General features: G+C 50.0%; 52 protein-coding genes and 3 tRNA genes. 52 read left to right on the top strand and 3 right to left on the bottom strand.

Translation table 11 applies throughout. The annotated features are described in order from the left end of the window. Positions 1-114: 114 nt before the first annotated feature. From FD23_RS02510 to FD23_RS10170, 12 genes are all read left to right on the top strand, one after another. Positions 115-357: an RNA-binding S4 domain-containing protein gene (locus tag FD23_RS02510; protein ID WP_025895474.1), complete on the top strand. Its 243-nt coding sequence runs from the start codon at positions 115-117 to the stop codon at positions 355-357. Positions 358-422: 65 nt separating this feature from the next. Beyond that, positions 423-803 (top strand): FtsB family cell division protein, encoded by a 381-nt coding sequence (locus tag FD23_RS02505; protein ID WP_025895475.1) that lies wholly within the window; start codon positions 423-425, stop codon positions 801-803. After that, positions 803-1,156, top strand: coding sequence for a S1 RNA-binding domain-containing protein (locus tag FD23_RS02500; RefSeq protein WP_002878677.1), 354 nt, complete (start codon positions 803-805; stop codon positions 1,154-1,156). Before FD23_RS02505 ends, FD23_RS02500 begins: the two co-directional genes overlap by 1 nt. Positions 1,157-1,202: 46 nt before the next feature. Beyond that, entirely contained in the window at positions 1,203-2,498 is a 1,296-nt protein-coding gene (gene tilS / locus FD23_RS02495; protein ID WP_025895476.1) for a tRNA lysidine(34) synthetase TilS, read from the top strand. 71 nt (positions 2,499-2,569) lie between these two features. Next, complete coding sequence (gene ftsH / locus FD23_RS02490) at positions 2,570-4,684, top strand: ATP-dependent zinc metalloprotease FtsH (protein WP_025895477.1); 2,115 nt, start codon at positions 2,570-2,572, stop codon at positions 4,682-4,684. Between the two features lie 44 nt (positions 4,685-4,728). After that, on the top strand, positions 4,729-5,610 hold the full coding sequence (gene hslO, locus FD23_RS02485) for an Hsp33 family molecular chaperone HslO (RefSeq protein ID WP_052933550.1): 882 nt from the start codon (positions 4,729-4,731) through the stop codon (positions 5,608-5,610). A 484-nt stretch (positions 5,611-6,094) separates the two neighbouring features. Then, entirely contained in the window at positions 6,095-7,720 is a 1,626-nt protein-coding gene (locus FD23_RS02480; RefSeq protein WP_052933551.1) for a peptide ABC transporter substrate-binding protein, read from the top strand. A 9-nt stretch (positions 7,721-7,729) separates the two neighbouring features. Continuing rightward, on the top strand, positions 7,730-9,016 hold the full coding sequence (gene pepT / locus FD23_RS02475) for a peptidase T (protein ID WP_002878670.1): 1,287 nt from the start codon (positions 7,730-7,732) through the stop codon (positions 9,014-9,016). A 119-nt stretch (positions 9,017-9,135) separates the two neighbouring features. After that, positions 9,136-10,164 carry a tRNA dihydrouridine synthase DusB gene (gene dusB / locus FD23_RS02470; protein ID WP_002878669.1) on the top strand — a complete coding sequence of 343 codons (1,029 nt, stop codon included), beginning with the start codon at positions 9,136-9,138 and terminating at the stop codon, positions 10,162-10,164. A gap of 16 nt (positions 10,165-10,180) precedes the next feature. After that, entirely contained in the window at positions 10,181-11,704 is a 1,524-nt protein-coding gene (lysS, locus tag FD23_RS02465) for a lysine--tRNA ligase (protein WP_025895478.1), read from the top strand. 151 nt (positions 11,705-11,855) lie between these two features. Next, positions 11,856-12,260 carry a hypothetical protein gene (locus tag FD23_RS02460; RefSeq protein WP_002878666.1) on the top strand — a complete coding sequence of 135 codons (405 nt, stop codon included), beginning with the start codon at positions 11,856-11,858 and terminating at the stop codon, positions 12,258-12,260. 24 nt (positions 12,261-12,284) lie between these two features. After that, complete coding sequence (locus FD23_RS10170) at positions 12,285-12,509, top strand: hypothetical protein (protein ID WP_025895479.1); 225 nt, start codon at positions 12,285-12,287, stop codon at positions 12,507-12,509. Between the two features lie 62 nt (positions 12,510-12,571). Here the strand turns inward: FD23_RS10170 and FD23_RS02450 are convergent, their stop codons facing one another. Further along, complete coding sequence (locus FD23_RS02450) at positions 12,572-13,198, bottom strand: DUF5052 family protein (RefSeq protein WP_003616936.1); 627 nt, start codon at positions 13,196-13,198, stop codon at positions 12,572-12,574. Between the two features lie 117 nt (positions 13,199-13,315). On the opposite strand from FD23_RS02450, the gene FD23_RS02445 reads away from it, so the two are divergent. The 8 genes from FD23_RS02445 (at position 13,316) to rpoC (ending at position 24,603) form a co-directional block, all read left to right on the top strand. Continuing rightward, positions 13,316-13,387: transfer RNA gene (locus tag FD23_RS02445), tRNA-Gly, on the top strand. A 4-nt stretch (positions 13,388-13,391) separates the two neighbouring features. Beyond that, a tRNA-Pro gene (locus tag FD23_RS02440) sits at positions 13,392-13,465 on the top strand. Between the two features lie 108 nt (positions 13,466-13,573). Further along, positions 13,574-13,645, top strand: a tRNA-Gly gene (locus FD23_RS02435). 158 nt (positions 13,646-13,803) lie between these two features. Further along, on the top strand, positions 13,804-14,265 hold the full coding sequence (locus tag FD23_RS02430) for a GAF domain-containing protein (protein WP_002878237.1): 462 nt from the start codon (positions 13,804-13,806) through the stop codon (positions 14,263-14,265). 23 nt (positions 14,266-14,288) lie between these two features. Then, the gene (locus FD23_RS02425; protein ID WP_025895480.1) at positions 14,289-16,748 is read left to right on the top strand and encodes an ATP-dependent Clp protease ATP-binding subunit; all 2,460 of its coding nucleotides are present in this window, start codon (positions 14,289-14,291) and stop codon (positions 16,746-16,748) included. 28 nt (positions 16,749-16,776) lie between these two features. Then, entirely contained in the window at positions 16,777-17,052 is a 276-nt protein-coding gene (locus tag FD23_RS09625) for a bacteriocin immunity protein (RefSeq protein WP_044880486.1), read from the top strand. Positions 17,053-17,262: 210 nt separating this feature from the next. Beyond that, positions 17,263-20,922 (top strand): DNA-directed RNA polymerase subunit beta, encoded by a 3,660-nt coding sequence (gene rpoB, locus FD23_RS02415; protein ID WP_044880487.1) that lies wholly within the window; start codon positions 17,263-17,265, stop codon positions 20,920-20,922. Between the two features lie 15 nt (positions 20,923-20,937). Further along, positions 20,938-24,603 carry a DNA-directed RNA polymerase subunit beta' gene (rpoC, locus tag FD23_RS02410; RefSeq protein ID WP_052933552.1) on the top strand — a complete coding sequence of 1,222 codons (3,666 nt, stop codon included), beginning with the start codon at positions 20,938-20,940 and terminating at the stop codon, positions 24,601-24,603. 64 nt (positions 24,604-24,667) lie between these two features. On the opposite strand, the gene FD23_RS02405 is transcribed toward rpoC, so the two are convergent. Together FD23_RS02405 and FD23_RS02400 are read right to left on the bottom strand one after the other, a co-directional pair. Continuing rightward, positions 24,668-25,228 (bottom strand): hypothetical protein, encoded by a 561-nt coding sequence (locus tag FD23_RS02405; RefSeq protein ID WP_025895482.1) that lies wholly within the window; start codon positions 25,226-25,228, stop codon positions 24,668-24,670. Positions 25,229-25,312: 84 nt separating this feature from the next. Continuing rightward, a complete protein-coding gene (locus FD23_RS02400; RefSeq protein WP_025895483.1) occupies positions 25,313-26,122 on the bottom strand; it encodes a Cof-type HAD-IIB family hydrolase in 810 nt (269 codons plus the stop codon). A gap of 260 nt (positions 26,123-26,382) precedes the next feature. Here FD23_RS02400 and rpsL point away from each other — a divergent pair, with 260 nt between their 5' ends. The 32 genes from rpsL to rplQ all read left to right on the top strand — a co-directional run bounded on the left by rpsL (position 26,383) and on the right by rplQ (position 43,347). Next, complete coding sequence (gene rpsL, locus FD23_RS02395; RefSeq protein ID WP_003613306.1) at positions 26,383-26,790, top strand: 30S ribosomal protein S12; 408 nt, start codon at positions 26,383-26,385, stop codon at positions 26,788-26,790. A gap of 15 nt (positions 26,791-26,805) precedes the next feature. After that, the gene (gene rpsG, locus FD23_RS02390; RefSeq protein WP_002878218.1) at positions 26,806-27,276 is read left to right on the top strand and encodes a 30S ribosomal protein S7; all 471 of its coding nucleotides are present in this window, start codon (positions 26,806-26,808) and stop codon (positions 27,274-27,276) included. 33 nt (positions 27,277-27,309) lie between these two features. Next, positions 27,310-29,394, top strand: coding sequence for an elongation factor G (gene fusA, locus FD23_RS02385; protein WP_025895484.1), 2,085 nt, complete (start codon positions 27,310-27,312; stop codon positions 29,392-29,394). A gap of 395 nt (positions 29,395-29,789) precedes the next feature. Further along, positions 29,790-30,098 (top strand): 30S ribosomal protein S10, encoded by a 309-nt coding sequence (gene rpsJ, locus FD23_RS02380; RefSeq protein ID WP_025895485.1) that lies wholly within the window; start codon positions 29,790-29,792, stop codon positions 30,096-30,098. 25 nt (positions 30,099-30,123) lie between these two features. After that, on the top strand, positions 30,124-30,753 hold the full coding sequence (gene rplC / locus FD23_RS02375) for a 50S ribosomal protein L3 (protein ID WP_002878214.1): 630 nt from the start codon (positions 30,124-30,126) through the stop codon (positions 30,751-30,753). Positions 30,754-30,767: 14 nt separating this feature from the next. Next, a complete protein-coding gene (gene rplD, locus FD23_RS02370) occupies positions 30,768-31,385 on the top strand; it encodes a 50S ribosomal protein L4 (RefSeq protein ID WP_002878213.1) in 618 nt (205 codons plus the stop codon). Continuing rightward, positions 31,385-31,681: a 50S ribosomal protein L23 gene (rplW, locus tag FD23_RS02365; RefSeq protein WP_002878211.1), complete on the top strand. Its 297-nt coding sequence runs from the start codon at positions 31,385-31,387 to the stop codon at positions 31,679-31,681. Before rplD ends, rplW begins: the two co-directional genes overlap by 1 nt. Positions 31,682-31,706: 25 nt before the next feature. Next, the gene (rplB, locus tag FD23_RS02360) at positions 31,707-32,543 is read left to right on the top strand and encodes a 50S ribosomal protein L2 (protein ID WP_025895486.1); all 837 of its coding nucleotides are present in this window, start codon (positions 31,707-31,709) and stop codon (positions 32,541-32,543) included. A 17-nt stretch (positions 32,544-32,560) separates the two neighbouring features. Beyond that, positions 32,561-32,836 carry a 30S ribosomal protein S19 gene (rpsS, locus tag FD23_RS02355; protein WP_025895487.1) on the top strand — a complete coding sequence of 92 codons (276 nt, stop codon included), beginning with the start codon at positions 32,561-32,563 and terminating at the stop codon, positions 32,834-32,836. A 21-nt stretch (positions 32,837-32,857) separates the two neighbouring features. Then, on the top strand, positions 32,858-33,211 hold the full coding sequence (gene rplV, locus FD23_RS02350) for a 50S ribosomal protein L22 (protein ID WP_002878207.1): 354 nt from the start codon (positions 32,858-32,860) through the stop codon (positions 33,209-33,211). Positions 33,212-33,224: 13 nt separating this feature from the next. After that, positions 33,225-33,896, top strand: coding sequence for a 30S ribosomal protein S3 (rpsC, locus tag FD23_RS02345; RefSeq protein WP_002878206.1), 672 nt, complete (start codon positions 33,225-33,227; stop codon positions 33,894-33,896). Further along, positions 33,896-34,339 carry a 50S ribosomal protein L16 gene (rplP, locus tag FD23_RS02340; protein WP_002878205.1) on the top strand — a complete coding sequence of 148 codons (444 nt, stop codon included), beginning with the start codon at positions 33,896-33,898 and terminating at the stop codon, positions 34,337-34,339. Before rpsC ends, rplP begins: the two co-directional genes overlap by 1 nt. Continuing rightward, the gene (rpmC, locus tag FD23_RS02335; protein WP_002878201.1) at positions 34,329-34,526 is read left to right on the top strand and encodes a 50S ribosomal protein L29; all 198 of its coding nucleotides are present in this window, start codon (positions 34,329-34,331) and stop codon (positions 34,524-34,526) included. Before rplP ends, rpmC begins: the two co-directional genes overlap by 11 nt. Before the next feature lie 18 nt (positions 34,527-34,544). Beyond that, the gene (gene rpsQ, locus FD23_RS02330; RefSeq protein WP_002878196.1) at positions 34,545-34,811 is read left to right on the top strand and encodes a 30S ribosomal protein S17; all 267 of its coding nucleotides are present in this window, start codon (positions 34,545-34,547) and stop codon (positions 34,809-34,811) included. A gap of 30 nt (positions 34,812-34,841) precedes the next feature. Continuing rightward, positions 34,842-35,210 (top strand): 50S ribosomal protein L14, encoded by a 369-nt coding sequence (gene rplN / locus FD23_RS02325; protein WP_002878195.1) that lies wholly within the window; start codon positions 34,842-34,844, stop codon positions 35,208-35,210. 16 nt (positions 35,211-35,226) lie between these two features. Then, positions 35,227-35,466 (top strand): 50S ribosomal protein L24, encoded by a 240-nt coding sequence (rplX, locus tag FD23_RS02320; protein ID WP_002878194.1) that lies wholly within the window; start codon positions 35,227-35,229, stop codon positions 35,464-35,466. Between the two features lie 19 nt (positions 35,467-35,485). Continuing rightward, positions 35,486-36,028 carry a 50S ribosomal protein L5 gene (gene rplE / locus FD23_RS02315; protein WP_025895488.1) on the top strand — a complete coding sequence of 181 codons (543 nt, stop codon included), beginning with the start codon at positions 35,486-35,488 and terminating at the stop codon, positions 36,026-36,028. Between the two features lie 14 nt (positions 36,029-36,042). Beyond that, positions 36,043-36,228 carry a type Z 30S ribosomal protein S14 gene (locus tag FD23_RS09120; RefSeq protein WP_002878192.1) on the top strand — a complete coding sequence of 62 codons (186 nt, stop codon included), beginning with the start codon at positions 36,043-36,045 and terminating at the stop codon, positions 36,226-36,228. 22 nt (positions 36,229-36,250) lie between these two features. Further along, positions 36,251-36,649 carry a 30S ribosomal protein S8 gene (rpsH, locus tag FD23_RS02310; protein ID WP_025895489.1) on the top strand — a complete coding sequence of 133 codons (399 nt, stop codon included), beginning with the start codon at positions 36,251-36,253 and terminating at the stop codon, positions 36,647-36,649. Between the two features lie 24 nt (positions 36,650-36,673). After that, the gene (gene rplF / locus FD23_RS02305; protein WP_002878187.1) at positions 36,674-37,204 is read left to right on the top strand and encodes a 50S ribosomal protein L6; all 531 of its coding nucleotides are present in this window, start codon (positions 36,674-36,676) and stop codon (positions 37,202-37,204) included. Between the two features lie 26 nt (positions 37,205-37,230). Then, positions 37,231-37,590, top strand: coding sequence for a 50S ribosomal protein L18 (gene rplR / locus FD23_RS02300; RefSeq protein ID WP_025895490.1), 360 nt, complete (start codon positions 37,231-37,233; stop codon positions 37,588-37,590). Between the two features lie 16 nt (positions 37,591-37,606). Beyond that, positions 37,607-38,119, top strand: a complete 513-nt coding sequence (gene rpsE / locus FD23_RS02295) for a 30S ribosomal protein S5 (RefSeq protein WP_025895491.1) — start codon at positions 37,607-37,609, stop codon at positions 38,117-38,119. Positions 38,120-38,130: 11 nt separating this feature from the next. After that, a complete protein-coding gene (gene rpmD, locus FD23_RS02290) occupies positions 38,131-38,316 on the top strand; it encodes a 50S ribosomal protein L30 (RefSeq protein WP_002878183.1) in 186 nt (61 codons plus the stop codon). A gap of 20 nt (positions 38,317-38,336) precedes the next feature. Continuing rightward, entirely contained in the window at positions 38,337-38,777 is a 441-nt protein-coding gene (gene rplO / locus FD23_RS02285; RefSeq protein WP_002878182.1) for a 50S ribosomal protein L15, read from the top strand. Then, a complete protein-coding gene (gene secY / locus FD23_RS02280; protein WP_003620853.1) occupies positions 38,777-40,072 on the top strand; it encodes a preprotein translocase subunit SecY in 1,296 nt (431 codons plus the stop codon). The genes rplO and secY overlap by 1 nt, the downstream gene beginning before the upstream one ends. A gap of 10 nt (positions 40,073-40,082) precedes the next feature. Then, positions 40,083-40,736 (top strand): adenylate kinase, encoded by a 654-nt coding sequence (locus FD23_RS02275; protein ID WP_002878179.1) that lies wholly within the window; start codon positions 40,083-40,085, stop codon positions 40,734-40,736. Between the two features lie 75 nt (positions 40,737-40,811). Next, on the top strand, positions 40,812-41,033 hold the full coding sequence (infA, locus tag FD23_RS02270) for a translation initiation factor IF-1 (RefSeq protein WP_002878178.1): 222 nt from the start codon (positions 40,812-40,814) through the stop codon (positions 41,031-41,033). Between the two features lie 14 nt (positions 41,034-41,047). Beyond that, a complete protein-coding gene (gene rpmJ / locus FD23_RS09115) occupies positions 41,048-41,164 on the top strand; it encodes a 50S ribosomal protein L36 (RefSeq protein ID WP_002878160.1) in 117 nt (38 codons plus the stop codon). A gap of 25 nt (positions 41,165-41,189) precedes the next feature. Next, positions 41,190-41,540 (top strand): 30S ribosomal protein S13, encoded by a 351-nt coding sequence (rpsM, locus tag FD23_RS02265; RefSeq protein WP_025895492.1) that lies wholly within the window; start codon positions 41,190-41,192, stop codon positions 41,538-41,540. A gap of 28 nt (positions 41,541-41,568) precedes the next feature. Next, positions 41,569-41,958 carry a 30S ribosomal protein S11 gene (gene rpsK, locus FD23_RS02260; protein ID WP_011543643.1) on the top strand — a complete coding sequence of 130 codons (390 nt, stop codon included), beginning with the start codon at positions 41,569-41,571 and terminating at the stop codon, positions 41,956-41,958. Positions 41,959-42,001: 43 nt separating this feature from the next. After that, positions 42,002-42,940, top strand: a complete 939-nt coding sequence (locus FD23_RS02255) for a DNA-directed RNA polymerase subunit alpha (protein ID WP_025895493.1) — start codon at positions 42,002-42,004, stop codon at positions 42,938-42,940. 23 nt (positions 42,941-42,963) lie between these two features. Further along, complete coding sequence (gene rplQ, locus FD23_RS02250) at positions 42,964-43,347, top strand: 50S ribosomal protein L17 (RefSeq protein ID WP_002878136.1); 384 nt, start codon at positions 42,964-42,966, stop codon at positions 43,345-43,347. The last annotated feature ends 203 nt before the right edge of the window (positions 43,348-43,550 follow it).

Here is a 43,550-nt window from a genome sequence, read left to right as displayed (position 1 = left end):
TTGTCGTTATTAACATTGTAAGGGACAACCCTTCTTTTTTGTTGCCTATTTTCTATTTACACAAGAATTTATACTGAACCTAAAAAAGCAAAAATTAACAGACAGGAGACAAGCATGAGAATCGACAAATTTTTGAAAATATCCCGCCTGGTCAAGCGCAGAACGGTGGCCAAGGAAATGGCTGACCAGGGCCGGGTAAGCGTGAACGGCAAGACCGTCAAGTCCAGCTACAACGTGATTGTCGGCGATGTAATCGCCGTCGCTTACGGAACCAGGGTAATTAAGGCCAGGGTCCTGGACTTGCGGGAAACGACTAAAAAGGCGGAAGCCGGGGACTTATACGAATTAGTCGACTAATGACTTTTTTCACCAAAGCTGATATACTGAATCTGTTATATGATTTTAGTATAGGGTAGACAGTGATGTGGAACAACAGAGGAAATCAGCAAAATGTAACGTCGCTGCGGCCGGACCAGGATGTCCGCCGCCTGAAGAAGCGGCAGATCAAATTCAGGGAAGTCCACCGGGTCCGGCGCAACCGGCTGCTGGCCTTGATCTTGCTGGTCTTTGCCGTCTTGGGCTTCCAGCTGGCCATGACCAAGGCCCGGACGGCCAAGATCCAGAAGCAGGTCAGCCAGAACCAGGCAACCTTGACCAAGATCAAGAAGAATAAGGAAAAGCTGACCAACGAGCGCGACGATATGAAGGACAGCGACTACGTGGCTAAGGTGATCCGCTACAAGTACAAGTACACTAAAGACGGTGAGCGGATCTACAACATCAAGGAAAAGGGCGATAACTGATGAATTACAAAGTTGGCCAGCGCCTTGACGGAGTAATCAACAATGTGACAGACCTGGGCATCTTCGTGACCCTGCCCAAGCATAAGAGCGGCCTTGTTCACCGCAATGACTTTGGCAGCGACTGGCCAAGAGAGCGCCAGCACTGGCAGGCAGGCGACCAGGTTAGAGTAGTGGTCCAGAACCTGCGCAAGGGTCGGCTGGACTTGTCCATCCGTCGGGTCAACGATCCGGATCTGATCGACCCGACCAACCAGTTCAGCCAGTTGCGGGCCGGCGACTTTGCCCGGGTACTCAACCAGGTTGACCAGGAGGCGCGAGCAGAAATAGAGCAGCTGGAAGCTGCCTTGAAATAAAAAACGGCCCGAGGGGCCGTTTTTTGTATGGACGAGGGAGTAAAGCATGGACATTGAAAAAAGACTATTGGCCTTTTTCGCCGAAGAAGGCCTGCCTTTGGAAGGAAATTTCTTGGTCGCGGCCAGCGGCGGTCCGGATTCCATGGCGCTTTTGGATTTAATGCGGCGCTTGCCAGGCGGCTTTCAGCTCTACGCGGCCCACTTAGACCACCAGCTGCGGGCTGACAGCCAAAAAGAGAGCCAGTTGCTGCGGGCCTACTGCCATAAGTACCAGCTTCCCCTGTATGAAAGCGTCTGGCCCAAGTCCCTTCATCCGGAAAGCGGCCTGGAAGCAGCGGCCAGGGACTACCGCTATAACTTCTTGTTTGAAGTGGCCCGGCAGGTCAAGGCAGACTACCTGCTGACAGCCCACCACGGGGACGACTTGCTGGAAAACATCCTGCTCAAGCTGGTCCGGTCAGGTATTCCCCGGGAAATGAACAGCCTCAAACCTGTCAGCCAGCGGGGACAGGTCAAGCTGGTCCGGCCGCTTCTGGCGGTTGGCAAGGCGGACCTTTTGGCTTACGCGAAAAAGCAGGGGCTGGAATATGTCGAAGACGAGACCAACTTTACAGGTATCACGGCCCGCAACCGCCTGCGCCAGAAGGTCGTCCCGCTTTTGAAAAAGGAGAGTCCGGATCTCTTGGAAAATGCCTGGCGCTTCAGCCAGGAAATGACGGCGGAAGAAGACTACTTTGCCCAGGCAGCTGGCAAGTTGCCGGAGCCGGAGCCCTTCTTTGGCGGCTGGCGGATTCCTAAAGCGGCCGGGCAGGCGGAAAGCGAGCTGGTCAAGGCCTACCTGGAGAATTTTATCCAAAAAAAGTACAATAAAAGAGTCCAGCTGGACCGGATTCTGTTAGCCAACCGGCAAAGCCAGGAAAAAGGGGGGCTCCATCTCAGCTTTTACCAGGGCCACTACTGGCTTTATCCTGTCAAGCAGCCGGCTCCCAGCCCCCTGGAAGAAGTTGTGGCCGGACAGCCCTTCTTTTTCAGAGGGAATTGTTATCTGTTAAGTGAGGAAAAGCGAGAGGAAAGTCCCCTGGCGGAAATATCATTTCCCGGGAAATTATCTGCCGGGAGCTTGCCAAACGGCCAGCGCCTGCTTTTAAAAGACGGCCGCCGGATTAAGAGCAAGAAGCTTTTCGCGGCGGCTGGAATTCCGCTTGCCTTGCGGGGCAACTGCCTCAGCCTTTTTGCTGGCCAAGAAGCAGTTTATGTTGCAGGCTGCTACCAGCAGGCAGTTAAAGAAGGAAAAAGTCCGCTGTATTTGTACCAAGTGAAAACATGCAAGAAAGGCAGATAAAAACTTCGATAGTTGCCGGCTTTTATGTTAAAATTTGGTGGAGTAATTGTTCGATCTGACGGAGGTCATTTATGAAAAATAATCGGAATCGACTATTTAGCAATGGTCTATTCTACATAGTCGTATTTTTGCTTCTCCTCTGGGGAATCAATTGGGCCCTTGGCGGCAGCAGCAATTCCGGTGCAACTGAAACCATCAGTTACTCGGAATTCGTGAAGAAGCTGCGCAATGGCGAAATCAAGGACTTTAACGTGCAGCCGTCCAACGGGGTCTACTCCGTAACCGGTAGCTACAAGTCAAGTCAAACCAAGTCATCCTCAAGCTCAGATATCTTTGGCGGAAACACTTCCTCCAAGGTGACTGGCTTCTCAACCACGATGCTGGGAAACGACTCCAGCGTCAAGAAGGTCCAGGACCTGGCCCAGTCTGAGAACGTCAAGATGAGCACCCAGGGTGAATCACAATCCAGCAACTGGATCTCAACGATCATCATGCTGGTGCCAACTGTCCTCTTCATCGTCTTGATGGTCATGATGATGAACCAAGGCGGCAGCCGCGGCCAGGGCGGCGGCATCATGAACTTCGGCCGCTCCAACGTCAAGCCGCAGGACCCGAAGAAGAACAAGGTCCGCTTTGACGACGTGGCCGGTGAAGAAGAAGAAAAGCAGGAACTGGTGGAAGTTGTCGAATTCTTGAAGAACCCGGCAAGATATACCAAGCTGGGGGCAAGAATCCCGTCCGGTGTCCTGCTTGAGGGGCCTCCGGGTACTGGTAAGACCTTGCTGGCCAAGGCCGTAGCCGGTGAAGCGGGCGTACCTTTCTTCTCCATCTCTGGTTCAGACTTCGTTGAAATGTTCGTCGGGGTCGGGGCCAGCCGTGTCCGTGACCTGTTCACCAACGCCAAGAAGAACGCGCCAAGCATCATCTTCATCGACGAAATCGACGCCATCGGCCGCCAGCGTGGCAATGGCCAGGGCGGCGGCAACGATGAACGTGAACAAACCTTGAACCAGCTGCTGGTTGAAATGGACGGCTTCGAAGGCGACGAAGGCGTTATCGTCATGGCCGCGACCAACCGGTCTGACGTGCTTGACCCGGCCTTGACCCGGCCAGGCCGGTTTGACCGGAAGGTCCTGGTTGGTCCTCCGGACGTCAAGGGCCGGGAAGCCATCCTGCGCGTTCACGCCAAGAACAAGCCGCTGGCTGACGACGTCGACTTGAAGGAAGTTGCCCGTCAGACTCCTGGCTTTGTCGGGGCTGACCTGGAAAACGTCCTTAACGAAGCTGCCTTAGTCGCAGCCCGCCGGAACGGGACCAAGATCACTGCGGCCGACATCGATGAAGCTGAAGACCGGGTAATCGCTGGTCCAGCCAAGAAGGACCGGATGATTTCCAAGAAGGAACGCGAACGCGTGGCCTTCCACGAAGCCGGTCACTCAATCTGTGGTCTGGTCCTGAGCGACTCAAGAACTGTTCGCAAGGTGACCATCGTGCCTCGTGGCCGGGCAGGCGGCTACAACATCATGCTGCCGAAGGACGACCAGTTCATCTTGACCAAGAAGCAGCTCTTTGAGCAAATCGTTGGTTTGATGGGTGGCCGGGCCGGTGAAGAAGTCGTGGTCAGCGACCAGTCAACTGGGGCTTCAAACGACTTTGAACAAGCCACGGCAATCGCCCGCAGCATGGTGGTCAACTACGGGATGACCGATGAACTGGGCATGGTTGAACTGGAAAAGGAAGGCGAAGGCACTCCTTACGGCTTCAAGCCTTATAGTGAAGCAACCGCGGCCAAGATCGACGAAGCGGTCAAGAAGATCCTGGACGAAGCCCACGCCAAGGCGGTTGAAATTGTTGAAAACAACCGGGAAAAGCACCGGATCATTGCTGAAGCCCTGCTGAAGTACGAAACTCTGGATGAAAAGCAAATCTACTCACTCTACAAGACTGGGAAGATGCCTGAAAAGTTCAGCGAAGAGTTCCCATCTGAAGCCAAGGCCTTGAGCTATGAAGAAGCCAAGGAAGCTGCGCAGAAGCGGGCAGAAGAAAAGGTGGAAGAAGATACTGCTGAAAAGCAAGCTCTGCCGACGCCAAGCGAAAGCGACCTGTCAAAGGATCCTAAAAAGGACGACAATGACGCTCCTAGTCAGAAGAATGAACAAACAGACGATTCAGACAAGGATGAATAGAAGAAATGGAGCCGGCAACGGCTCTATTTTTATGGAGGAAAATCATGAACGACTACTTAATCAAAGCAATCAATGCCAGCAAGGACCTGCGCCTTTTGACCATTAACGGCAAGGACTTGGTCGCTGAAGCGCAAAAGCGGCACGACACCTGGTCAGCTTCTTCAGCTGTATTAGGCCGGAGCCTTTTGGGCGCGCTTCTCTTAGCCGGGGCAGAATTAAAGGGTGACCAGGAACTGACTTTGCGCCTCTTGGGCGATGGCCCGGTTGGGGCAGCCGTGGTTACGGCCAAGTCAGATTTGACTGTTAAGGGCTATGTCCAAAATAACCACGTGGCCTTGCCGGCCAGAGAAGACGGTCACATCGACGTTAAGAAGGCTGTCGGCAAGGGCTGGTTGCAGGTAACCAAGGACCTGGGCTTAAAGCAGCCTTACACCGGTGAAGTGCCGATCGTGTCCGGGGAAATCGCTGAAGACTTGACCTATTACCTGGCCAAGTCAGAACAGATCCCGTCAGCTGTTGGCCTGTCAGTTTTCGTCAACCCGAACGACACCATCGGGGCCGCGGGTGGCTTTTTGCTCCAGGCACTGCCAGGGGCCAGCGAAGAACTCCTGCAGGAAACTGAAGACCGGATCAAGGCCCTGCCGCAGCTCTCATCCGCCTTTTTGGACGGGATGACGCCGGAAGACTTGGCCAAGAAGATCCTGGGCGATGACTGCAAGATCCTGGAAAAGGACGAGGTCTCCTACCACTGCGACTGCTCCAAGGAAAAGTACGCCGACATGCTGGAGACTTTGAAGGGCAGCCAGCTCAAGGAAATGATCGACGAAGACCACGGAGCTGAACTGGTCTGCAACTTCTGCGGGAACAAGTACAATTTTACGGAAGCAGAACTGCAAGCCATTTTGGACAAAAAGCTGGGAAAATAACTTTTTCTCTCTTGACGAAAAGTGAAAATTACTTTATGCTATAATTATAGTTAAATTAAGTAAAGCTTAAAAAGATGAGTAGTCAAGGGAAGCCTCTACAGAGAACTGTTGGTGCTGAGAAACAGGAGGCGGAAGCTGGCGAAGATGGTCTTGTGTTGGCATGGTCCCGGCGAGTCGCTGATAAGCCGGACCCGCTTAACGCCCGTTAGCGCGTTCAGATCTTCTGACTGGAAGACTTCAAGGGCCCTGGCCGTGAGGCGGGGCTGAATAAAGGGTGGTAACGCGCGAAGACGTCCCTTGGCCTCTGGGCCAAGAGGCGTCTTTTTTTCTGGCAGAGCATCTGTTGAGGAAGCTTTTTTGCTTTGAATGATGGGTGGTAACACGCTACTAGCGTCCCTGAGAGTTGATCTCAGGGGCGCTTTTCTTTTTAAGCTGCGATGTGTTTGTTAATAGTTGTTATTTCTAGTAAAAAACGGAGGAAATCATGACCTTGAAGAAAATTGCCGCTGCCGGTCTTTTGACCGCCTCAGCCCTCGTTTTAGCCGCTTGCGGCCAGCAAAAGAATTCCCAGTCCCAAACCAAGCAAGTCCTTAATTGGACCGAAAGTGCCCAGATCTCAACCCAGGACCCGTCACTGACGACTGACTCCACTTCCTTCCAAGCCCTTTTGAACACCCAGGAAGGGCTCTACCGCCTGGACAAAAAGCAAAAGCCCCAGCTGGCCCTGGCCAAGAGCGCCAAGGTTACTGACGGGGGCAAGACATATACTTTTGTCTTGCGAGACGCCAAGTGGTCCAACGGCCGGGCGATCACGGCCAATGACTTTGTCTACTCCTACCGAAGAAGCTTGAACCCGAAGACCAAGTCTTCCATGGCCTTCTACCTCTACCAGATCGTAAACGCCGAAGCCATCAATGCCGGCAAGAAGCCTGTCAGCAGCCTGGGCGTCAAGGCCTTGAGCAAAAACAAGTTGCAGATCAAGCTGGTCCGGCCGGTTTCTTACTTTAAGCTCCTGCTGGCCTTCCCGCTTTTCTTCCCGGAAAACCAGCAGTTTATTGAAAAAGTCGGCAGCAAGTACGGGACGGCGGCCAAGTACACCATTTCCTCCGGTCCTTTCAAGCTGACCAAGTGGACCGGGTCCAACAAGCAATTTACCCTGGTTAAAAACCAAAACTACTGGGACAAGAAGAACGTGAAGCTGGACAAGGTCAACGAAACCATCAGCGAAACTTCTTCAACTGCCTACAACCTTTACCAGGCTGGCAAGCTGGATGAAACTTACCTGACCGGGGAACAAGTCAAGGCCAACAAGGGCAAGTCCACCTTCTACGACCAGCCGGCTTCCGCTATCCAGCGCCTGGAATTAAACCGCAAGAAGGTCAAAGCCTTTAACAACTTCAACATCCGCCGGGCCCTGTCCTTGGCTATCGACAGAGAGAGCCTGGCCAAGGTCTTGAGTGACGGGTCAGTGGCGGCCAAGGGCTTCGTTCCATCCGGCATGGGGAACAACCCGACGACCGGGGAAGCTTTTTACAAGGAAGCCTATGTCAAGGAAGCAGTCAGCTACAACCTGAAGGAAGCCAAGAAGTACCTGGCCAAGGGCTACAAGGAACTGGGCATCAAGTCCCTTAACCTCAACCTGACGGTCAGCGATACTGACTCCGCCAAGCAGGTGGGCGAATTCCTGCAAAGCAAGCTGGGCGAACTGCCAGGGGTGAAGATCACCGTGACGACCCTGCCATACACGACCTTGATCTCCCTGCAAAGCGCTGGCAACTACCAGCTGACCATCAAGAACTGGCAGGCTATCTTAGGTGACCCGATCAACTTCCTAGATGTTTTTGAAAAGGACTCCAGCTACAACACCAGCGGCTTTGCCAGCAGCAAGTACGACCAGCTGCTCAATGAAGCCGAAAACGTCTACGGCAACAAGCCGGTTCAGCGTTGGAAGCGGCTGGTGGCAGCTGAAAAGCTGTTGATGAATGAACAGGGGACTATCCCGCTGATCCAGACGGCCAAGCCGCAGCTGGTGCAAAGCTACGTCAAGAACGTGTCCTACAACCCGCTGGGCATCCCTTACGACTTCAAGCTTGTTTACATCAAGAAATAGGAGGCAGGCATGGCTTTTTCTGACTTTGATTTTTTAGAGAAAAACTTCATCCACTACGCCAAGGAAGACACCCAGTCCAAATACGCCAATAAAGACCAGGTTCCGACCACGCCTAATCAGGTCAAGATGATGAAGGAACTGGCTGACCAGGTCAAAGACTATGACCTTGAGTCTTATTACAATGAAAAAACTGCCTTCGCGATCGGCCACCTGGCCGCTAATACGGCAGGCGTTGCCCCAATCGGCTTTTTCGCCCATGTGGACACGGTTGAATTTGACGACCGCTTCCCCATCCGCCCCCAAGTCCACCGGGACTACCAGGGGCAAAAGCTGGCCCTGGATGAAGCGAACGGCATTTTCCTGGACCCGGAAGAATTTCCTGACCTGCTGACCTTAAAGGGGCAGACCCTGATCACCAGCGACGGGAAAACGGTTCTGGGGACTGACGACAAGGCCGGGGTGGCAGGCCTGCTGGCAGCTCTCAAGTATCTCCATGAGCACCCGGAAGTTGAACATGGCGATATCTATGTGGCTTTTGGCCCGGATGAAGAAATTGGCCTGGGCGGGCAGCGCTTTGACCCGGCTGATTTTCCGGGAGTGGAATTTGCCTATACCTTGGACAATGGCCGGCCAGGCGACTTTGAATACGAGACCTTCAATGCCTCAGCCGCTGATTTGACGATCAAGGGAACCGTGGTCCACCCGGGTGAAGCTTACGGGCTGCTGGTCAACGCCACGACGATCATGACGGAATTTTTGGCGGCCTTGCCCCAAGACCAGGTGCCGGAAAAGTCCCGGGGCCACGAGGGCTTTATTATGGTTACGGACGCCCAGAGCAGTGTCGATTCAGCCCATGTCGGCTTGATCATCCGCGACTTTGACTGGGATGAATTTTTGGCTAAAGAAGATTTGGTCAAAAAGCTCGTCGCTTCCTTAGGGGAAAAATACGGGCCAGACCGCTTCCAGCTGGACCTGCGCCGGCAGTACGAGAATATCTACAACGGGGTCAAGGACCGGCCTTATGTGGTCAACCTGGCCTTAGACAGCTATGAAAAAGCAGGCCTGGCGCCAAATGTACAGACCTTTAGAGGGGGAACCGACGGTAACTTCATCACCAAAAAGGGAATCCCGACCCCCAACCTCTTCAATGGCGGGGGCAACTACCACGGCCGCTACGAATACGTGACGGTCGAGCAGATGGACAAGCTGGCCGAGGTCTTGGTGACGATCGCGGCTGAGCATGCCCGCCAGAGCAAGGAGGGGCAAGACAAGCGGCCTCTGGAAAAATACTGGTAAAGATAAGAAGAGCATCCTCTTTTAACGGGGGATGCTCTTTTAGCGGGCTTTTGATTTGTCCTTCAGGCCTATTCTTGTTATGATATAAAGTTGTAGTTATTGAAAGGAAAAAGATGGCAATGGACACTACTTGGAAGATACGTGAAATCGAAATCCCCAACCGGGTGATGGTGGCGCCGATGGCTGGCGTTTCCAACATGGCTTTTAGAAAAGTCTGCAAGGAATTCGGCGCCGGCATGGTTGTCTGCGAAATGATTTCCGACCACGGGATCATCTACGGCAACGAGAAAACTTTGAGCATGCTGGACGTCGACCCGGGCGAGCACCCGATGAGCATCCAGATCTTCGGGGGGACGGAAGACAGCCTTTTGCAGGCGGCCCAATACATCGACCAGCACACCGATGCCGATATCATTGACATCAACATGGGCTGCCCGGTGCCGAAGGTAACGAAGACTGACGCGGGTTCCAAGTGGCTTTTGGACTCAAACAAGATCTACCAGATGATCCACAAGGTTGTCCAGAACGTGGAAAAGCCGGTGTCCGTCAAGATGCGGATCGGCTGGGACCGCAAGCACATTTTTGCCGTGGAAAACGCCCTGGCCGCCCAGGAAGCCGGTGCTTCCATGCTGGCCATGCACGGCCGGACCAGAAAGCAGATGTACCAAGGCGAAGCTGACTGGGAAACCCTGCATGAAGTAGCCCAGGTCATGGACATTCCTTTCGTGGCCAACGGGGACATCACGACCCCACAGCTGGCCAAGAAGGCCCTGGACGAGATCGGCTGCACGGCTGTCATGGTTGGCCGGGCTGCTTTGGGCAATCCTTGGATCTTAAAGGAAATGACCCACTACCTGGCAACGGGCGAAGAACTGCCGAAGCAGTCCGTCCGGGAAAAGGTGGAAACCGCCAAGCACCAGCTCGACGGCCTGGTCCAGCTGCATGGGGAAAAGCGGGCCGTGCCGGAATTTCGCCAGCAGGCAGCATATTATTTGAAGGGAATTCCCCGTTCAGCCCGGACTCGTGCTAAAATAAATGAAGTCTGGACGCGTCAGGAGGTTTTTGACCTGCTTGACGAATTCGTCGAAATTTACGAAAAAAGGGCGCGGCAGAAGCAAGACCGCGTCGCTGATACCCAATCTATGTAAATGGAGGAAAAACACGTTGGCAAAGAACGAAATTAACGACCAATTGCTTGTTCGTCGGCAAAAGCTTGAAGAACTCAAGGAGATGGGGATTGAACCCTTCGGCCGCAAATATGACCGGGAAGCCCTGGCCCGCGACCTGGACGAAAAGTACTTGGGCCTTGACAAGGATGAATTGAACGCAAATATGCCGAAGACCAAGATCGCTGGCCGGATGCTGGCCAAGCGGGGCAAGGGCAAGGTCGGCTTTGCGGACCTCTATGACCGTAGCGGCAAGATCCAGATCTACGTCCGCAAGGACATGGTCGGTGAAGAAAACTACCAGATTTTCAAGAAGGCCGACCTTGGTGACTTCCTGGGCGTTGAAGGCGAAGTCTTCAAGACTGACTCAGGCGAATTGTCTGTCCGGGCCCAGCACGTGACCTTCCTGTCCAAGGCTTTGCGGCCACTGCCTGACAAGTACCACGGTCTTAAGGACGTTGAATCCATTTATCGCCAACGCTACCTGGACTTGATCACCAACCACGAAAGCTACCAGCGCTTCGTTAACCGGACCAAGATCATCCAGGCCATCCGTGACTACTTGAACGGGCAGGACTTCCTGGAAGTTGAAACGCCAGTTTTGCACAACATCCCAGGCGGGGCTGAAGCACGTCCGTTCATCACCCACCACAACGCTTTGGACATCAACCTCTACATGCGGATTGCCTTGGAATTGCCGCTGAAGCGTCTGATCGTCGGTGACATGGAACGGGTTTACGAAATCGGCCGGGTCTTCAGAAATGAAGGGATGGACCTCAAGCACAACCCTGAATTTACTGAACTGGAAACCTACGCTGCTTACTACGACTTCCACGATGTCATGGATGAAGCCGAAGGCATCATCCGGGCAGCGGCCAAGGTTGTTTCAGAAGACGGCAAGATCAACTACCAGGGCACTGACCTGGACTTGGGCAAGCCATTCCGCCGGGTGCACATGGTTGACCTGATCAAGGAACTGACTGGCGTTGACTTCTGGCAGCCAATGACTCTGGAAGAAGCCCGGAAGGTTGCCGCTGAACACCATGTTGAAGTTGAACCTTACTGGCAAGTTGGCCACATCATCAACGCCTTCTTTGAAGAATTTTGTGAAAAGACAATCGTTGACCCAACCTTCGTTTACGGCCACCCAGTTGAAGTTTCACCGCTGGCCAAGAAGAACGCGGATGACCCGCGCTTTACTGACCGTTTCGAAATCTTCATCATGGGCAATGAATACGGCAACGCCTTCTCAGAACTGAACGACCCGCTTGACCAGCGGGAACGGTTCGAAGCCCAAATGGCTGAACGTGACGCCGGTAACGACGAAGCCGACATCATCGACGAAGACTACCTGCGGGCCATGGAATACGGTATGCCACCTACGGGTGGTCTGGGCATCGGGATTGACCGTCTGGTCATGCTTTTGACCAACGCGGTTTCAATCCGAGACGTCCTCCTCTTCCCAACCATGCGGCCGGAAAAGATCGTCGACGACGAAAAGAACATTAACCTGGACAAGTAGTTCAGATCGCTAAATTTAACTCTCCAGCTTTGCCTGGAGAGTTTTTTGTTTGAAAAAATAAAACGAATCGTTTTCAAGATATGAATATTAGAGCTTTTTTGCTAGAATATAGGCAATTAAATTGCGAGCTGCTATTAGAAAAGGTGAATTTTTGCCAATCTACAAATACTTATTGTCGATCTTAACCACCATCTCCGCCTTGGCTGGGGCCTTTTTGGCTGCCAGCAGCGGCTTACCGGCTTATTTGGCCGGCCAGCCCTTAAAGGCGGGGATTTTTGCCGTCCTCTGCCTCTTAGAGGGGCTTAGCGCCTACCTTCTCTGGCGGCCGGGGAAGCGGGCATTAGCTGTTTTGAATGGCGGCCTGCTGGCGGCAGCTTTGCTTTTGTTTTGGCAGGGAGAAGGCCTGGCAGCTGGAAGTGCCCTGGCTTTATTGGCAATCAACTATTTGCTGAAAAGGGAAGAGACCTGGGCCTGGACTCTGGCTTTAGTCTTGAACCTGGTCTTTGCCGCTTTGACCATGCTGCCCCACCAGTTTATGTCTTTCCCGGCTGCCTAGTTTTTTCACGAAAGAAAAAAGAAAATGAATTTGGATAAAATCAATTATTACGGGGTCAGCCGGGCTGACTACCAGGCCTGCCAGGAGCAGATTGACCGCCACAACCTGCAGATCTGCCGCTTCTTGGTGAAAATCTTCGTGATCGCTATGGGGATTTTCGCCCTCCTGTCTCTGGCCGGCCTGCATCCCACCCACTTTCTGATGTACCTGACCAGTTGCCTGGCTAACCTGGCCCTGGCCAAGCTGTAATTTTTGAAAAATACTCCTTAATACTAAAAAACGTTTCCTGCTTGAGGAAACGTTTTTTGCGTCTACATCTTCTTGATAGTCTCCATGTCATAGATGGAGTAGTCGCAGCGGTAGATAAAGAGCCGGTGGCCGTCGACATTGATCTGGGTGGTTGATGGCATGTCAGTGGCACTGACCCGGACCTTGTTACCGGCATAAACGGCGATCGGCTTGCCGGCTTGGGACCGGATCATGATGACCTTGCCCTTGGAGAGCCAGTCGTTTCTGAAATTGTTGTACATTATTGACAGAACCGGAATGGACCGCTGCTTGTCGGTAATGGTGACCTTTTTGGAAAAAGTATCTTCGTAATTGCGCAGGCCTTCGTTGGCGATCAAGCTGGAGCCGACATGGATCATCTGCTGGCCGCCGAATTCCACGTCGATGACTTTGGACTGCTCGTCGCCGCTGGAATTTTTCTTGCTCATCGGCTTGTAGGTCTCAATGTGGACTGACTTACCCTTGATCTGGTCGATCTTCTGCCCGTCGTAGTCATAGGTGGAGACGGTAAAGGGGATGCCGACCAGCTTGGACTTGAGGTCCAGGGTGTAGTCGCTGATCATGGAGCAGGAGGACAGGAGAGGCAGGAGGGCCAAGGCCAGGCAGGCCGCCAGGAGTCTTTTCTTTTTCATTTTTTCTCTTCCTTTCATTTAGACAAACGTTTTCTTACTCTTAGTTTAATCGAACTTGCCCCTGAGAAAAATACTATTTTTTATAAAAAAGCCCTTGCCAAGACCCGGCTTTTAGATTATCCTAATAGATGTGTTGCGGAAGTAGTTCAGTGGTAGAACATCACCTTGCCATGGTGGGGGTCGCGGGTTCGAATCCCGTCTTCCGCTTCTTCGGGAATTAGCTCAGTTTGGTAGAGCGCTACGTTCGGGACGTAGAGGTCACAGGTTCAAATCCTGCATTCCCGATTAGCCAATGTGTGATCAAAGCGTTACTTTATAGCGGCGCTTTTTTCTCATTTATGGGCAAAAAAGACTTGCAAAAGAGAAATTTTTTGGTAAACTAATAAATGTATCGCGGAAGTAGTTCAGTGGTAGAACATCACCTTGCCATGGTGGGGGTCGCGGGTTCGAATCCCGTCTTCCGCTTCATCAAAGACTCGCTAATTTAGCGGGCCTTTTCTTTTTGCCTTATAATAGATCTGCAGGGCGCCTGGCTTGTCGAAAAGATCGGGAAATGTTATGCTTGCAAGCATAGCAATTTTTGCCTTTTTACCTATTTATTGGCAGACGTGAAGGAGGAAATCATGGCAGCAGCAAGTCAGGCAGAGTACGAGTTATTGCTTGAGCAGGCCAAGGCCTTGACGGCCGGGGAGAGCGACTGGATCGCCAATACCGGCAATGTTTCGGCTCTTTTGAAGGCGGGGATGAAAAACGTTAATTTTGCCGGGGTCTACCGCTTTGAAAAGGGGGAATTGATCCTGGGACCCTTCCAGGGGATGCCGGCCTGCGTGCACATCCAGCTGGGTAAGGGGGTCTGCGGGAAAGCCGCCCTGGAAAAGAAGACGCAGATCGTGGCCAATGTCCATGACTTCCCAGGCCACATAGCCTGCGACAGTGCCTCCAATTCAGAAATCGTCGTGCCGGTTTTTAACCGGGATGGCAGCCTTTGGGGCGTGTACGACTTTGACTCGACTAATTTAGACAATTTTGATGATTTGGACCAGAAGTACTTAGAGCAGATCGCGGCAGTAGCTTTAGGCAACTAGGTCCAGTGTGAGGCGATTTTTATATGCAAAATTCATACAGTAAGAGCAGCAGACAGGTCTTGGAAATTGCCCAGGAACAAGCCAAGGAGTTTCACCACCGCCTGGTCGGGACAGAGCACGTCCTTTTGGCCCTGGTAATCGAAGCTGACGGCAAAGCCGGCAAGATCCTGCGGGCCATGAACGTGACGCCGACCGGAGTCAGGGAAGAAATCGAGCGCTACACGGACTACGGCTCAGCGGCCCCGACCAGTTACATGGAATTTTCTCCCCGCCTGACTTTGGCGCTGGATTATGCCAAGCGGAATTCTGAACTCCGGTCCAGCAAGGAAATCGAAACGACTGACATTCTCCAGGCTTTGGTTTCCAGTGAGCAGATCCTGTCAGCCATGATCCTGCGCAACCTGGACGTGGACCTGGAAAACTTGAAAGACGAACTGGACGACGCCAACCAGGTGACCGGGGAAAGCGGCCAGACCAGCCGGCCAGCCGCGGCAGGCAGCAGCCAGTCGCAGACGACGATTTTGGACCGCTTCGGGATCGACTTGAACCGGCGGGCTAAAGAAGGCAACATTGACCCGGTGATCGGCCGCCAGCGGGAACTGGACCGGGTGATTCAGATCCTGTCCCGGCGGACCAAGAACAACCCCCTTTTGGTCGGTGAGCCTGGGGTCGGCAAGACCGCGGTCGCTGAAGCTTTGGCCAGCGCGATCGTTGCTAAAAAGGTTCCCCGGGACCTGGCTGACAAGCGGGTGGTTTCACTGGATGTCAACAGCATGGTGGCCGGTACCCGCTACCGAGGTGAATTTGAAGAGCGGATGGACCGCTTAATCAAGGAAGTTACTGCCAGCAAGAATGTCATTCTTTTTGTCGACGAAATCCACTCTTTGGTCAAGGCCGGGGACGCGGAAGGGGCGATGAGCGCCTCCAACACCTTGAAGCCGGCATTGGTCCGCGGGGACATTCAATTGATCGGGGCCACGACTTTTGAAGAATACCGCAAGCACATGGAAAAAGACTCTGCCTTTGTCCGCCGCTTCCAGCTGGTCCGCCTGGCTGAGCCAAATGAAGAGGAAACCCTGCAAATTTTGCATGGGATCAAGGACAAGTATGAAGACTACCACCGGGTAGCTTTGTCAGAAGAAGCCTTGCAGGCAGCAGTTGATTTGTCCAGCCACTACATTGCCGACCGCTACCAGCCGGACAAGGCCATCGACTTGATCGATGAAGCCAGCGCGGCGGTTAAACTGGCTAATGACACTGGCGAAGACAAGGACCTGGCTGAAATCGATTTGGAAATCAGCCGGACTCTCAAGCAGAAGAACGATGAAGCAGCCAAGCAGAACTTTGCCCAAGCGGCCAAGCTGCGCAACCAGGAAATCGCCTTGCGGCAAAAGCGGAATGAGATTGCCAAGAAGCTGGCCGGAAAAGATGAGAAGCGGTCAGTCGTTGGGGCTGAAGACGTGGCCAAGGTGGTCTCCATCTGGACCGGGGTTCCGGTAACCCAGCTTAAGACCAGCGAAAATAAGCGCCTGGCCCGCCTGGAAGGGATCCTGCATGAAAGAGTCATCGGCCAAGACGATGCCGTCAAGGCCGTGGCCAATGCCATCCGCCGGTCCAGAAGCGGCTTGAAGGACGAGAACCGGCCGATCGGTTCCTTCCTCTTCCTAGGCCCAACCGGGGTCGGCAAGACTGAACTGGCTAAGGCTGTGGCTGAGGCAGTTTTTGGCTCAGAAGACAATATCATCAGAGTCGACATGTCAGAGTACATGGACCGGGAATCTTCCTCCAAGCTGATCGGGTCAGCGCCTGGCTACGTTGGCTACGAAGAAGGTGGCCAGCTCTCCAACAAAGTTCGGGAACATCCTTACTCAGTGGTTCTTTTTGACGAAGTGGAAAAGGCAAACCCGGAAATTTTCAACGTCTTGCTACGGGTCCTGGATGAAGGCTTCATGACTGATTCTCTGGGCCGGAAGGTCGACTTCAGAAACACGATTATCATCATGACTTCCAACCTTGGTTCCAGAAGCTTGGAAGCTGACAGCCACGTGGGCTTCTCAGCCAGCCAGGAAGACCAGGGCAAGCTGATCGCGGAAAAGGTAACCAGGGCCACCAAGGACTTCTTCCGGCCGGAATTTTTGAACCGGATCGACGAAAAGATCGTATTCAAGCCCCTGGAAGCCAAGCAGCTGCGGGAAATCGTGACGCTTCTGACCCGGAAACTGGTCAAGCGGCTGGCGGAAAAAGATATTACTTTGCGCCTGTCGCCAGCTGCCCTGGACCAATTGGCCAAGGATGGCTACAATCCGGAAATGGGGGCTCGGCCATTGCGGCGGACCATCCAGGATGAAGTTGAAGACGAATTAGCCCAGGACCTGGTCAGCGAAAAGCTGCAGGCCGGCGACACGGTCAAGATCGGTGCCCGGGGCGGCAAGCTGCGCTTTGAAATCGTCAAGGCCAAGACTGGTGAAAAGATCAAGGGATAATCAATAGATTTTTGGAGGCAGATTATGTTTGGCAAGAAGAATAAAGCTGAAGCTGCTAAGGCAGAACAAGAAGCATGCCAAGAGAAAGCGGGAGGCCCTGCTGGAAGCTAAGCAGCAGCTGGAACAGAAGGTCTACCTGGGCAAGGTGATGCGGGACTTGCGGATCGCTTTAGAGTCGGTCGTGATCAAATCCCAGCTCAGCCCGCAAGGCAAGCAGATTTTCTGGAATATCACGGCTGGCGGCTACCAGCTCACCGGGGTTGGTCTGGCCAGCCAGACAGCCATGCTTTTTAGCGGCCGCTAGGGCTTGCTTTCCTTTAAAATTAGTGGTACAATATTGGGCGATTTAAAAGGCTGAAGTTCAGGATTTTACTGATATATTGTCCAGTAAAATGATACAGACAAAAACGACTGGTTCGTTTTTGTCTTTTTTATGCCTAAAATCCCGGCCTTTTTTAAATGTAACACAAATGTAATATTTGCTTTCTTCAACAGGATAGAAAGGATGTTTTCCTTGCTAAACGGACACGTAGTAAATTACGGACATCACCGGACAAGACGCAGCTTCTCACGGATTAAGGAAATCCTGCCGCTGCCAAACTTGACCGACGTACAGACTGAATCATACAAGTGGTTCCTTGACGAAGGCGTTAAGGAAGTTTTCGACGACATTCTGCCAATCAGCGACGCTTCTGGCCGCCTGACTCTGGAATACGTCGACTACAAGCTGCAAGAACCTAAGTATACTGTCGATGAATCACGCAAGCGCGACGCGACTTACTCCGCTCCAATGCACGTGACTCTGAAGCTGACCAACCACGAAACTGGCGAAATCAAGACCCAAGACGTCTTCTTCGGCGACTTGCCGCTGATGACCAAGTCCGGATCCTTCATCGTTAACGGGGCGGAAAGAGTTATCGTTTCCCAGCTGGTTAGATCACCTGGTGTCTACTACAGTGGCGAATTCGACAAGAACGGCCGGCAAATCTTCGGCACGACTGTCATCCCTAACCGTGGGGCTTGGCTGGAATTCGAAACTGACGCCAAGAACATTTCCTACGTCCGGGTTGACCGGACCCGGAAGCTTCCTTTATCTGTCCTGGTCCGGGCCCTGGGCTTTGGCTCTGACAGCGAAATCAAGGAAATCTTCGGCGACAGCGACACTTTGGACCTGACTTTGGACAAGGATGTTCACAAGAACCCAGCAGACAGCCGGGTAGCAGAAGCCTTGAAGGACATCTACGACCGCCTGCGTCCAGGTGAACCAAAGACTACCGACTCATCCCGGAGCCTCCTGGTTTCCCGCTTCTTTGACCCACGCCGTTACGACCTGGCTACTGTTGGCCGCTACAAGGTCAACAAGAAGCTGAGCTTGAAGAACCGGCTTTTGGGCTACACTTTGGCTGAAACCCTGGCTGACCCTGACACTGGAGAAGTTCTGGCTGCCAAGGGGACGGTTGTCAACAACGAAGTCATGGACGTTCTGAAGGACTACCTGGACCGCGACGACTTCAAGACTGTTACCTACACCCCATCTGATGAAGGTGCAATCCCAGAACCTGTAACTGTTCAGGAAATCAAGGTCTTCTCCCGTGAAATTCCTGACCGGGAAATCAAGCTGATCTCCAACGGCCACATTGCTGAAGACGTTAAGTGCATCACTCCAGCCGACATCATCGCTTCTGTCAACTATTTCCTGGAACTCCAAGAAGGCGTCGGCAACATCGACGACATTGACCACTTGGGTAACCGTCGCATCCGCCGGGTTGGCGAATTGCTGCAAAACCAGATGCGGATCGGTTTGGCCCGGATGGAACGGGTTGTCCGCGAACGTATGTCAATTCAAGACGCGGCTACGGTTACTCCGCAGCAATTGATCAACATCCGGCCAATCGTTGGTTCAATCAAGGAATTCTTCGGTTCATCCCAGCTTTCCCAATTCATGGACCAAAACAACCCGCTGGGTGAATTGACCCACAAGCGGCGTATGTCCGCCTTGGGGCCTGGTGGTCTGTCCCGTGACCGGGCCGGCTACGAAGTCCGGGACGTTCACTACACCCACTACGGCCGTCTGTGCCCAATCGAAACGCCAGAAGGCCCTAACATCGGTTTGATCAACTCCATGGCCACTTACGCCATCATCAACAAGTACGGCTTCCTGGAAACCCCATACCGGCGCGTTTCCTGGGCAACCCACAAGGTTACCGACAAGATCGACTACTTGACTGCCGATGAAGAAGACAACTACATCATCGCCGGGGCCAATACTCCTCTGAACGAAGACGGCTCCTTCGTTGATGACGTGATCCTTTGCCGGCACCGGGAAGACAACGTCGAAGTAAGTCCAGACCGGATCGACTACATAGACGTTATTCCAAAGCAGGTTGTTTCCGTAACTTCCGCATGTATTCCATTCCTGGAAAACGACGACTCCAACCGGGCCTTGATGGGGGCCAACCACCAACGTCAGGCTGTTCCTTTGATCAACCCGCACGGTCCGCTTGTGGCTACTGGTATGGAGTACCGGGCAGCTCACGACTCCGGTGACGCCTTGCTGGCTGAAGCAGACGGTGAAGTTGAATACGTGGACGCAAACGAAATCCGCGTCCGCCGCGAAGACCAGACACTGGACACTTACACCCTTGAAAAGTACCGCCGGTCAAACGCGACTAAGAACTACAACCAGACGCCAAACGTCAAGCGCGGCGACAAGGTTGTTGACGGCCAAGTAATTGCCAACGGTCCGTCAATGGCTGATGGCGAACTTGCCCTGGGTCAAAACCCGGTTATCGCCTTCACCACTTGGAACATGTACAACTTCGAAGACGCCATCATGCTGAGCGAACGCCTGGTTAAGGAAGACGTCTACACTTCAATCCACATTGAAGACTACGACTCAGAAGCCCGTGACACCAAGCTGGGGCCGGAAGAAATTACCCGGGAAATCCCTAACGTTGGTGAAGACGCCTTGAAGGACCTAGACGAAAACGGGATCATCCGGATCGGTGCCGAAGTTCACGACGGCGACATCCTGGTCGGCAAGGTTACCCCTAAGGGGATAACTGAACTGAGCGCTGAAGAAAGACTGCTGCACGCCATCTTTGGTGAAAAGGCCCGTGAAGTCCGTGATACTTCATTGAGGGTACCTCACGGCGGTGGCGGTGTGGTTCAAGACGTTCAAGTCTTCACCCGTGAAGCCGGCGACGAACTGGCACCAGGCGTTAACACCCTGGTTCGGGTTTACATCGTACAGAAGAGAAAGATCCAAGTCGGGGACAAGATGTCCGGTCGTCACGGTAACAAGGGTACGGTTGCCCTGATTGCTCCAGTTGAAGACATGCCTTACCTGCCAGACGGTACTCCAGTCGACATCTGCTTGAACCCAATGGGTGTGCCATCACGTATGAACATCGGGCAGCTGCTTGAACTCCACTTGGGCCGGGCAGCCCAGGCCTTGGGTATCCACGTGGCTACTCCGGTATTCGACGGGGCCAGCGAAGACGACGTTTGGGACTTTGTCCGCGAAGCCGGTGTTGACTCAGACGGTAAGACTGTCCTTTACGACGGCCGGACCGGTGAACCATTCCACAACCGGGTTTCAGTCGGGGTTATGTACTACCTGAAGCTGACTCACATGGTTGACGACAAGATCCACGCGCGGTCAATCGGTCCTTACTCACTTGTTACCCAACAGCCTTTGGGTGGTAAGGCGCAATTCGGTGGCCAGCGTTTTGGTGAAATGGAAGTCTGGGCTTTGGAAGCCTACGGTGCAGCCTACACCCTGCAAGAAATCCTGACCTACAAGTCTGACGACGTTGTCGGCCGTGTCAAGGCCTATGAAGCAATCGTCAAGGGCGAAAGAATTACTAAGCCAGGCGTGCCTGAATCATTCCGCGTTTTGGTCAAGGAACTGCAATCATTGGGTCTGGACCTGCGCGTTTTGGACAGCGACGAAAACGAAGTTGAACTGCGCGACATGGACGAAGACTCAAATGAACATGTAAACATCGATGCTTTATCTCGCCTTGCGGAAGCGCAAGAAAAGAAGAAGTTGGCCGAAGAAGAGGCCGAAATCGCCGCGGAAGCTGAAGGCAGCGCGGAAGAAGACGCAGCTGAAGCAGATGCTGATGCAAATGAAGCTGAAACTGCTGACGACGACAAGGCTTCAAAGTAATTGGGAGGTTAAACTTTGATCGACGTAAATAAGTTTGAAAGCATGCAGATTGGTTTGGCTTCACCAAACAAGATCAGAAGCTGGTCTTACGGGGAAGTTAAGAAGCCGGAAACCATCAACTACCGGACTTTGAAGCCAGAAAAAGACGGTCTGTTCGATGAACGGATCTTCGGGCCGACCAAGGACTACGCTTGTGCCTGTGGCAAGTACAAGGGCGTTCGCTACAAGGGGATTGTCTGTGACCGGTGCGGGGTTGAAGTAACGACCTCTCACGTGCGCCGGGAACGGATGGGCCACATCGAGCTGGCTGCTCCTGTAACCCACATCTGGTACTTCAAGGGTATCCCATCAAGAATGGGTCTGGTTTTGGACGTGTCTCCAAAGCAATTGGAAGAAGTTATCTACTTCGCTGCCTACATCGTTATCGATCCAGGTGACACTGGCCTGGAAGCCAAGCAGCTCTTGACTGAAGCTGAATACCGGGAAGAAAAGGCCAAGTACGGCAACCGCTTCGTGGCTAAGATGGGTGCCGAAGCTATCCGCGACCTGCTTAAGCAGGTTGACCTGGACAAGGAAGTTACTGCCCTTAAGGCAGAACTGCAAACCTTGAAGGGGCAAAAGCGGACCCGGGCCATCCGCCGGCTGGACATCCTTGATGCCTTCAGAAACAGCGGCAACAAGCCTGAATGGATGGTTATGGAAACTGTTCCGGTTATTCCGCCGGACTTGCGTCCAATGGTTCAGCTGGAAGGTGGCCGTTTCGCCACTTCCGACTTGAACGACCTTTACCGCCGGGTTATCAACCGTAACAACCGGTTGAAGAAGCTGCTGGACATGCACGCTCCTAGCTTGATCGTGCAAAACGAAGAGCGGATGCTGCAAGAAGCAGTTGACGCCTTGATCGACAACGGCCGCCGGGGCCGCCCAGTTGTTGGACCAGGCAACCGGCCACTGAAGTCTATCTCACACATGCTGAAGGGTAAGCAAGGGCGTTTCCGTCAAAACTTGCTTGGTAAGCGTGTTGACTACTCCGGCCGTTCAGTTATCGACGTTTCTCCAAAGCTGAAGCTTTACCAATGTGGTGTTCCGCGTCCAATGGCTCTGGAATTGTTCAAGCCATTCGTTATGCGGGAACTTGTCCGCCGAGGCATTGCTTCCAACATCAAGAACGCCAAGCGCAAGATCGACCGGGAAGACGACGACATCTGGGACGTATTGGAATACGTCATTAAGGAACGTCCAGTTCTTTTGAACCGGGCACCTACCCTGCACCGGCTGTCAATCCAGGCCTTTGAACCAGTTTTGGTCCCAGGCAAGGCCCTGCGTTTGCACCCGCTGGCTTGTGAAGCCTACAACGCCGACTTCGACGGTGACCAGATGGCCATCCACGTGCCGTTGTCAGACGAAGCTGTAGCTGAATCCCGCCTCTTGATGCTGGCTGCCCACCACATCTTGACTCCTAAGGACGGTACGCCAATCGTTACTCCGTCCCAGGACATCGTTTTGGGTAACTACTGGCTGACCCAGGCTGAAATCGGCCGGGAAGGCGAAGGCATGATCTTTGCTACTCCAGAAGAAGCAACCATCGCCTACAACAACGGTGATATTCACTACCACACCATCATCGGTGTGTCAGCCGCTTCAATGCCGAAGAAGGACTGGGGCGCGGGCCACGAAGACAGCATTTTCGTAACTACTTACGGCCGCTTGGTCTTCAACTCCCTCTTCCCAGACGACTACTTCTACATCAACGAACCAACCCAGGACAACTTAAAGCAGCCAATGGCTGACAAGTACTTCCTGGAAGATGGCCAGGACATCCGGGACAAGATCGCTGAAATTGGCCAGGACCTGGTGGCTACGCCATTCAAGAAGGGCTTCCTGGGTGACACTATTTCTGAAATCTACAAGCGCTACCGGGTACAAAGAACTTCTGAATATCTGGACGACTTGAAGGAAATGGGCTACTCAGCTTCAACTATTTCCGGCTTGACCATCGGTATGGCTGACGTTCCGGAAACCAAGACCAAGGATGCTTTGGTTGCTGAAGCCCGCAAGAAGGTTAAGCAAGTATCCAAGATGTTCCGCCGGGGCAAGCTGTCCGACAAGGAACGTCACGACAACGTCATCAAGATCTGGACTGACTGTAAGGATGCCGTTCAAAAGGAAATTGCTGAATTCAAGGACCAAAAGAACCCAATCTCCGTCATGCAGCAGTCCGGTGCCCGTGGTAACATCTCCAACTTTACCCAGCTGGCTGGTATGCGTGGTTTGATGGCCACTCCAAGTGGTGAGTTGTTCGAAATCCCGGTTATCTCCAACTTCAAGGAAGGTCTGACCGTTCTGGAACTGTTCATGTCCACTCACGGCGCCCGGAAGGGGATGACTGACACGGCCTTGAAGACTGCCCAGTCTGGTTACCTGACCCGTCGTTTGGTCGACGTTGCCCAGGACGTTATCATTCGTGAAGACGACTGTGGCACTGACCGCGGCATTACTGCCAAGGCCATCGTTGACAAGGATGCCGGCTTGATTGAATCACTTTACGACCGTCTGGTCGGCCGCTTTACCAACCGGACTATCCGTGACCCGCAAACTGGTGAAGTCATCTGCCCTAAGGGAGTCTTGATGGACGAACAAATGGCGCAGAAGATTGTTGACGCTGGCGTGCAGGAAGTTCAAATCCGGTCAATCCTGACTTGCAACACTTCCCACGGTATCTGCCGGAAGTGCTACGGCCGGAACCTGGCCACTGGCGAAGAAGTTGAAATCGGTGAAGCAGTTGGTACGGTTGCCGCTCAGTCAATCGGTGAACCAGGTACCCAGCTGACCCTGCGTACTTTCCACACCGGTGGTGTTGCCGGCGCAGAAGACATCACTCAAGGTTTGCCTCGTGTGCAAGAATTGTTCGAAGCCCGCAACCCTAAGGGTCGCGCGGTTATCTCTGAAGTTGACGGTGTTGTTGACAAGATTGAAAGCAACGCGGCTGAACACTTGCAGGAAATCACTGTTAAGGGCAAGATCGACACCAGAGTCTACACCATTCCTTACACTGCTAAGCCAGCAGTTCAGGAAGGCGATGAAGTCCACCGTGGTGACAAGCTGATCCCTGGTTCTATCGACCCTAAGGAATTGATCAAGGTAACTGACACCTTGACGACTGAAGAATACATCCTGGCTGAAGTCCAGAAGTCATACCGGACTCAAGGGGTTGACCTGGCCGACAAGCACGCCGAAGTCTTAACCAGACAGATGCTGCAGAAGGTCCGGGTTCTTGACCCAGGTGAAACCGACATCTTGCCAGGTGAAGTCATGGACATCGCTGAATTCCGCGACAGAAACCGTGACGTCATCATCAGCGGCGGGATCCCGGCTACTGCCCAGGCTGACATTCTGGGTATCACTAAGGCTGCCTTGGAAACCAACAGTTTCCTGTCAGCTGCTTCCTTCCAGGAAACTACCCGGGTTCTTACCGACGCGTCAATCCGCGGCAAGAACGACCCGCTTCTTGGTTTGAAGGAAAACGTCATCATCGGGAAGATCATCCCAGCTGGTACTGGTATGCCAATTTACCGCGACCAAGTGCCAAAGGCCGATGTTCAACAACCAGACTCAGTTTACTCGATCGCTGACCTGGAAAAAAAGATGGAAGACGAAAACAAGGAAACTGAAAGCAAGTAATCCAGTTTAATTAACAAGAAAAAACGCTCGAATGGCTCAAAGTCATCCGAACGTTTTTTTTACCCTAAAGGAAAAATTGGAGGTTGAGGCCCCAGAATAAGTAGGGCAGGAAGGCAAAGGGCTCTTTACCCGGCCGCTTGTGCCAAAGCGCGTGGGCGATGGCCAGCAGGGAGGCCAGCAGGAAACTCTTCATAGCAACGGGACATGAAAAATTTAAAGACAGGAGTAAAAAATGCCAAACGTCCCCGCTGCCCATTTTCCCTGTAAAAGCGAGCCAGACCAGGACTGCCAGAAAAATTGCAGCCTGCCCCAGGCCTTCCGTGTTTGGTGCCTGGAAAAAATGCATCAGCCCGGTGGATAGCGGTACGACGAGCAGGCAAGTATCAAAAGACTGTTCATGCAGGTCGCTGACAACCATTAAAAAGAAGTTGATTATAAAGAGCAAAGAAATAGCACTGCTCCTAGAATTGGAGATTAAATAAACTAACAAATTTCCGGCCAGAATGATGTAAGGGATATCATCCGCCAGCCAGCTTTTACACTCAAGAAAGGTATTATAACGATAACGGTCGGCGATGAAAGCTGCCAAAAGACCGCAGAGTAAAGAAATCATTTCGCTGAGCATTTTTTCCCTCCACTTACTATTACACCTTTTTTGCCAATATTTTTTAAAAAGGCAAAAAATTGTCAGTTTAGGGAAAATTACCTGCTAAAAAACAAATTTCTCCAGAGATTGGGTGATCCCGTCTTCATCATTGCTACTGGTGACATAGTCAGCGGCTTGCTTAACCAGGTCATTGCCGTTGCCCATGGCCACGCTGGTGCCGGCAAAAGCAAACATGTCTAAGTCGTTTCTCTCGTCGCCGATCGCCATGACTTCTTCTGGAGCGATTTCCAGCCGGCCGCAGAGTTCTTTGAGCCCCTGGCCCTTGTTGACCTTGGGATTGAGCAGTTCAAGGAAGCAGGCGTCAGTCCGCAGAACGTTGAAGTTCTGCCTCCAGTCTTCCTTGACCCGGTCTTCTACTCTGTCCAAAAGCTCCTGGCTGCCGACAAAGCAGGCCTTGGCAATGGCCTGGCCCTTCTCCGGAAATTCCTCAACGCTTCTGACAAAGAGAGCGGCCTGGTTTTCGTAAGCCTGCTGGTAAACCATCGGGTCGATATCATGGTTCGGCGTAATGATCCGGGATTCAAAGTCCACGATGTTGAAGGGGAGCTTTAAAGAGAGGGCGTAGGCGGTCAGCTGCCGGTAAACTGAATTAGCGATCAAGTCGCTGGTTATGATTTCCCCGCTGGCCTTGCGGCTGATTGCCCCGTTTAAGGTTACGGCATACTGGTCCTCGCCCTTTATACCAAGTTCATTCATGTAAGGGGCCAGGCCCGCGATTGGCCGGCCGGAACAGAGAACGACTTTAACGCCGCGGTCAAGTGCCTTAGAGATGGCTTCCTTTGTACTGGCCTGGATTTCTCCTTGGGAGTTGAGCAGGGTACCGTCAGTGTCGATAGCAATTAATTTGATCATTTTTTTACTTCATTTTTTCTTTTATACTAACAATAAATTAGTTTTTTGCATAAAATCAATCTTAGCATAGATAGAAAACGCTGCCATCGAGTGAAAAAGCGCAGCTTTTTCCAGGCTGGAAATTCTAGAAAAAAGCTTTGCATTAGCTGGCAAATGGAGTATACTAACAGATGTATGTTTTGAAGATTACTCCGCGAGGCAAAAAAGAAACTCCCGGATATGTGAACAAAATGATATATAAATTTAGGAGGAACTAGTTAATGCCAACCATTAATCAATTGGTTAGAAAAGGCCGTCACTCAAAGACTACTAAGTCAAAGTCACCAGCCTTGAACTACAGCTACAACAGCATGAAGAAGGAACAAGTCTTCAACCCAGCACCACAAATGCGTGGGGTTGCGACTCGTGTCGGTACTATGACGCCAAAGAAGCCTAACTCAGCTTTGCGTAAGTACGCCCGTGTACGTCTTTCAAACTTGACTGAAGTTACTGCCTACATCCCAGGTGAAGGCCACAACTTGCAAGAACACTCAGTTGTACTGATCCGTGGGGGCCGTGTAAAGGACCTTCCTGGTGTACGTTACCACATCGTTCGTGGTGCCCTTGACACTGCTGGTGTTGACGGCAGAAAGCAAGCTCGTTCGAAGTACGGCGCTAAGAAGGGTTAAAGGAGGACTTAAATAATGCCAAGAAAAGGTCATGTTTCAAAGAGAGACGTTTTAGCAGATCCAGTTTACAACTCAAAGCTGGTTACTAAGCTGATCAACCACTTGATGAAGGATGGTAAGAGAGCTCAAGCTTCATCAATCTTGTACGATGCTTTTGACATCATCAAGGACAAGACTGGCAAGGAACCAATGGACGTCTTTGAAGAAGCCATGAACAACGTTAAGCCAGTTTTGGAAGTTAAGGCTCGCCGTATCGGTGGTTCTAACTACCAAGTTCCTGTAGAAGTTCGTCCAGAAAGACAAACTACTTTGGCATTGCGTTGGTTGGTTTCATACTCCCGCCTGCGTAACGAACACACTATGGATGAACGTCTGGCAAACGAATTGATCGATGCCTCAAACAACACTGGTTCAGCCGTTAAGAAGCGTGAAGACGTGCACCGTATGGCAGAAGCTAACCGTGCCTTCGCTCACTACCGTTTCTAATCCAGTGCTCGTTATCTAAGGAGATAGAAAATTATGGCTAACAAACGTGAATTCTCATTAGAGAAGACTCGCAACATCGGTATCATGGCCCACATCGACGCCGGTAAGACTACTACTACTGAACGTATCCTTTACTACACTGGTAAGATCCACAAGATTGGTGAAACTCACGAAGGTGACTCCCAAATGGACTGGATGGAAGAAGAAAAGGAACGTGGGATCACGATCACTTCCGCAGCCACTACTGCGCAATGGAAGGACCACCGGATCAACATCATCGACACCCCAGGACACGTCGACTTCACTATCGAAGTTGAACGTTCCCTGCGTGTCCTTGACGGTGCCGTAACTGTTTTGGACGCACAATCAGGTGTTGAACCACAAACTGAAAACGTTTGGCGTCAAGCTGAAAACTACGGTGTTCCGCGGATCGTCTTCGTTAACAAGATGGACAAGATCGGTGCCAACTTCGACTTCTCAGTTAAGAGTCTGCACGAACGTTTGAACGCTAACGCTATCGCCGTTCAAATGCCTATCGGTGCTGAAGACCAATTCGAAGGCGTTATCGACTTGTTTGACATGGTTGCCGACGTCTACGACGAAGATAAGCTGGGCGCAAACTGGGAAACTATTCCAGTTCCAGACGAATACAAGGAAGAAGCCGAAAGCCGTCGTGAAGAAATGATCGAAAAGATCGCTGAAGTTGACGACGACATTATGGAAAAGTTCCTTGGCGGTGAAGAAATCTCCAACGAAGAACTTAAGGCGGCCTTGCGCCGGGCAACTTTGGACTTGAAGGCCTTCCCAGTATTTGCTGGTTCAGCCTTCAAGAACAAGGGTGTGCAAATGATGCTTGACGGTGTTGTTGACTACCTGCCATCACCACTTGACGTTAAGCCTTACATCGCCCACGACAAGGAAGGCAACGAAGTTGAATTGCTGGCTGACGACAACAAGCCATTTGCAGCTTTGGCCTTCAAGATCGCCACTGATCCATTCGTTGGTCGTTTAACTTTCATCCGTGTCTACACTGGTTCATTGGAATCAGGTTCTTACGTTTTGAACGCTTCAAAGAACCAACGTGAGCGTGTTGGTCGTTTGCTGCAAATGCACGCCAACTCACGTACTGAAATCCAAGAAGTCTTCTCAGGTGACATCGCTGGTGCCATCGGTTTGAAGGACACTACTACTGGTGACTCTTTGACTGACCCAGCTCACCCATTGATTCTGGAAAGCCTGGACATCCCAGCTCCAGTTATCCAAGTTTCAGTTGAACCTAAGTCAAAGGCTGACCGGGACAAGATGGATGTAGCTTTGCAAAAGCTGACTGAAGAAGACCCAACTTTCCGGGCTGAAACTAACCCAGAAACTGGTGAAACTTTGATCTCCGGGATGGGTGAACTTCACCTGGACATCATGGTTGAACGTATGAAGCGTGAATTCAACGTTGAAGCAACCATCGGTGAACCACAAGTTGCCTACCGTGAAACCTTCACTGTACCGACTCGAGCTCAAGGTAAGTTTGTTCGTCAGTCTGGTGGTAAGGGTCAATACGGTGACGTTTGGATCGAATTTACTCCAAACGAAGGCAAGGGCTACGAATTCGAAGACGCCATTGTCGGTGGTGTAGTTCCTCGTGAGTACATCCCAGCAGTTGACGCTGGTTTGCAAGAAGCCATGAAGAACGGTGTTCTGGCTGGCTACCCGTTAATCGACGTTAAGGCTAAGCTGTACGACGGTTCATACCACGAAGTTGACTCAAGTGAAGCTGCCTTCAAGGTTGCCGCATCATTGGCTTTGAAGAACGCTGCTTCAAAGGCTGGCGCTGTTATCCTTGAACCAATCATGAAGGTTCAAGTCATCGCTCCAGAAGAATACCTTGGTGACGTTATGGGCTCAATCACTGCTCGTCGTGGCCAAATGGAAGGTATGGAAGACCGAGCAGGTGCCAAGGTCATCAACGCGATGGTTCCATTGTCAGAAATGTTTGGTTACGCAACTACCCTGCGTTCATCTACTCAAGGCCGTGGTACCTTCACGATGGTTATGGACCACTACTCACCATGTCCTAAGTCAATCCAAGCTGAAATCATCAAGAAGCGCGGCGGCAATGCTTAATGCTTCCTAGCATGATCTAGGCCTTGATTTAGACCAAAACAGAAATCCTAGTAAAGACATTACTTGTCCTTGCTAGGATTTTTTATATTTTTTAAGAAAAAACTGGCTTCTGGAAATATAAATATGTTAAAAAGGAAAGAAAAATTTCTCTACCAAGGGAAAGGAATTCCAGGAAACTTTTTCGAAAAAAACAGGGCTAAACCCTTGCTATTTAAGGCTTAAGGCCTTATACTAGATGAAGTGCTTTTGAGAGGGAAAATGCCCTCTGAGTACAAATTGTAGTTAGCTTAGACGCGGAAGGTTGCGGCACACTAGGCTGCATTGCCACAGTGGTTGTGCAGGGAATTTTCGCCGAGCTAGTCATCTTTTAAAGAAGACGTATAGGAGGTAATTAGATGGCAAATGAAAAGATTCGTATTAGACTAAAGTCTTACGAACATAGCATTCTTGATGAATCAGCTGCTAAGATTGTGGGCACTGCGAAGAGAACTGGTGCTGAAATCTCAGGTCCAGTTCCGCTTCCAACTGAAAGAACTTTGTTCACTGTTCTGCGTTCACCACACAAGAATAAGGACTCACGTGAACAATTCGAAATGCGGACCCACAAGCGCCTGATCGACATCTTGAACCCAACCCCTAAGACGGTTGACTCATTGATGAAGCTCGATCTGCCAAGCGGCGTAGACATCGAAATCAAGCTTTAATTTTTAGATAGAAAGAGGTGTAATCATGACCAAAGGAATCTTAGGAAGAAAAGTTGGCATGACTCAAATCTTCACTAAAGATGGTGTTCTTGTGCCAGTAACTGTTATTGAAGCAACTCCAAACGTTGTTATGCAAGTTAAGACTGTAGAAAACGACGGTTACGAAGCTGTACAATTGGGCTACCAAGACAAGCGTGAAGTTTTGAGCAACAAGCCAGAAAAGGGTCATGCTGATAAGGCAAAGACTTCACCTAAGCGCTTCATTCGTGAACTCCGCGGAGTAGAGCTTAGTGACTACGAAGTCGGCTCAGAAGTTACCGTGGAGACGTTCAAGGAAGGTGACGTTGTCAACGTTACTGGTACTTCAAGAGGTCATGGCTACCAAGGTAACATCAAGCGCCACCACCAATCACGTGGTCCTGAAACTCACGGTTCCCGTTACCACAGAATTCCGGGTTCAATGGGTTCAATCATCAACCGCGTGCCAAAGGGCAAGAAGTTGCCAGGTCACATGGGTGTGAAGACTGTTACTATTGAAAACTTAGTAGTAGAAAAAGTTGTTGCAGACAAGAATGTTTTGATGATCAAGGGTAACGTGCCAGGTGCCAAGAACTCATTGATCGTTGTTAAGTCATCTGCAAAGGCTAGCAAGTAGGAAGGAGGACTCAAATGGCTAATTTCAAACTTATGGATCAAAACGGCAACAACGCTGGTGAAGTAACTTTAAACGATAACGTGTTTAGCGTCGAACCAAACGAAGCTGTTGTCTTTGATGCAATCATCAGACAAAGAGCTGGCAAGCGTCAGGGTACCTCTAAGGTGAAGAACAGATCTGCCGTTCGCGGTGGTGGTAAGAAGCCTTGGAGACAAAAGGGTACTGGTCGTGCTCGCCAAGGTTCAATCCGTGCTCCGCAATGGCGCGGCGGTGGTGTTGTCTTTGGGCCTACTCCACGTTCCTACGCTTACAGCATGCCAAGAAAGCAACGCCGGCTGGCTATCAAGTCTGTCTTGTCACAAAAGCTCCTTGACCAAAACTTGGTAGTTCTGGACAAGCTGACTCTGGACGCTCCTAAGACTAAGGACTTCGTTGCAATCTTGAACGGCTTGAAGCTTGAAGGCAAGGTTCTGGTTGTTTCAGACGACAAGAACGTACAACTTTCAGCCAAGAACCTGCCAAAGGTTAAGGTTGTTCCAGTTAACGGCTTGAACGTTGAAGACGCCGTTAACTACGACAAGCTCGTTTTGACTCAAGACGACGTTAAGAAGATTGAGGAGGTATTGGCTTAATGGACGCACGTGACATTATCTTAAGACCTGTTATCACTGAAAAGTCAGCCGACTTGATGGACAGCAAGAAGTACACTTTCGACGTGGCCTTAACTGCTACCAAGCTTCAAGTTCGCGACGCTATTGAAGAAATCTTCGATGTTAAGGTTAAGAGCGTGAACATCATGAATGTTCGCGGCAAGGAAAAGCGCGTAGGCCGCTACACTGGCAAGACTGCCCGTCGCAGAAAGGCAATCGTTGCTTTAACTGAAGATTCAAACGACATCAAGATTTTCAAAGACGAAAACAACGAATAAATCAAGTAATTAGGAGGTCAGTCAATTGGCTATTAAAGTTTACAAGCCAACATCAAACGGTCGTCGTAATATGACTTCTTCTGACTTTGCAGAAATCACTAAGTCAAAGCCTGAAAAGACTTTGCTTGCTTCTAAGTCAAAGACTGCAGGTCGTAACTCATACGGTCGCATTACTGTAAGACACCGTGGTGGCGGTCACAAGCAACAATACCGTATCATCGATTTCAAGCGTACTAAGGACAACGTTAAGGCTAAGATTGTCGCAATCGAATACGATCCAAATCGTTCAGCAAACATAGCCTTGTTGCACTACACTGATGGTACTAAGGCTTACATCTTGGCTCCTAAGGGCTTGACTGTAGGTTCATGGGTAGAATCAGGCGCAGATGCCGATATCAAGGTTGGTAACGCATTGCCACTGAAGAATATCCCAACTGGTACTGAAGTTCACAACATCGAACTTAAGCCGGGCAAGGGTGGCCAAATCGCACGTAGTGCTGGTACTTCAGCTCAAGTTTTGGGTGTTGACGGCAAGTACACTCAAGTTCGTCTGCAATCCGGCGAAGTTCGTGAAATCCTTTCAGAATGCCGCGCTACTATCGGTGCTGTCGGTAACGAACAACACTCACTGATCAACATCGGTAAGGCTGGTCGTTCACGTTGGATGGGCAAGCGCCCACAATCCCGTGGTTCTGTAATGAACCCTAACGATCACCCACACGGTGGTGGTGAAGGTAAGGCACCTGTCGGCCGTCCACAGCCAATGACTCCATGGGGCAAGAAGTCACGTGGTATTAAGACTAGAGACAGCAAGAAAGCTAGTGAAAAGTTAATCATCCGTCACCGTAAGGGTCGTAAGTAAGAGAAGGGGGTAATTAAATGAGCCGTAGTATTAAAAAGGGTCCTTTTGCAGATGCCCATCTTTTGAAGAAGGTTGAAGAGCAACAAGCCGCGGAAAAGAAGCAAGTTATCAAGACTTGGTCACGTCGTTCAACTATTTTCCCTTCTTTCGTGGGGTTGACTATCGCTGTTTACGACGGTAGAAAGCACGTTCCAGTTTTCGTAACTGAAGACATGGTTGGTCACAAGCTGGGTGAATTCGTGCCTACTAGAACCTTCCGCGGCCACAAGGCTGACGACAAGGCATCCAAGTAATAAGGAAGGAGAAACAATTAAATGGCAGAACAAATTAGTTCAGCTAGAGCTGAAGCAAGAACTGTTCGTATCGCCCCAAGAAAAGCTCGTCTCGTTGTAGACTTGATCCGGGGTAAGAGCGTTGCTGAAGCATTGGCAATTTTGAAGTTTACGCCAAAAGCTGCTTCCCCAATCGTTGAAAAGGTTTTGCGTTCAGCAGTTGCTAACGCAGAACACAACTATGATCTTGAAAGTGCAAACCTTTACGTATCAGAAGCATATGTTAACGAAGGTGCTACTTTGAAGAGATTCCGTCCACGTGCCAAGGGTTCAGCTTCTCCAATCATGAAGAGAACTAGCCACGTAGTTGTTGTTGTTTCAGAATTGAACGATTAAGGGAGGTATTTGAATGGGTTCAAAGATTAACCCAATTGGTTTCCGTCTTGGTGTTAACCGCGACTGGGAAGCTAAATGGTACGCTGCTAGAGGCTACAAGGAAACTTTAAACGAAGACCTTCGGATCAGAAAGTTCCTCGATGAAAAGTTGAAGGATGCCTCCGTATCTACCGTTGAAATTGAACGTGCTGCTAACCGTGTAAACATTGCTATCCACACTGCTCGTCCAGGTATGGTTATCGGTAAGGGCGGCGCTGAAGTTGAAACCTTGAACAAGGAAATCAACGCTTTGACTAACAAGCAAGTTCATATTAACATTGTTGAAATCAAGAAGCCTGATCTCGACGCTAAGCTTGTTGCTGACGGCATCGCTCGTCAACTTGAAGCTCGTATCGCTTTCCGTCGTGCCAGCCGTCAAGCTGCACAACGTTCAATGCGTGCCGGCGCCAAGGGTATCAAGGTACAAACTGCAGGCCGTTTGAACGGTGCTGACATAGCTCGCCGTGAATGGCACACTGAAGGCAGTGTTCCACTTCATACTTTAAGAGCTGACATCGACTACGCATGGGTAAACGCATTTACTACCTACGGCGAAATCGGTGTTAAGGTTTGGATCAACCGTGGCGAAATTTTGCCAGGTCGCAAGAATCAACCTGCAAAGCGTTCAAAGGGAGGTAAGAAGTAATGCCTTTAGTACCAAAGCGTGTAAAACACCGTCGTGAATTCCGTGGTAAGATGCGTGGTGCTGCCAAGGGTGGCAAGACTGTAGCATTTGGTGAATACGGTCTTGAAGCACTTGAATCCCACTGGATTACTAACCGTCAAATCGAAGCTGCCCGTGTTGCGATGACTCGTTACATGAAGCGTGGTGGTAAGGTTTGGATCAGAATCTTCCCTCAAAAGTCCTACACTGCTAAGGGTGTTGGTGTACGTATGGGTTCCGGTAAAGGTGCACCAGCAGGTTGGGTAGCTGTAGTTAAGAGAGAAAAGATCATGTTCGAAATTGGGGGCGTTTCAGAAGAAACTGCTCGTGAAGCAATGCGACTCGCAGCAAGCAAGCTTCCAATTAAGTGCAAGTTCGTGAAGAGAGAAGACCAGGAAGCAGGTGGCGCAACTAATGAAGACTAAGGAAATCAGATCATTATCAACTGATGAATTGTTGGCAAAGGAAAAGCAATACAAGGAAGAATTGTTCAACTTGCGTTTCCAACAAGCTACCGGTCAATTAGAAAACACCGCTCGCTTGAGCCAAGTCCGTAAGAACATCGCTCGGATCAAGACTATCTTGAGCGAAAAAGAACTAGAACAAAACTAGTGGAAGGGAGATACTAACTTGAGCGAATCAATCGAAAGAAACCGCCGCCATGTTTACCAAGGCCGTGTCGTTTCCGACAAGATGGATAAGACTATCGTTGTTGTAGTTGATACTTACAAGAACCACCCAGTTTACAGCAAGCGTACTCGTTACTCAAAGAAGTACTACGCTATGGATGAAAATAACGAAGCCAAGGTAGGCGACATCGTTCGTATCATGGAAACCCGTCCATTATCACGTACTAAGCGTTTCCGTTTAGTTGACATTGTTAAGAAATCTGTTTAATTTACGGATTAGCTAAGGGAGGATTTAATAGTGATTCAAACTGAAACTCGTTTGAAGGTAGCTGACAACTCCGGTGCACGTGAATTGCTTGTTATCCGCGTTATGGGCGGGTCAAAGCGTAAGACCGGTAACATCGGTGACATCGTTGTCGCGGCTGTTAAACAAGCAACGCCAGGTGGTGTTGTAAAGAAGGGTGACGTCGTTAAGGCTGTTATCGTAAGAACCAAGTCAGGCGCTCGTCGTGAAGACGGTTCATACATCAAGTTTGACGAAAACGCAGCAGTTATTATCAACGCTGACAAGAGCCCTCGTGGTACTCGTATTTTCGGGCCAGTTGCACGTGAACTTCGTGAAGGGGACTTCATGAAGATCGTTTCACTTGCCCCTGAAGTATTGTAAAAGGAGAGTTGCGCGAATGTTCGTTAAAACTGGTGACAAGGTAAAAGTTATTGCCGGCTCAGAAAAAGGCAAGGAAGGCACTGTCCTTTCCGTAAACGTTAAGAAGAACCGCGTGGTTGTTAAGGGCGTTAACATGATCAAGAAGGCTACCAAGGCTTCAGCTTCTAACGCTAACGGCGGTGTGGTTGAAACTGAAGGTTCAATCCACGCTTCTAACGTTAAGGTTATTGCCAAAGCTGAAAGCAACAAAGATTAATTAGGGAAGGAGGACACTAATGGCTAATAGTTTTGCAACTAAGTACAACGAAGAAATCGTTCCTGCATTGACCAAGAAGTTTAACTACACTTCAAGCATGCAAGTACCAAAGATCGACAAGATCGTTTTGAACATGGGTGTTGGTGACGCCGTTGCCAACGCAAAGAACCTGGACGAAGCTGTTGAAGAATTGACTCTGATCTCTGGCCAAAAGCCACTGATTACCAAGGCCAAGAAGTCAATCGCCAACTTCCGTTTGCGTGAAGGTATGTCTATCGGTGCTAAGGTTACCCTTAGAGGCGACAGAATGTACGACTTCCTGAGCAAGCTGATCAACGTATCTCTTCCACGTGTTCGTGACTTCCGCGGTGTTTCAACTCGTTCATTTGACGGCCGGGGCAACTACACTCTGGGTGTTAAGGAACAATTGATCTTCCCAGAAATCGACTTCGATAAGGTTAACCGCACTAGAGGTTTGGATATCGTTATCGTAACTACTGCGCAAACTGATGAAGAAGCTCGTGAACTTTTGACTCAATTTGGCATGCCATTTGCTAAGTAATTTGGAGGACATACATGGCTAAGACATCACAAAAGGTAAGAAATCACCGTCCTGCAAAGTTTTCTTCACGTGAATACACTCGCTGCGAACGTTGTGGGCGTCCACACTCTGTTTACCGCAAGTTTGGTTTGTGCCGCATTTGCCTGAAGGAATTGGGACACAAAGGTCAAATTCCTGGTCTTAAGAAGGCCAGCTGGTAAATCGGTAAGGAGGATAGCATAGATGGTATTGACTGACCCAATCGCAGACTTTTTGACTAGAATCAGAAACGCCAACATGGCTAAGCACGATTCAGTAGAAATTCCTGCATCAAACATTAAGAAGTCACTTACAGAAATCTTGAAGCAAGAAGGTTTCATCCGTGACTACGAAGTAACTGAAGATGGTAAGCAAGGCGTAATCAAGATTACCTTGAAGTACGGTCCAAACGGTGAACGTGTTATCTCCGGTTTGAAGCGTATCTCCAAGCCAGGCTTGAGAAACTACGTTTCGGCTGACAACCTGCCAAAGGTTTTGAACGGTTTAGGTATCGCCATTGTTTCTACTTCAGCTGGTGTCCTTACCGACAAGGAAGCTAGAGAAAAGAACGTCGGCGGCGAAGTTATCGCTTACGTTTGGTAATTCTGACAGGAAGGAGAACAATTAATGAGCCGTATTGGTTTAAAGGTAATTAACGTCCCTGAAAGTGTCACTGTTACCAAGAATGGTAATGAAATTACTGTTAAGGGCCCAAAGGGTGAATTGACTAGGGAATTCGACCCACGCATCAAGTTCGAACAAGAAGACGGAGTAATCCGCTTCAGCCGTTCAAACGAAAATGACAAGGCTATCCACGGCACTATGAGAGCCAACTTGGCTAACATGATCGAAGGTGTCGTAAATGGCTACAAAAAGGAATTGAAGCTGATCGGTGTCGGTTACCGTGCAGTTGCCAAGAACAATGTCTTGACTCTGAACGTTGGCTACTCACACCCAGTTGAAATGAAGGCTCCAGAAGGCGTTACTGTGACTACCTCATCAGCAACTGACGTTACTATTGAAGGTATCTCAAAGCAAGTAGTCGGCCAATTTGCTGCGGAAATTCGCGCCGTACGTTCACCTGAACCTTACAAGGGTAAGGGTATCCGTTACGCTGATGAAGTCGTTCGCCGCAAGGAAGGTAAGACTGGTAAGTAATAGAAAATAAATTTTGAGGTGAAATTGTGATTTCAAAACCAGATAAAAACAAGTTGCGCTTAAAGCGCCACAGACGTGTTCGCGGTAAGATTTCTGGTACTGCTGAGCGCCCACGCTTGAGTGTTTTCCGTTCAAACACTAACATCTACGCTCAATTGATTGATGACGTAGCGGGTGTCACGCTTGCAAGTGCCTCAACTTTAGATAAGTCCGTTTCAAAGGATGCTACCAAGGTGGAACAAGCTCAAGCAGTTGGCAAGGCCATTGCTGAAGCTGGTAAGGCCAAGGGCATCACTAAAGTTGTCTTCGACAAAGGTGGTTACATCTACCATGGTCGTGTAAAAGCTTTGGCTGATGCAGCTCGTGAAAACGGCTTAGAATTCTAGGAAAGGAGATTAACATATGGCAAACCGAAACGATTCAAAAAATCGTAGAAACAAGGACGACATCGAAGATCAATTGGTCGCTATCAACCGGATTACCAAGGTTGTTAAGGGTGGTCGCCGTCAAAGATTTGCTGCCTTAGTTGTCGTTGGTGACAAGAAGGGTCACGTTGGCTTTGGTACTGGTAAGGCAACTGAAGTTCCAGAAGCTATCCGTAAAGCAGTCGAAGCCGGCAAGAAGAACATGATCTCAGTTCCAACTGTTGGTACTACTATTCCTCACGAAGTACTTGGCCACTACGGCTCAGGTAACGTTCTGCTTAAGCCAGCTGAAGCCGGTTCAGGTATTGCAGCTGGTGGTGCCGTACGTATCGTTATGGAAATGGCTGGTATCGACGACGTTACTTCCAAGTCTTTGGGTTCAAACACTCCAATCAACGTTATCCGGGCCACTATCGATGGTCTGCAAAAGTTGAAGACTCGCGAAGACGTTCTGAAGCTTCGTGAATCAGCTAAGAGCTTGCAAGATTAGGGAGATTATAGATGACAGATTTAAAGATTACTTTAATTAGAAGTGTTGCCCACCGTCTGCCTGAACAAAGAAAAGTTGTTAAAGCTCTCGGCTTAGGCAAGATCAACAGTACTGTTGTCCAACCAGACAACGCTGCAACTCGTGGCGCGCTGATGAAAATCGCTCACTTAATTTCTGTTGAAGAAGTTAACAAATAAATCAAGGAGGGTCCAATTTAATGAAACTTAATGAATTACACCCATCCGAAGGTTCACGCCACGCTAGAAAGCGTGTCGGCCGTGGTACTTCAAGTGGCTTCGGTAAGACTTCAGGTCGTGGTCAAAAGGGTCAACACGCACGTTCCGGCGGTAACACCCGTTTAGGTTTTGAAGGTGGTCAAATGCCATTGTTCAGAACTATGCCTAAGCGTGGTTTCAAGAACATCAACCGCAAGGAATACGCAATTGTTAACCTTGCAGATTTGAACAAGTTCGAAGAAGGCAGCGTAGTTGACTTCGAAGCTTTGAAAGCTAAGGGCTTGGTTAAGAAGCAATTGTCAGGTGTCAAGGTACTTGGCAACGGCGACTTGAACGTTAAGTTGACTGTAAAGGTTAACAAGGTTTCTGAAGCTGCTAAGAGCGCGATCGAAGCAGCTGGTGGCACTGTAGAGGTGATCTAATGTTTTCAACCTTGAAGAACGCCTTCAAGGATAAGGAAATTAGAAATAAGCTTTTCTATACCTTGTTTATCCTTGTAATTTACCGACTTGGTGCAAATATTACAGTTCCGGGGATAAATGCGAAGGCTCTGACAACAGTTGCTAATACGGGACTTGTTTCCGTGTTAGATACGGTTTCCGGTGGTGGCTTGGACAACTACTCCATCTTCTCATTGGGGGTATCACCATATATCACTGCGCAAATTGTTATCCAACTGTTGCAGATGGACATCGTACCAACGCTTGTCGAATGGGGCAAGCAAGGGGAAGTTGGCCGGCGCAAAACCAACCAGGTTACCCGGTATTTAACGCTGTTTGTTGCTTTTGTCCAGAGTGTGGGAATTACATTAGGTTTTAACGCCTTGTCTTCCTTCGGTCTGGTTAAGACGCAAACTTGGCAAACCTACTTCGAAATCGGTATGATCATGACAGCTGGTACCTTCCTGTTAACTTGGCTGGGTGATGAAATTACCGATAAGGGTTTAGGCAATGGGGTTTCAGTAATTATCTTTGCTGGGATCATTGCCCGTCTGCCAGGCGGACTTTACCAAGTCTTCCAAGATCAGGTGATCAACAACAGTGCAAGTGATCGCTGGCAAGGAGTTGCGTTCTTCGTTGCGCTTATTGTCGCAATTTTATTGGTAACGAAATTCGTTACCTGGGTTGAACAAGCTGATCGTCGTATTCCGATTCAATATACGAGAAGAGCGACGACCAGTGGATCAGAAAGTTTTCTACCATTAAAGGTTAACGTCTCCGGCGTTATTCCAGTTATCTTCGCCAGTTCGTTCATCGTTACGCCAGCCACGATTTTGATGGCTTTCCAAGGCAAGTACGGCGACACGACTTGGTATCAGGTCTTATCGAATATCTTTAGCTTGCAGACGACCCCTGGTGCAATTATCTACACCCTTTTGATCATTCTATTTACTTTCTTCTATGCCTTCGTTCAGGTAAATCCTGAGAAGCTGGCGGAAAACTTACAAAAGCAGGGTGCATATATTCCTAGCGTGTGGCCAGGTAAGGACACTGAGAAATATATGAGTTCAATGTTGCTGAAGCTTTCAACAGTCGGGTCCGTATATCTGGGGTTGGTTGCTTTGCTTCCACAGCTTGCAACCAACATCTGGGACCTGCCAAGTTCAATTGGCTTGGGTGGGACCAGCTTGTTGATTGTTATCGGGGTTGTTCTGGAATTGTCACGGCAAATCAACGGTTTGTTGATGAAGCGTGAATATGCCGGATTTATTAGATAGGTGAAAAAATATGATTAATTTGATTCTTCTTGGTCTGCCAGGCGCAGGCAAGGGTACTGCATCTGAACAAATCGTTGACAAGTATCACTTGGCTCACATTTCAACCGGTGATATGTTTAGAGAAGCTATGGCTAACAAGACTCCAGTAGGCTTGGAAGCCAAGTCTTACATCGACAAGGGCGATTTGGTTCCAGACGAAGTAACTGCTAAGTTGGTTGAAGAACGTCTCGGTCAAGACGACGTTAAGAATGGTTTCATTCTTGACGGTTTCCCGAGAACGACTAACCAGGCAGAATTGCTCGACGAAATCACTACCCGCTTGAACAAGCAGCTGACCAACGTCATCGCAATCGATGTCAAGGAAGAGACTTTAATCGATCGTTTATCTGCACGGTTCATGTGCAAGAATTGCGGCGCAACTTACAACAAGTTCTCAAAGAAACCTAAGGTCGAAGGGACTTGCGACCGCTGCGGCGGCCACGAGTTCTATCAACGTGAAGACGACAAGCCTGAAGTTGTCAAGAACCGGCTGGAAGTTAACGAAAAGATGAACGCTCCATTGAAGGAGTACTATGACAAGAAGGGCTTGCTCGCTACTGTAAACGGCGAACAAGCACCTGAAAAAGTTTTTGCAGATATCGACGCTATCCTGAGCAAGGATTAGCCAAAAGAATTTGCAAATTTTTTCGAACATGTTATAATTTCGAAGTATGACTGTTTTGACTGCGGAGGGGCAACTTTGGCAAAAGATGATGTCATTGAAGTAGAAGGTAAGGTAGTTGATACCTTACCTAATGCTATGTTTAAAGTCGAATTGGAAAACGGTGCCACTATTTTGGCTCACGTTTCCGGCAAGATCAGAATGCACTACATTCGGATCCTGCCTGGCGACCGGGTCACTGTGGAGCTGTCTCCATATGACTTGACTAAAGGTAGAATTACGTATCGGTTTATTAAATAAAAACGGAGGCAAACATGAAGGTTAGACCATCTGTTAAGCCAATGTGCGAACATTGCAAGGTCATTAAGAGACATGGTCGTGTTATGGTTATTTGCCCTGCAAATCCAAAGCACAAGCAACGTCAAGGTTAATTTTAGAAAGTAGGAGGTGCATTTTATGGCACGTATCGCTGGTGTTGACTTACCAAGAGATAAAAGAGTTGTTATCGCTTTAACTTACATTTACGGTATCGGTGAACACACTGCACAAGAAATCTGTGCAGCAGCCGGTGTATCTGAAGACATTCGTTCAAAGGACTTGACCCCAGAACAACAAGAAAAGCTTCGTGTAGAAGTCGACAAGTACCGTGTTGAAGGTGACTTGCGTCGTGAAGTAAGCATGAACATTAAGCGTCTTGTTGATATCGGTTCATACCGTGGTATCCGTCACCGTCGCGGTCTTCCAGTTCGTGGTCAAAACACCAAGAACAACGCACGTACTCGTAAGGGTGCTAAGAGAAGCCGTTAATCCAAAAATAATATAAGGAGGTTTATTGATGCCTGCAAAGAAAACTGCTCATAAGCGTCGTGTGAAGAAGCACGTTGAAAGTGGCGTGGCTCACATTCACTCAACGTTTAACAACACTTTAGTTATGATTACTGACGTTCAAGGTAACGCCGTGGCTTGGTCTTCAGCTGGTGCTTTGGGTTTCAAGGGTAGCCGTAAGTCTACTCCATTTGCTGCGCAAATGGCTGCTGAAGCTGCTGCTAAGAGCGCAATTGACCAAGGTATGAAGCACATCGAAGTATCAGTTAAGGGCCCAGGTTCTGGTCGTGAATCAGCAATTCGTGCTCTGCAAGCTGCTGGTCTGGAAATCACTTCAATCCGTGACGTTACTCCAGTACCTCACAACGGTTCTAGACCACCAAAGCGTCGTCGTGTTTAATAAAATCTTACTTTGAGACGTGCGTTTTGAAAGGGGCCCAGTAATGATTGAATTTAAAAAACCAAATATTACCGTCGTGGATCAAGAAGACAGTTACGGTAAGTTTGTCGTTGAACCGCTGGAGCGTGGGTTTGGTACTACCTTAGGTAATTCACTGCGTCGGGTTTTGCTGACTTCTGTCCCAGGGACCGGTTTGGTGAAGGTGAAGATCGATGGTATCTTGCACGAATTCACTACTGTTCCCGGTGTTAAAGAAGACGTAACCAAGATCATCTTGAACCTGAAGAAGCTTGTACTCCGGGCCTACACTGAAGAAGTAAAGACGATCGAACTCGATGTTGAAGGTCCAGCTACGGTAACTGCTGAAGATTTGAAGGCTGATGCTGATGTTGAAGTCTTGAATCCTGACCAATACATTTGTACCATCGCTCAAGGTGGCCACCTGCACATGTGGATTGATGTCTGCAACGGCCGGGGCTACGTACCAGCCAGCGAAAACAAGACTGATGAAATGTTCATCGGCGACATTCCAGTTGACTCACTTTTCTCACCAATCGAAAAGGTCAACTACCAAGTTGAATCAACCCGGGTTGGTAAGAGAGAAGACTTTGACAAGCTTACCCTGGAAATTTGGACAAATGGTTCAATCGCTCCGAATGACGCCCTCAACTTTGCCGCCCGTGTTCTGGTCGAACACTTCAAGGTCTTCGAATCAGCTGACGCTGCTGCCGAAATCGGCGAAGTTATGGTAGAACAGGAGAACGACCAAAAGGAAAAGAAACTCGAAATGACTATCGAGGACCTGGACCTTTCAGTTCGTTCATACAACTGCTTGAAGCGGGCTGGCATCAACACCTTGCAAGACTTGACTGTTAAGTCAGAAGCAGAAATGATGCGGGTACGCAACCTGGGACGTAAATCATTGGAAGAAGTTAAGAATAAATTGGCAGACCTAGGTCTTTCACTTCGTCAAGAAGACTAGTCTGCAATAAAGGAGGCACATTAATGTCATACCGTAAATTAGGTTGGGACAGTAGTCAAAGAAAAGCTATGCTCCGTGAAATGACTACCCAATTGATCATTAACGAACGCATCGTCACTACTGAAGCTCGCGCTAAGGAAGTACGTCGCACTGCTGAAAAGATGATCACTTTGGGCAAGCGCGGTGACTTGGCTGCAAGAAGAAAGGCTGCTGCTTTTGTACGTAACGAAATCGCTGATATCCACGAAGAAGGCGACGAAGTAGTTGTTAAGTCAGCACTTCAAAAGCTCTTCAGCGACGTAGCTCCTCGTTACAAGGACCGTAACGGTGGTTACACCCGGATCATGAAGCTGGCAGTTCCTCGTAAGGGTGACGCAGCTCCTATGGTAGTTTTGGAATTGGTTTAATTCTCAAGCTGCAAATTTAATACTTTTTGAAATTATTCATGAAAGTGAGAATAAGCGCGATGATGATGGGGAAACCTTAGTCTAGCTTAGATGGTTCGATATCATCCCTCTTCATGGATGATTTTTTTGGTTCAGTATAAATTCTTGTGTAAATAGAAAATAGGCAACAAAAAAAGAAGGGTTGTCCCTTACAATGTTAATAA

The organism is Lactobacillus delbrueckii subsp. delbrueckii DSM 20074 = JCM 1012 (genome assembly GCF_001433875.1).
In the GTDB taxonomy this organism is placed as follows: domain Bacteria; phylum Bacillota; class Bacilli; order Lactobacillales; family Lactobacillaceae; genus Lactobacillus; species Lactobacillus delbrueckii.
The sequence above is the reverse complement of the archived record's forward strand: the minus strand, read 5'-3'. Positions and strand labels throughout refer to the sequence as shown.

Coding starts and splice junctions, on each gene's coding strand:
- FD23_RS02510 (WP_025895474.1), top strand. CDS start 115: ATGAGAATCGACAAATTTTTGAAAATATCCCGCCTGGTCAAGCGCAGA.
- FD23_RS02505 (WP_025895475.1), top strand. CDS start 423: ATGTGGAACAACAGAGGAAATCAGCAAAATGTAACGTCGCTGCGGCCG.
- FD23_RS02500 (WP_002878677.1), top strand. CDS start 803: ATGAATTACAAAGTTGGCCAGCGCCTTGACGGAGTAATCAACAATGTG.
- tilS (WP_025895476.1), top strand. CDS start 1,203: ATGGACATTGAAAAAAGACTATTGGCCTTTTTCGCCGAAGAAGGCCTG.
- ftsH (WP_025895477.1), top strand. CDS start 2,570: ATGAAAAATAATCGGAATCGACTATTTAGCAATGGTCTATTCTACATA.
- hslO (WP_052933550.1), top strand. CDS start 4,729: ATGAACGACTACTTAATCAAAGCAATCAATGCCAGCAAGGACCTGCGC.
- FD23_RS02480 (WP_052933551.1), top strand. CDS start 6,095: ATGACCTTGAAGAAAATTGCCGCTGCCGGTCTTTTGACCGCCTCAGCC.
- pepT (WP_002878670.1), top strand. CDS start 7,730: ATGGCTTTTTCTGACTTTGATTTTTTAGAGAAAAACTTCATCCACTAC.
- dusB (WP_002878669.1), top strand. CDS start 9,136: ATGGACACTACTTGGAAGATACGTGAAATCGAAATCCCCAACCGGGTG.
- FD23_RS10170 (WP_025895479.1), top strand. CDS start 12,285: ATGAATTTGGATAAAATCAATTATTACGGGGTCAGCCGGGCTGACTAC.
- FD23_RS02450 (WP_003616936.1), bottom strand. CDS start 13,198: ATGAAAGGAAGAGAAAAAATGAAAAAGAAAAGACTCCTGGCGGCCTGC.
- FD23_RS02430 (WP_002878237.1), top strand. CDS start 13,804: ATGGCAGCAGCAAGTCAGGCAGAGTACGAGTTATTGCTTGAGCAGGCC.
- FD23_RS02425 (WP_025895480.1), top strand. CDS start 14,289: ATGCAAAATTCATACAGTAAGAGCAGCAGACAGGTCTTGGAAATTGCC.
- FD23_RS02405 (WP_025895482.1), bottom strand. CDS start 25,228: ATGCTCAGCGAAATGATTTCTTTACTCTGCGGTCTTTTGGCAGCTTTC.
- FD23_RS02400 (WP_025895483.1), bottom strand. CDS start 26,122: ATGATCAAATTAATTGCTATCGACACTGACGGTACCCTGCTCAACTCC.
- rpsL (WP_003613306.1), top strand. CDS start 26,383: ATGCCAACCATTAATCAATTGGTTAGAAAAGGCCGTCACTCAAAGACT.
- rpsG (WP_002878218.1), top strand. CDS start 26,806: ATGCCAAGAAAAGGTCATGTTTCAAAGAGAGACGTTTTAGCAGATCCA.
- fusA (WP_025895484.1), top strand. CDS start 27,310: ATGGCTAACAAACGTGAATTCTCATTAGAGAAGACTCGCAACATCGGT.
- rpsJ (WP_025895485.1), top strand. CDS start 29,790: ATGGCAAATGAAAAGATTCGTATTAGACTAAAGTCTTACGAACATAGC.
- rplC (WP_002878214.1), top strand. CDS start 30,124: ATGACCAAAGGAATCTTAGGAAGAAAAGTTGGCATGACTCAAATCTTC.
- rplD (WP_002878213.1), top strand. CDS start 30,768: ATGGCTAATTTCAAACTTATGGATCAAAACGGCAACAACGCTGGTGAA.
- rplW (WP_002878211.1), top strand. CDS start 31,385: ATGGACGCACGTGACATTATCTTAAGACCTGTTATCACTGAAAAGTCA.
- rpsS (WP_025895487.1), top strand. CDS start 32,561: ATGAGCCGTAGTATTAAAAAGGGTCCTTTTGCAGATGCCCATCTTTTG.
- rplV (WP_002878207.1), top strand. CDS start 32,858: ATGGCAGAACAAATTAGTTCAGCTAGAGCTGAAGCAAGAACTGTTCGT.
- rpsC (WP_002878206.1), top strand. CDS start 33,225: ATGGGTTCAAAGATTAACCCAATTGGTTTCCGTCTTGGTGTTAACCGC.
- rplP (WP_002878205.1), top strand. CDS start 33,896: ATGCCTTTAGTACCAAAGCGTGTAAAACACCGTCGTGAATTCCGTGGT.
- rpmC (WP_002878201.1), top strand. CDS start 34,329: ATGAAGACTAAGGAAATCAGATCATTATCAACTGATGAATTGTTGGCA.
- rplX (WP_002878194.1), top strand. CDS start 35,227: ATGTTCGTTAAAACTGGTGACAAGGTAAAAGTTATTGCCGGCTCAGAA.
- rplE (WP_025895488.1), top strand. CDS start 35,486: ATGGCTAATAGTTTTGCAACTAAGTACAACGAAGAAATCGTTCCTGCA.
- FD23_RS09120 (WP_002878192.1), top strand. CDS start 36,043: ATGGCTAAGACATCACAAAAGGTAAGAAATCACCGTCCTGCAAAGTTT.
- rpsH (WP_025895489.1), top strand. CDS start 36,251: ATGGTATTGACTGACCCAATCGCAGACTTTTTGACTAGAATCAGAAAC.
- rplF (WP_002878187.1), top strand. CDS start 36,674: ATGAGCCGTATTGGTTTAAAGGTAATTAACGTCCCTGAAAGTGTCACT.
- rpsE (WP_025895491.1), top strand. CDS start 37,607: ATGGCAAACCGAAACGATTCAAAAAATCGTAGAAACAAGGACGACATC.
- rpmD (WP_002878183.1), top strand. CDS start 38,131: ATGACAGATTTAAAGATTACTTTAATTAGAAGTGTTGCCCACCGTCTG.
- rplO (WP_002878182.1), top strand. CDS start 38,337: ATGAAACTTAATGAATTACACCCATCCGAAGGTTCACGCCACGCTAGA.
- secY (WP_003620853.1), top strand. CDS start 38,777: ATGTTTTCAACCTTGAAGAACGCCTTCAAGGATAAGGAAATTAGAAAT.
- FD23_RS02275 (WP_002878179.1), top strand. CDS start 40,083: ATGATTAATTTGATTCTTCTTGGTCTGCCAGGCGCAGGCAAGGGTACT.
- rpmJ (WP_002878160.1), top strand. CDS start 41,048: ATGAAGGTTAGACCATCTGTTAAGCCAATGTGCGAACATTGCAAGGTC.
- rpsM (WP_025895492.1), top strand. CDS start 41,190: ATGGCACGTATCGCTGGTGTTGACTTACCAAGAGATAAAAGAGTTGTT.
- rpsK (WP_011543643.1), top strand. CDS start 41,569: ATGCCTGCAAAGAAAACTGCTCATAAGCGTCGTGTGAAGAAGCACGTT.
- FD23_RS02255 (WP_025895493.1), top strand. CDS start 42,002: ATGATTGAATTTAAAAAACCAAATATTACCGTCGTGGATCAAGAAGAC.
- rplQ (WP_002878136.1), top strand. CDS start 42,964: ATGTCATACCGTAAATTAGGTTGGGACAGTAGTCAAAGAAAAGCTATG.